Source organism: Arthrobacter sp. sptzw42, assembly GCF_059089685.1.
Genome location: NZ_JBNHEX010000017.1, coordinates 1 through 56,165 on the forward strand (window position 1 = coordinate 1; position 56,165 = coordinate 56,165).

Here is a 56,165-nt window from a genome sequence, read left to right on the forward strand (position 1 = left end):
TTTTTGTGAGCGAAAAGAGCAAGGGGGGTGTGGTGGGGTGCGCCGACCCCCCCCCCCCCCCCGCCGCTGTTACGATGGCAGCCAGATCCCGGCTGCCCCTTTGAAAGGCCTCAATGACTGTAGTACCCCTGCCGCTCGAGCAGAACCACCGCGGCAACACCCTGGTCCACGGTTCCGACGGCGGCTCCGAGGTCCGGCGTTCGGTATTGCCCGGGGGAGTGCGGGTGCTGACAGAGGCAATGCCTGGCCAGCGCTCGGCTACCATCGGTTTCTGGGTGGGCGTCGGATCCCGTGACGAGGCCCCGGGACAGCACGGCTCTACCCACTTCCTCGAGCACCTCCTGTTCAAGGGAACCAGGCGCCGTACTGCGTTGGAGATCGCCTCGGCCTTTGACGAGGTGGGCGGGGAGTCCAACGCGGCCACAGCCAAGGAAAGCACCTGCTACTTCGCCCGGGTCCTGGACTCGGACCTGCCCATGGCCATCGACGTCATCGCCGACATGATCACCGGAGCCGTCCTGGATCCGGCGGAAATGGAGCAGGAACGGGACGTCATCCTCGAGGAAATCGCCATGGACAGTGACGACCCCACCGACGTCGCGCACGAACACTTTGTCTCGGCAGTGCTCGGCAGCCACCCCCTGGGCCGCCCTATCGGTGGCACACCGGACGCCATCAAAGCCGTGGCCCGTGACTCCGTGTGGGAGCACTACCAGAGGTATTACCGGCCGGATGAGCTGGTGATCACCGCAGCCGGCGGCTTGGAGCACGACGTCGTCTGTGACCTTGTGGTCAGCGCCCTTGAGTCCGCCGGGTGGTCGCTGAAGAGTGACGCCGCGCCGGTGGAGCGGCGTTCCACTGACCGGGCCCTGATCACGGGGACCGCCGGACTCCACGTGGTCAAGCGGGCAGTGGAGCAGGCGAACATCATCATGGGCTGCCCCACCATCGTTGCCACCGACGAGCGGCGTTATGTCATGAGCGTCCTGAACGCCGTGCTCGGCGGTGGGATGTCTTCGCGCCTCTTCCAGGAGATCCGGGAGAAGCGCGGTTTGGTCTACTCCACCTACTCCTTCGCTTCCTCCTACGCGGACGCCGGCTACTTCGGCATGTACGCGGGCTGCACGCCGTCCAAGGTGCGGCAGGTACTGGAACTGCTCGGCGCGGAATTGGACAAGCTTGCGGAGCATGGAATCACAGAGGACGAGCTGCGCAAGGCTGTAGGCCAGCTCGGCGGCGGCATCGTCCTGGCCCTGGAAGACACCGGGTCGCGGATGTCCCGGCTGGGCCGGGCAGAGCTCGTCTCCGGGGAGTACCAGGACATCGACGAAACCTTGCGCCTGATCAAATCCGTCACGGCCGAGCAGGTACAGGATCTTGCTGCGGAACTTGCCGCGGCGCCGAGGACTGTAACCGTGGTGGGACCGTTCGAGGAGACGGAGACTTTCGGTCTGTGACCGCGGCAAAACAACAACGCATCCCGCAAACGGCAGGACTTAAGCTCCGGAAGTGAGGGCCAGTGGAACGGACGCAGTCCGGCGGATTGCCGGGCGCCCTGGCTGCGTTCCTCGGTCACTGGCGCGGGAGCACCCGCCTTGCGGCTGGTCCCTGGGGGCCCGAGCGTACTGTTGATGCCGAAGTAACCTATACGCGCGTGGCAGGCGGTTTCGCGGTGGTCCAGAGCTACCGCCATGTCGAGCCGGACGGCGCGCATTTTGAAGGGCACGGGATGTTCACCGTGGATCCGGATCATCAGGACGTCCTGTGGTACTACGTGGACGGCGCCGGCCCGGCGCCGGACGCACCGGTCCGCTGTTTATGGCATGAAGGGGCCCTGCGGGTGGAACGGCACGGCAGTGCAGGGTGGACCCGGCACACGCTGCGCGTTGACGGCGACGTGCTGACCCATGTGACGGAGTTGCGTCCGCGCGGAGATGACGCTGTACGGGAAAGTGGTCTTGCGGAGCGCGTAACCGCTGATGGTACTGGCACGGCATACAGCCCCTTCATGACGTCGTGGTTCAACAGAGACTGACATTCGGGCCCCGTTCAGGACAGGATCAAGTCCCAATTCCTTACCGGATCCGGCGGCAGGACGTATGGTTTCGCGTAAAAGTCCTCCCACACAGCATCGTCGGGCGGAATGTCGTCTGCGTCGACGAGGTTCTGGTCCGAAGGTTCTTCGTACGGAGGTTGAACGTACGGAGGTTGAACGCTTGGAGGCTCCTCGTACTGCGGTGGCGAGTCCCTCCCTTCAGCTAGAGGCGTCGGGGTGTCGGTTGAAGCGTCTGGCGAACTCCATGGCTCACGCCCAGCGAAAGCCGCGGGCCAGTGTGGTGGTTCCTGGTCGGGTTGTTCGCTTTTGTAGTGGCGGCCGGTGGGTGAGGTCCAGCCGGGTGGTTCGTTTCGGGTTGCTGGTGTGGGTGCCCATGGGGTGTTGTGTTTGAGGCGGTGGTGTTTGGGGCAGAGCTGGGCCAGGTTGTTGATTCCGGTGGTTCCGCCGTGGTGCCAGGCCTGAAGGTGGTCGGTTTCGTTGTCGGGGGTGCGGTTGTTGCAGCCGGGGAAGGTGCACTTACCGTCCCGCATCCGCAGCCAGCGCTTCATCGTTTCGGGGAGCCGGTAGCTTTTGCGGCCGATCTCCAGGGGCGTCCCATCCCTTGGGTCGACCAGGACCCGGTAGAAGGAGTTTGCCCCGTCCGCAACCAGTTTCCGGGCCATGGATGCCGGGATGGGGCCGTGCCCGTCGAGCATGGCGGGTTCGTCGGTGAGGCCTAGGAGCGCGAACACCGGGACGGTCACCAGCACCTCGGTCCGCGGGGTGGGCACTTCAGCGCTTGGCTGCCCTGACCCGCCGCCAACGGTTGGTGCCGCGTTCCCGGCGGGAACGGGTCCGGTTGGAAGGACCCGAGCGCCGGGTACCTGCGTGCCGGGTACCTGTGTGCCGGGTTCGCGGGTGCGGAGTATCCGGTTGCAGAGGATGTCGGGGCGGAGTTGGGCCAGGGTGCGGGGTTCGTTGGGTCCTTGCAGGCCGCGGGCGGTGGCTGTGATGTTGTTCCACAGTGCAGAGGCTTTGTCCGCGGGCAGGTAGGCGGAGATCCAGGCCATGCCGTCCCTGTCCGGGCTGTATTCCATCCGCCGGTCGGCGGCGCTTTTGTTGTGGCGTGTTTCGAGGGATTCGGGGTGGTGGCGTTCGCGCCAGGTCCGTACTTTGGCCCGGAACCGGGAGGGGATCAGGTCCCCGGCGGCCGCTCCGCGGGCGGGGTTGGGTGCGTCCGGGTCCAGGAAGTGCGCGGTCAGGGCGGTTCCGCCGGCGGGGCCCAGGGTCTCGGTTTCGTCGGCGATGATTCGGGCGTGTTGCCACGAGATGGTGCCGGAGGACAGGGCGTCCATGGCCAGCGGCAGGGTGCAGAGCTGACGGGACTGGGTGATGAGCGCTGCGGCTGCGGGGGAGCTGATGGTCAGGATGCCGGCGATTTCCTCGATCGCGGACATTTCGGCGTAGGTCCGTTCGTGCACGGGTGCTTCCGGCGGGGTCATCGCGTGTTGGAGGTCGAGGGCCTCGGCGGCGTCGCGGGCTTTCAGCCCGGCTATTTGTGCTTCGAGTTTCGACAGCAGCCCCAGCCGGTCCAGCCGGAGCTCGTAGGCGCGCTGCAACACATCGATTCCGCCGCCAACACCGCTGCCGGCAGAGGCACCAGCGGCGCCAGCGGTGAGGGCGGCATCCTCAAGAAACAGCGCGTCCAGGACGGCCACGGAGGCATGAACACCCTCCATCGCTGCCGCTGTCCACGCGCCGTTTTCCATACCGACATCATCCATCGAGGCACCGACAATTCCAGGCGGGATGCACAGTATGGCCGCCGGGAGGAGCCGGTAGGGTTCCTAGCCTCCAGCGAAAGGAGGCAGGACATCCACCACGTCGTCTGCACCCACAACTACAGACTGGTCCCTCACCGCCACCTCGTTAAGCAGGAAGCTGCTCCGGGACAAAATGCGGGGCAGCGGGGGAGTGCCCGCGGGAGGTTCCGGACGCTCCACGGACAGAACCGTTTGCAGCAGATCAGCGACAGTGGAGCCCGGCGCAAGGTCGAAGCTCTCTTCCTCAAGCCCTGCAGCGGCGCGTGCGGCAGCGAAGTAACGTACGTTCAAAAGTGTCAGCCCCCGATGGCGCTCATGCTGCGGTCCGGCTGGACGAAGTCCGGAGCATCAAGTCCCACGTGGTCCATTCCGTGGGCTCTGGGTTTGATCCACATCGCGTCCTGCCACCGCCGGGCCAGAGCGTCGTCGGTAGCACCGGAGCGAAGCAGGCCCAGCAGGTCGAACTCCTCACGGGAGAACAGGCAGCTCATGATTTTGCCCTCTGCCGTAATCCGGGTCCTGCGGCAGTCAGAGCAGAACGGTTCGGTCACGGAGGCAATAATCCCCACTGTTCCCAGCAGTGGACCAGCCGACCCAGCGGACGCGGAATCCCGCCGTCGTACTTCAAAACGCTCCGCCGGGGCGCCGTCACGGGCGCGGGGATCCGGGGTGAGGACAAACTCCGACGAGAGCAGTTCGCGGATTTCGGCCGCCGTAATCATGTTCCGCCGCGTCCAGCCATGGTCTGCGTCCAGCGGCATCTGCTCGATGAAGCGGAGTTCGTAGCCACGCCCCAGGGCCCATGCCAGCAGTGAGGAAGCCTCGGCATCGTTGATGCCCCGCATCAGGACCGCGTTGAGCTTCACCGGGCCCAAGCCCGCTGCCCATGCGGCATCCACCCCGGCCAGCACCTGGTTGAGGAAGGGCCTGCGGGTCAGCTGGGTGAAGGTTTCCTCGTGCAGCGAATCCAGCGAGACGTTAATGCGGGTCAGGCCTGCAGCCTTCAGAGCTGCCGCCTTTTTCGCAAGCCCTACGGCGTTGGTGGTCATGGAGATCGGCAGGTTGGGGTGGTTGCTGCGAAGGGCTGAGATGATGTCCACAAGGTCGTGCCTCACAAGAGGTTCGCCACCGGTGAGCCGCAGTTCGCGCACCCCCAGCTGCTCCACGCCGATCCGCACAATACGGACAATCTCCTCTGCTGACATGACCGCCTGTTTCGCCAGCCATTCCAGGCCCTCGGCAGGCATGCAGTAGGTGCAGCGAAGGTTGCATTTGTCCGTCAGGGACAGCCTCATGTCCGTGGCACGGCGCCCGTAGCGGTCTGTGAGCCCCGCCGGAGCATCGCCGGGGCGGGCAGCGGGAACCGGGGGCAGGGGTGCTGCTTCCTCCCGCGGCTGGGGCATGCCTAGCTGGACACTCATGAATTCAGGCTACGCCACGTTGGGTTGTGCATCACACCTCGTGACGGACGCAGGTAAAGCTGCAGCAGGAGAACCTGGGACGGGACCGGCGCCACGGGGACTCTGCGAACCTATGCTGGGAGGGTGGACACCACCCAGCCAAAGCGGGCAAAGGCAACGCACGACGGCGGGCCGGGGTTGCAAAAGCACGGGGCACCTTCGTTGCCACCCCGATCAGTGCCACCCCGGTCAGCGCAACGCCGGAACCATGGGTGGGCGGCGGCAGCCGGGAGTGCGGCGGTGGGCAGCGCGGTGGTGCTGGGCGAGCTGCTGGCTGGCTTGTTCAGTCCGTCGCTGTCGCCGCTGACCGCTGTTGGCGGCGCCGTCATCGATGCTGTCCCTCCCGCAGTGAAGGACTGGGCCGCGGGGCTGTTCGGGACGGCGGACAAGGTGGCTCTCCTGGCAGGAATGGGCCTGGTGATAACTGCGCTGGCTGTGCTGGCCGGAGTGATGGAGCAGCGCCGCCGCTCTGCCGGCGTCGCGGTGGTTGCCGCCTTTGGGCTGGTTGGCCTGGCAGCCGTCCTGACCCGCGCCCAAACCACCGCCATCGCGGCTGCCCTGACGGTCCTCACCGCTGTCCTCGCCTGCGTCCTGCTGCGATACCTGATGGGCCGGCTGCAGGAATGGGCAAGGGAAGAACCGCCGGGAGGAACCGACGCCGACCCGGCCCGCCGCCGCTTCTTGCAGGCCGTGGCAGGAGGAGCCGCGTTCACTGTCATCGGCGGAGCGCTGGCAGCGAAGTGGCGAGGTGCTTCAGCAGTGGCTAGCGAAGCCAGGAGCCGCGTAACCCTGCCCACTCCCGCTTCAGCGGCGCCGGCCATACCTCCAACTGCTGAGGCGAAAGTCGAGGGCATGCAACCGCTGGTCACGCCCAACGCCGACTTCTACCGTATCGACACAGCCCTCACGGTTCCCGCCGTAAACCCGGATACCTGGGTGCTGAAAGTAACCGGACTGGTGGACAGGGAGGTCGAGCTGCCGTTCGCGGAACTCCTGGCAAAGCCCCTGGCTGAACGCCACCTGACCCTTGCATGCGTGTCCAACAATGTGGGCGGCAACCTCATAGGCAACGCCCGCTGGCTGGGCTGGCCGGTCCGGGAACTGCTCGCGCTCGCCGGGCCGCTGCCCGGCGCGGACATGGTGCTCTCCCGAAGTGTGGACGGCTGGACCGCGGGGACGCCGCTGGAGGTCCTGACAGACGGCAGGGATGCGCTGCTCGCCGTCGGGATGAACGGGGAACCGCTGCCCCTTGAGCACGGATTCCCCGTACGGCTGGTGGTACCCGGACTATATGGTTACGTGTCGGCCACCAAATGGGTCACGGAGCTTAAGGTCACCAGGTTCACCGACGATGTTGCCTATTGGACACCGAGGGGTTGGTCGGAGCGGGGTCCCATCAAATGTTCGTCACGGATTGACGTGCCCCGCAGCGGCCGGGCGGTGAGACCGGGCACCTTGATGTTCGGCGGCGTCGCCTGGGCGCAGCACGCAGGCATCGGACGGGTGGAGCTCCGCGTGAACCGTGGGCCGTGGCAACAGGCTGACCTGGCGGAAGGCATCTCGCTGGACACTTGGTACCAATGGAAGCTCGGCATGGAACTGGTTGAAGGGCAGTACGAGGTCCAGGTCCGCGCCACAACTCTCGCAGGCCAGGCACAGGACGAGCAGAGCAGGCCCGTTGCGCCCGACGGAGCAACAGGGCTGCACACCATTAGAGTGGACGTGAAACCCTGATGGCCCACTGAAGGCGGAACCATGACCAGCCCTCAACCGCATGGAACATCCCTGCGCCCAACAGCAGAGCAGGCAGAGCACCCTAGCCACCAAACCGGGCATAACGGGCGCCAACCCCGGCATCAGGCAAGGCCCGCCGCTGAGCACGCCGCCGCCGTCGCCAAACTGCTGCGCCCGCTGCAGTCCCCGGACAGGACCGAAGCGCTGCCACTGCACGCGGCCCTCGGCCGGGGACTGGTCAGCGACGTCCGCGCTCCCATCAGCCTGCCGCCCTTCGCCAATTCACAGATGGACGGTTATGCCATTCGTTCCGCGGACGTCCCCGACGGCGGCGCGGAACTGCGGGTTATGCCTCCCGTTCCAGCGGGCGCCAGCCCTGCACCCCTTGAACCTGGGATGGCCGCTCCGATCATGACCGGGGCGATGCTCCCCGAAGGGGCCGACGCCGTCGTCCCTATCGAGCGGGCCGTTCCGGACCGTTTCCTGCCCCATGGTGAGCAGACAACGGTAAAGCTGCCACCGGCGGCGGCGGGCATCTTCGTGCGGGCTGCCGGAAGCGACGTGGGGGCAGGTGGAACAGCATTGGCGGCAGGCACCTGCCTGGGCCCCGCCCAGCTGGGACTGCTGGCGGCGCTGGGCATCCCGGAAGTGGCAGTCCGTCAAGCCCTGACCGTACTGCTGGTGACCACCGGGGACGAAGTGGTGGAACCGGGCAAGGAACTTCCCGCCGGCAAAATTTACGATTCCAACGGCACGCTCCTCGAAGCTGCCATGAAGCAGGCAGGACTGCAGGTGCGCCGTGCGGGAATCGCTACCGACAACCCCGAGGCGCTTCGCACGCTGCTGCGGACCGAGGGAGACGGTACGGATCTCATTGTCACCACCGGCGGCGTCAGCAAAGGCGCGTACGAGGTGGTGCGGCAGGCCATGGAGGACCAGCCGGTGGAGTTCCTGCATGTGGCCATGCAGCCGGGCGGCCCGCAGGGGATCGGCAGCTTCGAAGGGCGGCCCTTCCTGGGTTTCCCGGGCAACCCCGTCAGCTGCCTGGTGTCCTTTGAGATGTTCCTCCGCCCCGTCCTGGCAAGCCTGTTTGGTGCTCCCGCGCCGCGCCTGCCCCTCCGGGCCCGCCTTCGGCATCCCCTGACGTCGCCCGCGCACAAGCACCAGGTCCGCCGCGGCACCCTCCAGCCCGACGGAACGGTGGAGCTCCAGGGCGGGGATAGTTCGCACCTGATGCATGCGCTCGCCGGTTCCAATGTGCTGGTCCATGTCCCTGATGGAGTGGACGCGCTCGCGGCAGGGGCGGAGGTGGAAGTATGGATGCTGTGAATGCAGAACAGTCCCCGGCCGCGCTGACGCACCTGCGCCAGGACGGCAGCGCCCAGATGGTGGATGTCTCCGCCAAAGCCGAAACCACCCGGGAGGCCACCGCCACCGCCACGGTCCGCACCACCGCGGAGGTCATGGGCCTGCTCGGCTCCGGCGGCCTGCCCAAAGGCGACGCCCTGGCCGTGGCACGCGTAGCCGGAATCATGGCCGCCAAAAAGACCCCCGAACTGATCCCGCTGTGCCATCCACTGCCGCTGTCCAAGGTCACCGTAGACTTCCAGCTCGCCACCGATGCGGTCTCGATCCTGGCCACGGTTAAGACCCGCGGCGTCACCGGGGTGGAAATGGAAGCGCTCACGGCAGCCTCCGTCGCGGCCCTGAGCGTCTATGACATGATCAAGGCCGTGGACAAGCACGCCGTCTTGGACGACATCAAGGTACTGGCCAAAAGCGGCGGCAAGAGCGGGGACTGGACACTGTGACCAGCACTCCCAACGCCCCCGAACCCCACCGCCACGGAGACGTACAGGGCCGAAAGGCCGGCGTCGTCATCGCCTCCACCAGGGCCGCCGCCGGAATCTACGGCGACGAAACCGGCCCCGTGATCACCGACTGGCTCACCGAACACGGCTTTGACGTGTTTCCGGCCATGGTGGTTCCCGACGGCGAGCCGGTAGGCGCAGCCATCCGGGCCCTGCTGACCCAGCGCCCCGCCGTCGTGATCACCAGCGGAGGCACGGGCTTGAGCCCGGACGACCGCACCCCGGATGTCACGCTGCCGCTGCTGGACCGCGAGATCCCCGGCATTATGGAAGCGGTCCGCCGCGCCGGGGCAGCGAAGACACCGCTGGCGGCCCTTAGCCGCGGCTACGCCGGCGCCGCCGGCGAGACCTTCATCATCAACCTGCCCGGCTCACCTAAAGGGGTCATGGACGGACTGAGCGTCCTGGACCCGGTGATCGGGCACCTGTGCGACCAACTGGAAGGCGGACATGGGCACTGAAACAGTATTCGAGGTTGTCAACGCTGTCCTGAGCGCGGAACCCATTTCCGTTGACCAGGCCATCGCGGCAGTGGAAAGTGACACCGCGGGTGCGGTGGTCAGCTTCAGCGGCGTCGTGCGGAACCACGACGGCGGCAAGGCAGTTGAGCGCCTTAGCTACAGCGCTCACCCCACGGCTCACCAGGTGATGGCCGACGTCGTCGCGCGCCTGGTTGCCGAACAACATGCCCAACAGGGCGGGAGCGGCGCCGCCACTTCCTCCCAGCCCGTGCGGATCTGGGCGGCCCACCGGATCGGGATGCTGGAGATCGGGGACCCGGCTCTGGTGTGTGCCGTGTCTGCAGCCCACCGGGGCCAGGCGTTCGCGGTCTGCTCGGAGCTGGTGGACAGGATCAAGGAACAGGTTCCCATCTGGAAGGAACAGTTCTTCACCGACGGAACGGTGGAATGGGTGGGCGCAGGTAGCTGACGCTGCCGTGCTCCTTGACTGCCGGACCCACCCGGTGTCCCGGCATTGTCATTGTGGTTTACGGGTTCCTGCGAGGTAACGCACACTCCGCGGTTCCCGTGCCCCGCAGGCCCACCGGTAGGGTTAACGCCATGACCGAACAATTTTCCGCGCCCTTGCCCGTTGCCGTGCTGGGCGCGACCGGGCGCATGGGCGCCGAAGCAGTTAAAGCCGTTGAAGCCGCCCCGGACATGAAGCTCGTGGCCGCCCTGGGCAGGGGTGACTCGCTGGACCAGCTCGCCGCTGCAGGTGCCCGCTTCGTGGTGGACCTGACGGTCCCGGAAAGCACGGAAGCGAACGTTCGCTTCGCCGTCGAACACGGCATGCACGCTGTCGTGGGGACGACCGGTTGGGACAACGGCAAGCTGTCCGCGCTTGAGGACCTGCTGGCCCGCCACCCGGAGGCCGGTGTGCTCATCGCACCCAACTTTGCCCTCGGCTCGGTGCTGGCCTCTGCTTTCGCCGCGAAGGCATCCAGGTACTTCGAATCGGTGGAAATCATCGAACTGCACCACCCGGACAAGGTGGATGCGCCGTCGGGCACCGCAGTCCGCACCGCACAATTGATAGCCGCCGAACGCAGCGCCGCCCAGGTTCCACCAAGCCCTGACGCCACCACCAGTGAACTCGCCGGTGCACGCGGTTGCGTGGTGGACGGTGTGCGGGTGCACAGCGTCAGGCTTCGCGGCCTCGTCGCCCACCAGGAGGTTCTCCTCGGCAGCGCCGGCGAGCAGCTGACCCTGCGCCACGATTCCTTTGACCGCGCGTCCTTCATGCCCGGCGTGCTGCTTGGCCTGCGCAATGTCGCCGCGCACCCAGGGTTGACCGTGGGCCTGGACGGCTACCTGGACCTGGGGCTTTAGCCGTGGGCGGAGTGCTCGCCGGCTTCCGAAAGAACCGCACGAAGATTTGGGTAGGGGCGGTAACCCTGCTCCTGGTCTTTTACCTGGTGGTGTCTTTCCAGCGCTCGGTCCTGCTGCTGACAGACAGCAATCCTGCCGCTGTGGCCATCGGAGCGGCCTACCTCGTGCTGCCGGTGATCGGTGCCTGGGCGCTCGTCCGGGAACTGATGTTCGGGGCCCGCACCGAGCAGATGGCCAAAGTCCTCGAGGCTGAAGGCGGGCTTCCGGTGGACGAGCTGCCCAGGACACCTGCAGGCCGGATAGTCCGTTCCGCTGCCGATGCCGAGTTTGAAAAGTACCGGGCGGAAGCGGAAGCGGCACCGGAGGACTGGCGGTCCTGGTTCCGCCTCAGCTGCGCCTACGACGCCGCCGGCGACCGCAAGCGCGCCCGCGCCGCCATGCGCGACGCCGTCAAGCTCTTCAGGGGCGTTCCGGCCTAGCCCTATCGATCAAACGCCGTACTGGTGCCTGCGGGAGGGGCGTGCGCTAGCGGATGGCTTTGACGCCGCCCCGGCCAACTTGGTTCGCGGCGTGCCCGAGCCATTCCAGGGGCCCGCGCCAGTTCAGCAGCACAAACACGATCCCCACCATCACTGCACTGGCAGCCTGGGCGAAATACATTGCGTCCTCCGTCCAGCCGGCGGGGAGCGGCTTCAGGTAGAAAGCCGACGCCACCCATACGTGGACGGAATACAGGGTCAGGGTCATGGCGCCCGCACCACGCAGGGGCAGCAGCAGGTCCAGGGCCACCCACTCGGCCAGCCTGCCCAGCAGGAGGAAGGCCCCAATCACCGCCGCCGCCACCGCTGAGGTATGCAGCAGGTCAAGCGGGGTGCCCGAGTGGGGCGCAGCGGACGCCAGCCACCACCAGGACCCCTCCTGCGGGATGCCCGTCAGGTTGACCTGCAGAACGTTGTGCAGCGGGTAGCCGGGGGAGTCCAGCAGCTTTTCAAGGGCGGCCCGGCCGCCCCACTCCTCCATGGTCGCAGTGCCCAGGGCCTTGGCGAGCACAGCAATCACCGTGCCGCCCGCCAGCAGCACCCAGGGGACCAACGGCTTGTGGAGCATCAGGCGGCCGACGACGAGCCCCACCAGCAGATAGGACAGCCACTGGAGAACGGGGTAGTAACCCGTCAACAGGAGGTCGGCCAAGAGCCGGGCAGGCGTTGACAGGTCCTCCCAGGAGGGATTGTGTCCCAGCCTCAGCGGGGGGTTCGCCGCCAGCAGCCAGGGGCGCAGCAGGTATGCCAGTACCGGCGAGGCCAGGATCCAGCCCGCCGCCCAGACCAGGAGCGGCCTGAGTTGCATCCCCAGGAACGGCAGGACACACAGGAAGAGCACCGCATAGTGGACCAGGATGATTGCCAGGTTCACCTCGAGGCCACCCAAGGTCAGCCCGACGGCGGCAATCACCAGGGCCCGCAAGGCTATTCCGCGCCTCGCTGCCGAAAGGCTGGAACCATCCAGCGGCTTGTGCTTTCCCGTGGACAAGGCGAGGCCGACTCCTGCAAGGACTGCAAAGAGCGCAGCTGCCCTGCCCGAAAAGGTCAGGCCGACCCAGGTGGGGGTAAGGTCGGCGTTTGACTCGAACGTGGGGAGCAGGTGAGTGGCCATCATTCCCAGCAGGGCCAGCCCCCGTGCTGCGTCGATGCCGTGGAGCCTGCCCGGGACGGCACGGGCGGCGGCAGCCGCCCTTGAGGTGGCGGCATTACGGGAGGTCATGACCAGATCGTCTCACACCGCCTTGATCTGAGCTGTCGGAGTGCAGACCTTGTATTCGAATATACGTTCGAATAATATTGGCGGCATGCAAACCCCATCACCCGAAATCCCCGCCTCGGATTTTCCCCACGCCGGGCCACTGAAGGCCATGAGTCCCGGCGTGGTTGACTACCTCTTCCGCCAGCTGGTGGCTGGAAAGTCTTCGGAAGATGTCCAGTGGGAAAGGGAAGGCGTCAGCCTGTCCGCGCAGCCGGAGGGGGCAGAACTGGCCCGCCGGCTCGGCGAGACGGATATCGACGCCCTGACTCCGGTTGAACTGTTCCACTACGTCAGGGCAGCCCAACGGTTGACTGCGTGGGCGGAGGGGCTGCGGCAGGCCGCGGTCGGCAAGTATTGCAATCCGGGCGCGGGGGAGCCGCCGCGCGCTGGAAAAGGCCACAGCGGCTGAAGCGCGTTGCAGAGGACGGCTGCCTGGGATGGAAGCGTGGCAGGCACCTCCTCGGCGATGTCCGTGAGGTGTGCCGTCGAACCGGAATTACAGCCGTGTTGGGCTCCTACCGCGAAAGTGATGGCACAGCCCGGCTGGCATTGGTGGCCATTCATCCGGAGGGGAGTAACAATCGGCCTTCAAGGTTCACCTGCAACACCTGCCGGAAACCGGCTGTTTGACGTTCATCACGCCGCCCCTATTGTCCTAACCCGCCGGGGACAGGGTAACGTTTTTTCCATGGCTGACACTTCCGCGCGCATCCCTGCCCTTGGCACCCTCCTGACCGCCATGGTCACGCCGTTCGCAAAGGACGGGACAGTGGATTACCAGCAGGCAGCGGAACTGGCCTTAAAGCTCGTGGACGACGGCTGCGACGGCCTGGTGGTCACCGGAACCACAGGTGAAACCTCCACCCTTACGGACGAAGAAAACCTCGGCATGTTCCGTGCCGTGAAGGAAGCAGTCGGAGGCCGGGCGGCGATCATCGCCGGCACCGGAACCAACGACACCGCACACTCGGTGCACCTCTCCCGGCAGGCGGCGGCGCTCGGCGTCGACGGCATCCTGCTGGTGACCCCGTACTACAACAAGCCCAGCCAGTCAGGCCTGCGGGCACACTTCGAAACCATCGCCACCGCCGCCGATGTTCCCGTGATGCTTTACGACATCCCCGGCCGGTCCTCCATTGCGATCGAACCCGAAACCATGATCCGCCTGGCGCAGCACCCCAACATTGTGGCCGTCAAAGATGCCAAGGCCGATTTTGTTGCCGCCACCCGCGTTATGGCCGAGACCGACTTGCACTTCTACTCCGGCGACGACGGACTGACCCTGCCGTGGATGGCACTGGGTGCCGTGGGCCTTGTCGGCGTCACCACGCACGTGGCCACCCGCCAGTTCCGGGACCTCATTGATGCGGTCAACGCCAACGACCTTGAAACCGCACGGAAGCTCAACTTTGAGCTCCAGCCCGTGGTCCGCGCCACCATGACCAGGGTCCAGGGGGCCGTTGCGGCCAAACAGATTCTTAAATGGCAGGGAGTCCTGCCCAACTCGATTGTCCGTTTGCCCCTCGTGGAGCCGGACGAAGCCGAGATCGAAACCATCCGCGGGGATTTGGCGGAAGCGGGGCTGGTCTTTTCCTGAGGGCTGAGACCGGCACCCTTCCGCCTGGAAAGTAGTGCAATATGACCCAAATCGCCCTAACCGGCCTTGTCACCCCTCCGCGCCTGCCCCAGGGCACGCTGCGGATCGTACCGCTGGGCGGACTGGGGGAGATCGGCCGGAACATGGCCGTGTTCGAGATAGACGGCAAGCTGCTGATTGTGGACTGCGGCGTCCTCTTCCCGGAGGAAACCCAGCCCGGCGTCGACCTGATCCTGCCTGACTTCTCCTACATCGAGAACCGGCTGGACGACATCGTGGCCGTGGTCCTCACCCACGGGCACGAGGACCACATCGGCGCCGTGCCCTACCTGCTGCGCCTCCGCAGTGACATCCCGCTGGTGGGCTCGCAGCTGACGCTTGCCTTGATCGAGGCCAAGCTGCAGGAGCACCGCATCCGGCCCTACACCCTCACGGTCGAGGAAGGCCAGGTGGAGAAGTTTGGCCCCTTCGAATGCGAGTTCGTGGCTGTCAACCACTCGATTCCCGACGCCCTGGCCGTGTTCATCCGCACCGCGGGCGGCACCGTCCTGCACACCGGTGACTTCAAGATGGACCAGCTTCCCCTTGACGGCCGCATCACCGACCTCCGCCACTTCGCCAAACTCGGCGAAGAAGGCGTAGACCTTTTCATGTCTGACTCCACGAACGCAGACATCCCCGGTTTCACTACCGCGGAAAAGGAAATCGGCCCCACGCTGGAGCGGCTCTTCGGCCAGGCCACCAAGCGGATCATCGTGGCATCGTTTTCTTCCCACGTACACCGGGTGCAGCAGGTCCTGGACGCGGCCGCCAAGCACAACCGCAAGGTGGCTTTCGTGGGCCGTTCCATGGTCCGCAACATGGCCATCGCCGAAAAGCTCGGCTACCTTGATGTTCCGCCCGGGCTGATCGTTGACATCAAGAACATCGACAACTTGCCGGACAACCGCGTGGTGCTGATGTCCACCGGTTCCCAGGGTGAACCGATGGCTGCGCTGTCCCGGATGGCAAACGGCGACCACCGCGTGGTGGTGGGTGACGGCGATACCGTCATCCTCGCGTCCAGCCTCATCCCGGGCAATGAAAACGCCGTCTTCCGGATTATCAACGGACTGCTCAAGCTCGGCGCCGACGTCATCCACAAGGGCAATGCCAAGGTGCACGTCTCCGGGCACGCTGCTGCAGGCGAGCTCCTGTACTGCTACAACATCCTGGAGCCCCTCAACGCAATGCCGGTGCACGGTGAAACCCGCCACCTGATCGCGAACGGCAGGATCGCCATCGAATCCGGTGTTCCGGAAGCCAGCGTCATCCTTGCTGACAACGGCACTGTGATTGACCTCAAGGACCACCGGGCAGACGTCGTGGGCCAGGTCGAAGTGGGCTTCGTTTACGTCGATGGCTCCAGTGTTGGCGAAATTACCGACGCGGACCTCAAGGACCGCCGCATCCTCGGCGATGAGGGATTCATCTCCATCATCACCGTCGTCAACCGGACCACGGGCAAGGTGGTGTCCGGGCCCGAGATCCACGCCCGCGGGGTGGCAGAAGATGATTCCGTCTTCGACGACATTGTTCCAAAAATCAACGCCGCGCTGGAGGAAGCCGTCCTGAACCACGCGGACCACACCAGCCACCAGCTCCAGCAGGTGGTCCGCCGCGTGGTGGGCACCTGGGTCAACCGCAAGCTTCGCCGCAAGCCCATGATCATCCCCGTGGTGCTTGAGGCCTAAGAGCCCGGCACCGGCTCCGGCCCGTAGTCCCGCCTGAACGGGGGGTACGGGCCGGCGGCGTTTAAGCGTCCCGCCCACATACCGTCCATCCCCCAAATTCCCGGAAAACCGGCCCTGTTCCGGTACCGTGGCTGGTATGGCCACTCGTACTACTTCCGCGCCCAATGGTTCCAGCAGGGCCGGCTCCGGCAGCAAATCCGGCAGTTCCGGCGGCCGCAGTTCCGGCTCCACCGCAGCGAAAACCACCGCAGCCAAATCCGGGCGGACCGGGAGTTCCGGCACGGCCCGGACCCGCCAGCTTCCCGCCGTCGAACAGCACCAGCCCTGGCTGCTGCGGGTAGTGGGCGGAGCATGGCTGGGCTTGGGCCACCTTGTCGGCGGGGGAGTGCGCCGCATCGGCCATGATGTCAGCGACCTTCCGGCCGACGAGCGCCGCGACGGTGCTGCCCTCTTCAACCTGGCACTGGGTGTCTTCATCGCCACCTTCGCCTGGTGGGGCCTTACCGGCTGGTTCCCGGACGCCGTCTACAGCGTGGTGAACGGTACGTTCGGTTGGATCTCATTGCTGCTCCCGCTGATGCTTTTTGTCTGCGCCTTCCGGCTCTTCCGCCACCCCTCTGACGGGCGGGGCAACAACCGGGTGGGCATCGGCTTCCTCATCATGGCCTTCGCCGGCTGCGGCCTGGCCCACGTTTTGGGTGGCCAGCCTACTGTCGCCCAAGGTTTTGACGGGCTCCGCCAGGCCGGCGGCATGCTGGGATTCCTGGGCGCTTCGCCACTGGCCGCCATTCATCCGGCCGTCCCCCTAATTTTTTACGGGCTGCTGGCCTTCGTCTCCCTGCTTATCGTCACCGCCACTCCTTTCACCGCCATCCCGCGGCGCCTGCGCAGCGCGTACGAGCACCTCATGGGGATCGACCTCCTGGACCAGGAAAAGGACAGCGACCGCCACGACCGCAGTTACCTTGAGCGGACCCCGCCGGCCGCACCGAAGAAGAAGAAGCGCCGCCTGTTCGGCAAGGACGAGGACGCCGACGCCGGCCTGGAAGGCTATGTAGGCGACGAAGCGTTCGAGCACGCCGTCATCGACGACGACGAGCCCCAGCCGCCCCGCCCCGCCCCGGGCGTGCGCCGTCCCACCCAGGCGGAGATCGCCGTCGAGAAAATCAAGGCGGCCCAGAGACTGGGTGCCGGTGCTTCCGCGCCGGCCGAGGAGAACGCCACCGAAGCCATCCCGATGATCACTCCGGGCATGTCCGCCCCCGGCGGGCAGGCCGGCTCAGGGGCCCCCACCGTGCCTTCCAACCCTGTAGCCCCCGCCCCACCTCCCATCCCCATCCCGCAGCGGACCGAACAGCTGTCCCTCGCCGGCGACGTCACCTACACCCTCCCTGCCTCGGACTACCTGACGCCTGGCTCAATCCCCAAGGAGCGCACAGAAGCCAACGACGCCGTCGTCGCCGCCCTGACCGACACCCTTCAACAGTTCAACGTCGACGCCACCGTGACAGGCTTCAGCCGCGGACCCACCGTCACCCGCTATGAGATCGAACTGGCCCCCGGAACCAAGGTGGAACGGGTCACCGCGCTGTCCAAGAACATCTCCTACGCAGTGGCCTCCAGCGACGTGCGGATCCTCAGCCCCATCCCGGGCAAATCCGCCATCGGCATCGAGATCCCCAACACGGACCGTGAGACCGTCTCCCTGGGCGACGTGCTGCGCAGCCAGAACGCCCGCCGCACCGACCACCCTATGGTGATGGGTGTAGGCAAGGACGTTGAGGGCGGATACGTGGTGGCCAACCTCGCCAAGATGCCCCACCTGCTGGTGGCCGGCGCCACCGGTGCCGGTAAGTCCTCCTTCGTGAACTCGATGATCACCTCCATCCTCATGCGCGCCACCCCGGACGAGGTGCGCATGGTGATGGTGGACCCCAAGCGCGTGGAACTCACCGCCTACGAAGGCGTCCCGCACCTCATCACGCCCATCATCACCAATCCCAAGAAGGCCGCCGAGGCGCTCCAGTGGGTGGTCCGCGAGATGGACGCCCGGTACGACGACCTCGCCAATTACGGCTTCAAGCACATCGACGACTTCAACAAGGCCGTCCGCGCGGGCAAGGTCCACCCGCCGGTTGACTCCAAGCGCGTCATCCGCCCGTACCCGTACCTGCTGGTGATCGTGGACGAGCTCGCGGACCTCATGATGGTGGCGCCCCGCGACGTGGAAGACTCGATCGTCCGTATCACCCAGCTCGCCCGCGCCGCGGGCATCCACCTGGTCCTGGCCACCCAGCGTCCCTCCGTTGACGTCGTCACCGGCCTGATCAAGGCCAACGTTCCCTCCAGGATGGCTTTTGCCACCTCCTCCGTCACCGACTCCCGCGTGGTCCTTGACCAGCCGGGCGCGGAAAAGCTAATTGGCCAGGGTGACGCCCTCTTCCTGCCCATGGGCGCTTCCAAGGCCATGCGCGTCCAGGGCGCCTGGGTCACGGAGTCGGAAATCCACAAGGTTGTCGAACACGTCAAGGGACAGCTCCAGGCCACCTACCGCGATGACGTCGCCGCCGAAGCCCCCAAGAAGCAGATCGATGACGACATCGGGGACGACCTCGAAGTGCTGTTGCAGGCCACCGAACTGGTGGTCACCACACAGTTTGGCTCCACGTCCATGCTGCAGCGGAAGCTGCGGGTTGGTTTCGCCAAGGCAGGCCGCCTGATGGACCTGCTCGAATCCCGGGGCGTGGTGGGTCCCTCCGAAGGTTCCAAAGCCCGCGATGTCCTCGTGAAGCCGGACGACCTCGCCCCGGTCCTTGCCGCCATGAAGGGCCAGGAGGCGCCGAAAACGCCGGACGCCCAGACTGCAGCCCTCAGCGACAACGCCAACTCCAACATCGCCCAGGGCGGCTATGCGGAAGATCTCGTGGCCGCGGACCTGGACCAGCGGAAGCAGAATGTTGAATATTACGACGGCTCGGACTCCGCGCCGGGCGGCTATGACGACGAGGACGGCTCCGAAGACGCCTGGTCCCTGACCGGGCGCTAGCCCAAAGAATGTAGCCTAGAAAGGTGACTAGCACCGATGCAACCGCCGCCGGCCATGGCCGTGCCGGGGTCTGGAACCTTCCCAATGTCCTGACCATGCTCCGCATCGCGCTGGTGCCATTCTTCGTCTGGTTCCTGATCCTGGACGCGCCGGGCCTGGACAGCGAGGCAGGGCCCTGGCGCTGGGCAGCGGCGGCTGCGTTCGCCGTCGCGATTTACACGGACAAGCTCGACGGCGACATCGCCAGGAGCCGGAACCTCATAACCGACTTCGGCAAGATCGCTGATCCCATCGCGGACAAGCTGCTCATCGGTTCTGCACTGGTGATGCTGTCCGTACTTGGCGAACTGCCCTGGTGGGTCACATTGGTGATCCTGGTCCGCGAATGGGGCATCACGGCCCTGCGTTTCTTTGTCATCCGCTATGGCGTCATCCCGGCTTCCCGCGGCGGCAAGCTCAAAACCGTCGTCCAGACCGCCGCCATCTTCCTTTACCTCCTGCCGCTGGCAGCCATCGCGCCCTGGCTTGGCTGGGCAGCTTTCGCCGTGATGATGGTGGCTGTGCTGATTACGGTGTGGACCGGCGTCGAGTACGTTGTTGAGGCGCTGCGCCTGCGGTCCAAGGGCAAGGTGCAGCGCACGGCCAACGGGCAGGAACAGGCATGACCGACCTTCACCACGTGTCGCTTCACCATCTGTCCCAGCGTGCGGTCAGCAAGGCGCTGGAGATGCGCCGCACCGTCGCCACGGCCGAGTCGCTGACTGCAGGCATGGTGTCCGCTGTCCTCGCCGACACCCCGGGAGCTTCGGGAATGCTGCAGGGCGGCGTGGTGGCCTACCAGAACTCCGTCAAGGAAAACGTCCTGAAGGTATCCCGCGAACTCCTGGCCGACGTCGGATCCGTTGACGGCGGTGTTGCCGCTGCCATGGCGGCCGGTGCCCGGACGGCCCTGGGCGCCGACATCGGTATCTCCACCACCGGGGTGGCGGGACCCGAAGCGCACGACGGAAAGCCGGTAGGAACCGTGTATATCGGCATAGCTACGGGTACGGGAACAAACAGCTTCGGGTATTCCTTTACCGGGAGCCGCGCCGATATACGCGGCCAGGCGTGCGGGGCGGCCCTGGAAAGGCTCCTCGAAGTCCTGGCTTCCTGAAGTTACCGGCCTGTAAAGTTGGTGGGAACAAAAGCCGGTACCGATTAGTTATTACATTGTGTCGCTTCCGCAGAGCGGGGGCGCCTAGGATGAAAACACCAGTGGCCCGCTTCACCGCGGACCGGACTATGAGGAGCAAGGCGATACAGATGGTAAAGCAGCCCGTATCCGTAAACGGCGTTGTCCGCTGGAAGGATGTGGGCCTCGCCGATCAGGCTAAGAGCGAACAGAAGGAGCGCAAGATGGTTGTACTTCGTCACGAAATTGGTGATGTCCTGCGCGATGTTCGCCAGCGTCAGGGGCGCACGCTCCGTGAAGTTTCGCACAGCGCCCGTGTCTCCCTGGGTTACCTCAGCGAGGTAGAGCGCGGCCAGAAGGAAGCATCCTCAGAGTTGCTGTCTTCGATCTGCTCGGCCCTGGACGTCCCCTTGTCCAGCATGCTTCGTGAGGTCAGCGACCGGGTGGCAGTTGCCGAAGGCGTTGCCGTCCCGGACACCGTACCCCAGGAATTCTCCCAGCGTTATGGTCGTGACCTCGACGGCGACCTCAACACTGAACTGAACGACGAACTTTCAACGGGCCTGTTCTCAGGCGCCCGGTAAGGGCTGAACCACCACCAGCCAGCCCTGCAACATGTGAAGCCTCCGGCGGTGTGCCGGAGGCTTCAGTTGTGTTCGGCTGTGTCCCGCTTTCGGCTGCGCTGCGGGGCCTGGCCGTCCTGCCCTGCAGGTTCTGCCGCTGCCGTCCTACTTGTCCCCGGCGGTTGCGGGCCCGTCGTGCGGGAACCCGTCGCGCTCGTACGTCGCATTCAGTTTCGACATAAAACGGGCCAGCTCCTGCAGGTCCTCCACCGGCCACTCACCGAGGCGTTCCCGGAAAACCTGCCGCCGGGCATCCTGGACCTGGTGCATCTTTTCCTCGCCCTTGGGGGTGAGCCGGATGGCCTGCGCCCGCCCATCGAGCGGGTCAGCTTCCTTGGACACGAGTCCGATGCTTTCCAGGAAGGCAATCTGCCGGCTTACGGAAGGTTTGCCCACGCCGATGTTCATCGCCAGGTCAGTCAGCCTGATGGGACCCTCCCGCCGGATGACCGTCAGCAGGCCGTAAGCGGCAGGTTCCATGTCCGGGTGGACCTGGCGGGAAAGTTGATTGGAAATCGCCCGTGCGCGCCGCCAGAAAAGACTGATCTGATGTTCCACGTTCTGCAGCGCCGCGTCCACGGTTGCATCATCTTTGAGGCCGTGCGCCGGCGGGACGGCAGGGGAGTTGCTCATGGCAACAATTCTAAGGGGGCTGGATCGTGAGAGACTTTTCTGGTGCGAATCAGCGACTATTGGCGACTCATGGATGACGAATTCGGCGCCGGGTACTCGCGGGTCCTCAGCAATACCCTGGTCCTTGCCGGGGTGGGCGGACGCACCGCGGACCAGGCGCTGGCCGCGGGCGTGGAGCCGCGGAAGGTGTGGCTGGCGGTCTGTGACGTCCAGGACGTTCCGGCCGAGCGCCGGCTGGGCAGGGACATCAAACCGCGGCCGGAATAAGCGCTTTTCTCCTGACACGCCGCGCCGCTGTTCGAATATCTGTTCGGGTAAAGATATGCTTTTCCCAGCGGGTTTTCCACATAGCCGCCGTTATCCGGCCGGAATGTCAGTGGGTCCCATTAGCGTCAGAGATGACCAAGAAACGGCCACTGAGGCCACTCCAAAGCGAGAAAGCATTAGAGGTGTGAACCATGGCGGCAGCCCCGGATCGTGCAAAAGCGCTCGAAGCAGCGCTGGCCCAGATCGATAAGCAGTTCGGTAAAGGCTCAGTCATGCGGCTCGGGGACGAAGTCCGGGCCCCGATCGAGGTTATCCCTACCGGGTCCATTGCGTTGGATGTTGCCCTGGGAATTGGAGGCCTGCCCCGTGGCCGCGTCGTGGAAATTTACGGGCCGGAATCCTCGGGTAAGACCACCGTGGCCCTCCACGCCGTGGCAAACGCCCAGCGCCAGGGCGGCATAGCAGCCTTCATCGACGCCGAGCACGCCCTCGATCCTGAATACGCGGCAAAGCTCGGCGTGGACACGGATGCGCTCCTGGTTTCCCAGCCGGACACGGGTGAACAGGCCCTGGAGATCATGGACATGCTGGTCGGTTCGGGGTCCCTGGACGTCATCGTCATCGACTCCGTCGCCGCCCTGGTGCCCCGCGCGGAAATCGAAGGCGACATGGGTGACAGCCACGTAGGCCTCCAGGCCCGCCTCATGAGCCAGGCCCTGCGTAAAATCACTGGCCGGCTGAGCCAGACCAAAACCACGGCGATCTTCATCAACCAGCTCCGTGAAAAGATTGGTGTCTTCTTCGGTTCCCCTGAAACCACCACCGGTGGTAAGGCGCTGAAGTTCTACGCCTCCATCCGTATTGACGTGCGCCGCATCCAGACGCTCAAGGAAGGTGCCGACTCGGTCGGTAACCGAACCAAGGCCAAGATCGTCAAGAACAAGATGGCCCCGCCCTTCAAGATCGCAGAGTTCGACATCATCTACGGCCAGGGCATCTCCCGCGAGGGCGGCATCATCGACATGGGCGTGGAGCACGGGATCATCAAGAAGTCCGGCTCCTGGTTCACCTACGACGGAGACCAGCTGGGCCAAGGCATGGAAAACTCGCGCAGGTTCCTCCGTGACAACCCGGAGCTGGCTGCCGAGCTTGAGCGCCTGATCAAGGAAAAGCTCGGTGTTGGCGTGAAGCCGGCGGAGCCCGAGTCCAAGGACTCGCCAAAGCTGAAAGCCGTTGACGGTTCTAGCCTTTGACCAGTACTGAAAGTGCGCGTCCCCGCCGGGCCGGAACCGGCGGGCGGCGCGCTGCTTCGTCTTCGAACCAGTTCCAGGATGGACCGGACGCAGCCTCACCGGTTGCCGCGGACCCTGAACCGGATCCGGTTTCGGTCGCCCAGGCGATCGTATACCGGCAGCTCGCCGCCTCGGCGAAAAGCAGGCTGCAGCTTGCCCGCAAGCTTGCTGAGAAGAATGTTCCGGAGGACGTTGCCGAGGCCGTGCTGGACAAGTTCCAGGCAGCGCGGCTCATCAATGACGCCGGATTCGCGGACATGTGGGTCCGGAGCCGGTCCCAGTCCCGGAAACTGGCGAAAGGGGCGCTTCGGCGGGAGCTCGCGGATAAAGGCGTAGACCCGGAAACCGCGGCCGTGGCCCTTGAGCAGCTCTCGGACGCTGATGAAGAGGCTGCTGCCCGCAGCCTGGTGGAGCGGAAACTGCGTCCGGGGATGGACCTCGGGGACCGGGCGGAGCGGGACAAAGTCACGCGCCGGCTGGCGTCCATGTTGGCCCGCAAGGGATACCAGCCCTCACAGGCCTTCCGCATCGTCACCGAGGTCCTTGATGCCCATGCTGCCGCTGACACCGGCCAGCCACCGAACCGGTACCCTTAACAGGTGAGTTTGACCATTCCTTCCCCTCTTTCCGGCACCAACCCGTCAGAGGCCCGCGCCGCGGCCCAGCCTTCCCCCGCCGCGGTTCCCGGCCAAGAGAAGGCCCGCACGTATGAAGTGCGCACCTTCGGTTGCCAGATGAACGTGCACGATTCAGAGCGCATGGCCGGCATGCTGGAGGACGCAGGCTATGTTCCGGCAGCTGGTGCGCAGGCGGATGTGGTGGTGTTCAACACCTGCGCTGTCCGCGAGAACGCTGACAACAAGCTCTATGGCAACCTCGGGATCCTGGCCCCGGTGAAGGCAGCCAACCCCGGCATGCAGATCGCCGTCGGCGGTTGCCTGGCGCAGAAGGACAGGGAAACCATCCTGAAGAAGGCGCCCTGGGTGGACGCCGTCTTCGGTACCCACAACGTCGGTGCCTTGCCTGCACTGCTGGACAGGGCCCGGCACAACGATGAGGCGCAACTGGAGATCCTCGAATCGCTGGACGTCTTCCCTTCCACGCTGCCCATCAAGCGCGACTCCGTCTACTCGGGCTGGGTCTCCATATCCGTGGGCTGCAACAACACCTGTACGTTCTGCATCGTCCCCGCCCTGCGCGGCAAGGAAAAGGACCGCCGCCCCGCGGACATTCTCGCTGAGATCCAGGCCCTGGTGGATGACGGTGCCATCGAAGTCACGCTCCTCGGCCAGAACGTCAACTCCTACGGCGTGGAGTTCGGCGACCGGCAGGCGTTCTCGAAGCTCCTTCGCGCGTGTGGGGCAATCGAGGGACTCGAACGGGTCCGTTTCACCAGCCCTCACCCTGCCGCTTTTACCGACGACGTTATCGATGCCATGGCCGAAACGCCCAACGTGATGCCGCAGTTGCATATGCCGCTGCAATCCGGCTCGGACAAGGTCCTGCGGGACATGAGGCGCTCCTACCGGTCCACGAAGTTCCTCGGCATCCTCGACAAGGTCCGGGAAAAAATTCCCCATGCAGCCATCTCCACGGACATCATCGTCGGATTTCCCGGCGAGACGGAAGAGGATTTCCAGGCCACCCTGGATGTGGTGGAACAGTCCCGGTTCGCCACCGCCTTCACTTTCCAGTACTCCAAGCGCCCCGGAACACCTGCCGCGGACCTGCCGGACCAGTTGCCGAAGGCCATCGTGCAGGAGCGCTTCGAGCGGCTCACCGCGTTGCAGGACCGGATCGCCGCTGAGGAGAACCGGAAACAGCTTGGCCGCCGCGTAGAGGTTATGGTCACCGCCCAGTCGGGGCGCAAAGCCGGAGAAACCCACCGGCTGTCCGGACGGTCCCAGGATCAGCGGCTGGTGCATTTCTCTGTACCGGATGGCGCCCCTGCCCCCCGCCCGGGCGATCTTGTCACCGTCACCATCACCGAGGCCGCTTCCTTCCACCTCGTCGCCGACCCCACCCTCGAGGATTACAGCCTGCGCCGCTCCCGCGCCGGCGACGCGTGGGACAGGTCCCAGGCAGACTCTTGCGGCGCACCCGCACCGGGTGCCGCCAACGGCCGCGCCGGCGTATCCCTCGGGATGCCTTCGCTGCCTGTACGCACGGGCTGATCCGTGGGCTCCCCGCCGGTCATCGCCGTCGTCGGTCCTACGGGTTCGGGTAAGTCCGACCTCGCCGTAGGCCTCGCCCTCGAGCTGGACGGCGAAGTCATCAACGCCGACGCCATGCAGTTCTACCGCGGCATGGACATCGGCACAGCGAAAATCACGCCTGCTGAACGCAGGGGAGTGCCGCATCACCTCCTGGACATCCTGGACGTCACCGACGAAGCCAGCGTGTCCAGGTTCCAGCAGCAGGCGCGTGACGTTGTCGCGGACATCCACGCACGCGGCAAGCGCGCCATCCTCGCCGGCGGCTCCGGCCTGTACGTGCGGGCTGCCCTCGACATCCTTGAGTTCCCGGGGACAGACCCGCGGCTGCGGAAGCAGCTTGAGGATGAGCTGGCGGTCCGGGGCGCCGGGGCGATGCTGGCCCGGCTTGAAAAAGTCGACCCAGTGTCCGCAGGCAGGCTCGCAGACGACAGACGCATCATCCGCGCCCTGGAGGTCCATCAACTCACCGGCCGGCCGTTCAGTTCCTTCATGCCCCGGCGCGAGTACTTCCAGCCCGCGGTCCAGATAGGCCTCACCGTCGACCGCGACCAGCTCCGCGAGCGGCTCGCCCTCCGGGTTCACCGGATGGTGGAGAACGGCCTGCTCGCCGAAGTGGAACGGTTGGAGAAGCAAGGGCTCCGGGAGGGCAAAACAGCGCCCCGGGCCCTGGGATACTCCCAATTCCTGAGGGTCATCGACGGCCAATCAACGGTCCCGGAAGCCGCGGAGGAGACTATCGTGGCAACCCGCCAGTTCGCCCGCCGGCAGTTGACCTGGTTCCGTGCCGATCCCAGGGTTAAGTGGTTGGACTGGCAGGATCCGCACCTGCTCTCCGAAGCAGCAGCACTCAGCCGGTAGGCATCCACACACGCGTTCAGGCCTGCTCTTTCCGGCCGGTACCCTTGAAACCATGAACGCAACCCTTGCCGCCACCACTGCGCACGCTTACAGCACCCTGGGTGGGCTCCGCTTCTCGAAGGGGCACGGCACCGGCAACGATTTCGTCCTGGTGGCCGATCAGGAGGGCAGGCATACCATTGCCGCCGAGCAGGTGGCGGCCTTGTGCGACCGCCACCGCGGTATCGGCGGAGACGGGCTCATTCGCGCCGTCCCGTCACGCTTCCTGCCCGAGGGGCGCGAGTTGCTGGCCGTGACGCCCGAGGCAGAGTGGTTTATGGATTACCGCAACGGTGACGGATCACTGTCGGAAATGTGCGGCAACGGCGTTCGGGTCTTCGTCCACTTCCTGCGCACCGAGGGTCTGGTTGACCTGCCCGACGGCGGGGCGCTCACCATTGGCACCCGCGGCGGGGCAAAGACGGTGATTCGGACAGGTGAGGACTACGCCGTGGACATGGGCCCTTGGGAGTTCATCTTTCCGGGCGAGGCCACCGCCAAGGCGATGGATTCACTGGTCACAGCAGAAGGACTGGAAGTTCCCCGTCCCGCCTTGTCAGTCAGTATGGGCAACCCCCACACCGTGGTTGCCCTGGCAGAACTATCGGAACTCGCCGGCACCCGCCTCTTTACCGCACCCGTGGTTGATCCGGTACCGGTCAACGGCACCAATGTGGAGTTTGTGGTTCCCTCCGAACCATTGGTGCATGACGGCGTCGGGTCAGTCACAATGCGCGTGCACGAACGCGGTGTGGGGGAGACCCAGTCATGCGGAACGGGAGCCTGCGCCGCAGCCGTGGCTATCCGGCACTGGGCAGGAGCCGAGGCCCCTGACACCTGGGAGGTGCACGTTCCAGGAGGCGTGGTGGGCGTCAAATTCTTTGCCGGGCCGGGGGGACACGAACACGTCGAGCTGAGCGGGCCCGCCGTTATTGTGGCAACTGGGACGCTTTCCTGACCTTCAGGATCCGGAAGGACTTGGACGTCGATTCCCGGCTTACGCTGAAGGATTCATCCAGTTCTGCCGCCAGCCAACGCTGAAGCGAATCCGAGCCCAGGTTCTTCTGCACCACCAGCCACGCCGTTCCCCCCGGCGCCAGGCGCGGCAGCCACAGCTTCAGGAGCGAGTGCAGTTCGTCCTTGCCGATCCTGATCGGCGGGTTCGACCAGATGGTGTCGAAACGCAGCTCCGGATCCACAGCTTCGGGAGTGCTCGCCACCACATTGGTCAGTCCCAGCGCCGCGGCGTTCTCATTGGTGAGCGTGATGCACCGTTCATTGACATCCACGGCGTAAACCCTTGCCTGCGGTGCACGCAGCGCCATGGTGAGCGCAACCGGACCCCATCCGCAGCCGATGTCCAGCAGGTTCCCGGCAGCAGCGGGCGCCGGAACTTCGGCCAGGAGCACGGCGGTTCCCTTGTCGATTCCATCCGGGCTGAAAATGCCTGAGGAGGTCTGCAGCCGGCGCGTTTCCCCTGCAAGTTCAACCGTTAGGGGTTTCCGCGTGAACGGGCCGGCGGGGGATGCGCTGAAATAGTGTGCGGACTCCATAACTCGCCAGAGTAGTTCCCCTTGCAGCGTAAAGTGAAACCCTGCGCTTTGCTGCTCTGCTAGGGTTGAAACCATGTTCCTGATCTTCGAGTAGCCGGCACGGGCCTTGCCCGTCCCGCAGCCTTGTCCCACAGCGACGCAGGTAATTATCCTTCCGCACAGTGCACCGGACCACGCGCAGGCGTATGTTCCGGCCGCCGGACACGATTCGAAGGTCAGCTTCCCGCTGTCTCCCTCGCCGATTCTCCGGCTCCCTCATTTTCGCCACTTCCCTTGGAATGTGGCCGCCACTGCCGTCCGCTTTTTTCCGGCCGGCGAAAACGAACCAGGAGAACTGCATGACCGCAGGCCGTCAGCCCAGCGCGAATACTTCCCCAAGCACCAACAATCGGCACTATTCTGGAACTGCCGAATCTTCAAAGGAGACCATGACCAGCCAGCCCAACACCGGATCCGATCCAGCCGCCCAGGACATGAGCCCTGAGGAAATCCAGGCCGTGATCGACCGGATTCTTTCCAAGGACGTACCGGCGAAAGCCGTCAGCACGCCAGGTGATTCAGGCCGCGGCGACGGAAGGCCTGTACTGGGCAAGGCCCAGGCCATATCCCGCCTGGACGAAGAACACACGACGTACGACGGCGACCAGCAGGACCTCGAGGAACGCCGCGCCCTTCGGCGCACGGCAGGCCTTTCCACGGAACTGGAAGATGTCACCGAAGTCGAATACCGGCAGCTCCGCCTGGAACGCGTCGTCCTCGCCGGCATCTGGTCCGAGGGAACCCTTGCAGACGCGGAGAACTCGCTGCGCGAGCTGGCCGCCCTCGCCGAAACAGCCGGTTCCGAGGTCTTGGACGGCCTCGTGCAGCGCCGTGACAAGCCCGATCCGGGTACGTTTCTGGGCTCGGGCAAAGCACTTGAACTGAAGGACATCGTGATGTCCACCGGCGCCGACACCGTTGTGGTTGATGCCGAGTTGGCCCCGTCCCAGCGCCGTGGCCTTGAAGACATCGTCAAGGTCAAGGTGATTGACCGGACCGGGCTGATCCTGGACATTTTCGCCCAGCACGCCAAGAGCCGGGAAGGCAAGGCGCAGGTGGAGCTCGCGCAGCTCGAGTACCTCCTGCCCCGCCTTCGCGGCTGGGGCGAATCGATGTCCCGCCAGGCCGGTGGCCAGGTGGGCGGCGCAGCGGCGGGTATGGGTTCTCGTGGTCCCGGTGAGACGAAGATCGAGCTGGACCGCCGAAGGATCCGCACCCGCATGGCCAAGCTCCGGCGCGAGATCGCCGCGATGAAGCCCGCCCGGGAGACGAAACGGGCCAACCGCCGTCGTAATGAAGTGCCCTCGGTGGCCATTGCCGGGTACACCAACGCCGGCAAGTCCTCACTGCTGAACCGCCTCACGGACGCCGGGGTGCTCGTGGAGAACGCACTGTTCGCCACGCTGGACCCCACGGTGCGCAAAGCCGAAACTGCCGACGGGCTGGGCTACACGCTGGCGGACACCGTCGGATTTGTCCGCTCCCTGCCCACCCAGCTGGTGGAGGCGTTCCGCTCCACCCTCGAGGAGGTTGCGGACTCGGACCTGATCCTTCACGTCGTTGACGTCTCGCACCCGGACCCCGAGGGCCAGATTGCCGCCGTCCGCAAGGTCTTCAGCGAAGTGGACGCACGCAAGGTCCCGGAGATCATCGTCCTCAACAAGGCCGACGCCGCAGATCCCTTTGTGGTGGAACGGCTGAAGCAGCGCGAGCCGCGCCACGTTGTGGTTTCGGCCCGGACAGGAGAGGGCATCCCCGAACTCCTGAAGGCGATCAGCGAGTCGATTCCGCGCCCGTCCGTCAAGCTCGAGCTGCTCATTCCCTACGACCGCGGGGACCTGGTCAGCAAGCTGCACGAGTCAGACGCAGAGATCATCAGTGTTGACCACGATGAAGCCGGTACCCGGGCAGTAGTTAAAGTCCGGGAGGGCCTCGCGGCTGAACTGGAATCATTCGTCAGCAATGACTGACCTCGTGGCTGACGAAGCCACAGGCACGGCCGGCGAGCAGTTTGTCATTGACCTGCTTGACCGTGCCGTCGCCGGCATGGGCGGGCAAAGCCGCAGGGGGCAACATGAGATGGCCCGGCAGGTGGCACGCGCGATTGAAACGGGCGACCACCTGCTGGTCCAGGCCGGGACGGGTACGGGCAAGTCACTGGCGTACCTGATACCGCTCATTGCCCATGCCCTCGAGAGCGACAAGCCCGCCCTGGTCTCTACGGCGACGCTTGCCCTGCAGACCCAGATTGTGGGCAGGGACATTCCCCGGCTCCTGAAAACCATCACGCCGGCGCTGGACCGGCCGGTGAAGGTGGCGCTGGTCAAGGGACGGTCCAACTACGTCTGCCGGCACAAGCTCGAAGGCGGGTTTCCCTCCGAGGAACCTGCAGAGGGCCAGCTGTTTGCGCTCGGCGAGGACACCAGTGTCCCGCACTTTGCTGCAGCTGTGGGCGGTCCCGCTTCCCAGCTGGGCAAGGAAGTGGTCCGCTTGCGGGAATGGGCGGAGAAGACCACTACGGGAGACCGTGATGAGCTCCTGCCCGGTGTCACTGACCGGGCCTGGCGGCAGGTCTCGGTGACCTCGATGGAGTGCCTGGGCGCCCAGAAGTGCCCCATGGCAGCAGAATGCTTCAGCGAACTCGCACGCCAGGACGCCGCCGAAGCCGACGTCGTGGTCACCAACCACGCCATGCTCGCCGTCAGTGCCTTCGAAGGCCTCGCGGTGCTGCCCGAATACGACGTCGTTGTGGTTGACGAGGCACACGAACTCCAGGACAGGGTTACCGGCGCCGTTTCGGGGCAGCTCTCGGTGGCCATGGTCCATACCGCAGCTGCGGGAGCGCGCAAGCATACGGCCGTTACCGTGGATGCCCTTAGTGCGGCTGCCGCCAACCTTGAAGCCGCCCTTGCCGGAGTTCCCAATGGACTGCTTCCCAATGGCCTCAACGATGAGCAGCTGGACTGCGTGGACCAGTTGCGTGAAGCCTGCCGCGCCGCACTTTCCGACTCCAAGGGGGACAGCAGCACCACTGCCGACGGCGGGAGGCAACTGGCGCGCTCCCGGCTGATGCTCATCCTGGAACTGTGTGAACGTCTCCTCGCCGCCCGGGAGAACCGGGAAGTGGTCTGGTTTTCCCGCGCCAGTTCCTTTGACCCCCAGCAGGGGTACTCCCAGCCCGACGAAACAGCTCCCGCGCTGATCAATATTGCGCCGCTGTCCGTGGCAGGGCGGCTGCGCGAGGGCCTGTTCGCGAACCACACTGTGGTGCTGACTTCCGCCACCCTGGCAATCGGTTCAGCCTTTGAGCCCGCCGCCGGCGGGCTGGGGCTTGTGGGAGAGGGGGCGCCCAGCTGGACGGGCGTTGATGTGGGATCGCCCTTTGACTATTCCAGGCAGGGAATCCTGTACGTGGCAGGTCACCTGCCCAAGCCCGGCCGCGGAGCATCCCCGGAAGCGCTGGCCGAACTTGAGGCCCTGATCAGGGCATCAAACGGCGGGGCGCTGTGCCTGTTCTCCTCCCGGCGGGCGGCAGAAGAAGCGGCCGATGCGCTGCGGCCCAAGCTGGGAATGACCATCCTGTGCCAAGGCGACTCCACCATGACGGCCCTGGTGAAGCAGTTCGCGGACGAACCTGACACCTGCCTGTTCGGCACGATGTCCCTGTGGCAGGGCGTGGACGTTCCGGGGGGCTCCTGCCGACTGGTGGTCATCGACCGGATTCCCTTCCCCCGGCCCGATGATCCCCTGATGACAGCCCGGTCCCGGGCAGTTGCGCAGGCGGGAGGCAACGGCTTCATGTCAGTTTCGGCCACCCACGCCGCCATCCGGCTCGCACAGGGCGCGGGACGGCTGATCCGGTCAACCGGGGATAAAGGCGTGGTGGCGGTGCTTGATTCCAGGCTGGCCACGGAACGCTACGCCGGATTCCTCCGCGGTGCCCTGCCGCCGTTCTGGTCCACTACGGACAGGAAAACAGCCATGGCGGCGCTGGAGAGGCTGGCCAAGGAAAAGATTTGAGCGCCCCGGCTGACGGGCCGGGGCGCTCATAGCTGGAGGCACAGGTGTGTTCGAACTCCGGGGCCGTTTAAAGCGAGCGGAGCACCGACACTACCTTGCCCATGATGGTGGCGTGGTCGCCAAGGATGGGCTCGTACTGGGTGTTCTGGGGGAGCAGCCAGGTGTGGCCGTCGCGCTGACGGAAAGTCTTAACAGTGGCTTCGTCGTCAAGCAGGGCAGCAACAATATCTCCATTGGCCGCATCTGCCTGGCGGCGGACCACCACCCAGTCGCCGTCGCAGATGGCAGCGTCCACCATGGAATCACCGGCCACCTTGAGCATAAACAGTTCCCCCTGGCCCACGAGCTGGCGGGGGAGCGGCAGGACGTCCTCCACCTGCTGGTCAGCCAGGATGGGACCACCGGCAGCAATCCTGCCCACAAGGGGGACCATGGCTGTGTCCATGGCGGTGGGAAGAACGGTGACGGTGCCGGCCCCCTGAAGGGAAGGGGCAGGCTCCGCCGCCTGCTTGGATGAACCACCGTCGAGGGTAAGGGGCATCAACACTTCCATGGCGCGCGGCCGCTTGGGATCGCGCCGCAGGTAGCCAAGCTTTTCCAGCTGCGAAAGCTGGTGCGTGACGCTGGACAGGCTTGCCAGGCCCACGGTGTCACCGATCTCGCGCATGGACGGCGGATACCCGTTGTCATTGACCGAGCGCTGGATGGTCTCGAGGATCCTTTTCTGCCGCGGCGTCAGGCCCTTGGCGGTCTTCTTCGGTTGGGAGGTTGCCCTGCCCCCGGCGGCTGCTGCTGCCATATTCGCCAATGCCTTTCGGTTGCCCCGGACTCCTGTGGCCCGGACCTGAAGTTCACGCCGGAATTGTCAGACCCTGCTGATCAACTTTCAGAGTGGTTGTTCTTTCTCTCAAAACTAGGCCAGCCACATTGCTTTTTCAAACATCTGTTCTAGCGAGTCTCGACAATGTTCGTTGATAAGTGCTAAAACAGAGGGAGCAAAGTTCGAACATTTGTTCTACTCCGGTCGAAGCCATTCGAAAACAGGCGGCAAGGGCCGCCAAGGCGGCGGCTTCGGAGGGGAATATCGGGCAGCACAGTACGGTCCAGGAGGGCTAAGTCATGTCAGCTACATCTGCTTCGCGGGATTCATTTTCAGTGCACTACTTGTCCGGGCCTGAGGCCAGGCCGGAGGAGGGGCCTGTGCCCCTGCCGCCCCTGCGCCTGACGCGCCGCGGGAAGATCGTCCTGATCGGCATTCCCCTGGTCCTGCTCGCGGCCCTGCTGCTTTCCCTGGCCGGATTCTTCAACTCGCCGGCAAAGGCCTCCGATTCGGCGGCTGACCTGTCCGTTACCCCTGCCGTTACCGTTACCGTCCAGGCAGGGGAATCCTTGTGGGCTATCGCCGGGAGCGTTGCCCCGGAGCGGGATGCGCGTGACGTCGTGGCTGACATCGTCCAACTGAACAACCTGACCGGCGGCGCGGTCTTCCCGGGGCAGCAGTTGTACGTCCCCACCCGGTAGGTGCCGCTCACCCGCCGGCTGCTGGAGGCCAACGCGGACAGGACGTTGATGGCCCGTCGTGAAGGCCGGCTCAGCGCGAACGGGAAGCCGTCACATTTTCCGGCTCCCCGGGCTGGCACTAAACTGTTCAGGTGAATGACCAGCTAGAGCGCCTCAACCGGTTACCCCTCCGCAGCAACCTTCGTGGGCTTACCCCCTACGGCGCACCCCAGCTGGACGTCCCTATCCTCCTCAACGTCAACGAGAACACCCATGGTGTCCCTGAGAACGTACGGGCCGCCATCACCGCCGCCGTTACGGACGCGGCCGCAGGCCTCCACCGTTACCCGGACCGCGAGTTCACGGAGCTGCGCAAGGCTCTGGCGGAATACTTGGGGCATGGCCTGGACGAGTCGAATGTCTGGGCGGCCAACGGCTCCAACGAAGTACTCCAGCAGATTCTCCAGGCTTTCGGTGGTCCCGGCCGCACCGCGCTGGGCTTCCCGCCCACGTACTCCATGTACCCCTTGCTTGCCAGTGGCACGGACACGGAATACATCGTGGGCCAGCGCGCTGACGGCTACGGCCTCAGTGCAGAATCCGCAGCACTTCAAGTGAAGGAGCTGCAGCCCAGCATTGTTTTCCTCTGCTCGCCGAACAACCCTACGGGAACAGGTTTGGGGCTCGATGTGGTGGAGGCCGTCTACGAGGCCGGGCACGCCAGCCAGACCATCGTCATCGTGGACGAGGCGTACCACGAGTTCGCACACGACGGGACGCCGAGCGCCCTGACCCTGCTGCCGGGCCGGGAGCGGCTGATCGTTTCACGGACCATGAGCAAGGCCTTCGCCCTCGCCGGAGCGCGCCTGGGCTACATGGCCGCGGCTCCGGAAGTTGCCGACGCACTGAGGCTGGTGCGCCTGCCGTACCACCTGTCGGCTGTAACCCAGGCAACTGCCCTCGCGGCCCTCCAGCACCGCGAGGCGCTGCTGGCCGATGTTGAAGACATCAAAAAGCAGCGCGACCGTATTGTGGCCGGACTGACGCGGTTGGGCCTCAAGCCGGCGGCCTCCGATTCCAATTTTGTTTTCTTCGGCGGGCTGGAGAATCCCCACCAGGTCTGGCAGGAACTGCTCGATGCGGGCGTCCTGATCCGCGACGTCGGCATCCCCGGCCATCTGCGGGTGACAGCAGGTACTGAGACGGAAACCACAGCCTTCCTTACTTCCCTGGAAGGTATCCTTACCGGCCAGCCAAAGCTTCCGGCCTAGACTTGAAGCAGCGGCGCTGGACGCCCTGAACCACTCCTTCTTCCCAAAGGACACTTGACCATGAGTTCCACAGGATCCAATGCGGCCCGGACCGCACGCATGGAGCGTGCCACGAGTGAATCCTCCGTGCTCGTGGAGATCAACCTGGACGGCACGGGCATCTCGGACATTGATACGTCGGTGCCCTTTTACGACCACATGCTGACGGCGCTCTGCAAGCACTCGCTGATCGACCTGACCGTGAAAGCCACGGGAGACATCCACATCGATGTCCACCACACGGTGGAAGACGTCGCCATCACGTTCGGAGAGGTGCTGCGGACGGCCTTGGGAAACAAGGCAGGAATCCGCCGCTTCGGCGAAGCCACCGTTCCGCTGGACGAGGCATTGGCCCACGCGGTGGTTGACGTGTCCGGCCGCCCCTACCTTGTTCACGGAGGTGAGCCGGCAGGCCAGGAGTACCACCTGATCGGCGGCCACTTCACGGGCTCGCTCACCCGCCACGTCTTTGAGGCGATAACCCTGCATGCCGGGATCTGCCTCCACATGAACGTCATTGCCGGCCGGGACCCGCACCACATCGTTGAGGCTCAGTTCAAGGCGTTCGCGCGGGCCCTCCGCGCCGCCGTCGAATCCGATCCGCGTGTTGAGGGCATTCCTTCCACCAAGGGTGCGCTGTGAGCGGCCAGGTGCTGCGCGACGGCGCCATCATCGATCCGTCGGCTTCGCAGAAGCTGCCGTCGCCCGAGGGAAAACCCACCGTTACCGTGCTGGACTACGGCTCCGGAAACGTCCGCTCGGCAGTCCGCGCCCTTGAGCGGGCAGGCGCAGAGGTGATCCTCAGCTCAAAGCCCGAGGACGTCCTGAACGCCGACGGCCTGGTTGTCCCCGGCGTTGGTGCTTTCGAAACCGTGATGCGTGAACTTAAGGCCGTGGACGGCATCCGCCTGATCGGCCGGCGGGTAGCCGGCGGTCGCCCGGTCCTGGGCATCTGCGTTGGACTGCAGGTGCTCTTCGAAGCCGGCGTGGAACACGGCACAGAAGCTGAAGGCATCGGCGAATGGCCCGGGAAGGTCGAACTCCTTCCGGCGGAAGTTGTCCCGCACATGGGCTGGAACACCGTCAAGGTGCCCGACGGGTCCAAGCTCTTCGCCGGCGTCGAGAACGAACGGTTTTACTTCGTTCACTCCTACGGCGTGCAGGACTGGAATTTCGACGTCGTCCAGCCCCGGATGGCCGCACCCCTCGTTACCTGGTCCGAGCACGGCGCCCCGTTCATCGCCGCGGTTGAGAACGGGCCACTGTGCGCTACCCAGTTCCACCCCGAAAAGTCCGGGGACGCCGGCGCCCGTTTGCTGCACAACTGGGTGGAGGCCCTCCGCAAGCCTTCCGTGGCCGGCAAGCCGGAGGAAACCGGCGAAACCTCTCCCGGCGGCGCCTGAATGTGGTCCGTTATCCTGATGGGCCTCGCCGGCCTGCTGGTGGGCGGCGCCCTGTCCTTCCGGCAGCAGCATAAGCCGCTCTGGACCCAGGTCTCGTTCTACGTCCTGGCCGGCATGGCGCTGCTGGCCGCCTACCTGCTCACGCTGCCGGAAAACTAGCTGCCCTCCGGCCAGCTGCCGGTTACCCTCCGCCGCACACCCCTGCCCCCAACAATGAGGATCACGATGAACTCCGCTATCGATTTGCCGGTACTTGAACTGCTGCCCGCCGTCGACGTCGTCAATGGACAGGCCGTCCGGCTGGTGCAGGGGGAAGCAGGCAGCGAAACCAGTTACGGCACACCGCTGGAGGCGGCCCTGAACTGGCAGCAGCAGGGAGCGGAATGGGTCCACCTGGTTGACCTGGACGCCGCCTTCGGCCGTGGTTCCAACGCAGACCTGCTCCGCGAGGTTGTGGGCCGGCTGGACATCAACGTTGAGCTCTCCGGCGGGCTCCGCGATGACGAAACCCTTGAGGCAGCCCTGGACCTGGGCGTCGCCCGCGTGAACCTGGGTACCGCGGCGCTGGAGAACCCCGAATGGACCCGCAGGGCCATCGAACGCTTCGGCGACAAGATCGCCGTCGGACTCGATGTCCGCGGAACCACCCTGGCCGGCCGCGGCTGGACCAAGGAGGGCGGGGACCTCTGGGACGTCCTGGGCCGGCTCGAAGAGGCAGGCTGCGCGCGGTACGTCGTCACCGACGTGACCAAGGACGGCACCCTGCAGGGACCCAACGTGGAACTGCTCCGCCAGATGGTGGAAAAGACCGGAAAGCCCGTAGTGGCGTCAGGCGGCATTTCCAGCCTGGATGACCTCAAGGTCCTGCGTTCCCTGGTTCCCTTGGGTGTCGAAGGTGCCATCGTGGGTAAAGCACTGTACGCCGGCGCCTTCACGCTGCCCGAGGCACTCAACGTCGCAGGCCGCCGCTAGGCGCCTGGCAGCCGATCCAGTCACTCCATGGCCACCAACGAATCCGGCACCCCTCCCCGGCGCCACCTTCCCGGACACATCGCCGCCGCACTGGCAGGAGCCGGTGGTGCCGCTGATTCCGCCGGACAGCCCTGGACGGGACGGAGCCTGGCGGGGGACCAGGCCAAAATCCATAACTTCGAGGACGACGACGGAACGGCCGATGCCGGCTACCTCACCGCCGTCGCGGACCTGCAGGCAGGGCGCGGGGACGAAGCAGGAGTCATTGCCTCGCTGGCCACCGCACGCGTCTTCATCCCGATCGTTGCCCAGCTTGCCGAAGAAGGGGAGGGGCAGGACGGCCTGCAGGCCGACAAGCAGGCAGATATGGCCCTCGTCACGCTCAAAGCGGCAGATGGCAGGACCGCGATGCCCGCTTTCACCACCGCGGCAGCCTTGGCTGCCTGGCATCCCGGAGCCCGGCCGGTGGCCGTCTACGCTGCCCGGGCCGCGCTCTCGGCTGTCTCCGAAGGCGCTGAACTCCTGGTTCTGGACCCGGGGGCGGACGTAACGTTCGTGGTGCGCAGGCCGGCCATGTGGGCGCTGGCCCAGCAGCAGGACTGGACTCCGTCCTACGCCGACCCGGAACTGGCGGCAATGATGCGCCAGTCAGCAGGAGGCTTCGCGGCGGTACGGAGCCTGGAACTCCTGCCGGGCAGGGGAGTGGCTGCCCGCACGGCTAAAGGAGCTATCGTTGCCGGCGGAGGCGCCGGGCCTGAGCTGCAGGTGGTGTTGTACCTGGCAGAGGGTCTCGACGCGGACGCGGTTCAGCAACTGGTGGCCGGACTGCAGGCCCTGTGGTCCCGGAATGTATTGTTTGGTGAGCGGGTCGACTCCATTGAGATCAAACTGCGGCGCGCTGTCCACTAGCTGCTGCCAGGAGGGGGATCCCCGGCCGGCTGCGGCAGACCGAAGGATCCTCTCGTGAATTTCGCTCTCTACCGGGAGTTGCTGGCCGTCCAACCCATCAGGCGGCTGCTGCTGGTGGGCCTGATCGCCCGTATTCCGCACTCGGCGGCCGGGGTGCTGCTGACCTTGCATATTGTGCTTACCCTTGGCCAGGGCTACGCAGCCGCCGGTACAGCCGCTGCCGTGATGACCATCGGTATAGCCCTGGGTGCTCCGTGGCGCGGCCGGAGGGTGGACACCGTGGGCCTGCGCAGGGCACTGATCCCTTCCGTGGTATCAGAGACGGTGATCTGGTCCATCGTGCCGCACGTGTCCTATGAGTTGCTCCTTCCCCTGGTGTTCGTGGGCGGACTGCTCACCTTGCCCATCTTCAGCGTGGTGCGCCAGTCACTCGGCGTGCTGGCCGAAGGCGAACAGCGCCGCACCGCCTTCGCATTGGACGCCATCACCACCGAAGTGGTCTTTATGATCGGTCCTGCTGCGGGTGCCATTGCGGCCACCAGTGGCTTCAGCGTGGCGGGCCTGACCATTGTGGGAGTCTGCACCTCCCTGGCCGGCCTGTTCCTGATGTGGTTCAACCCGCCAACGCGCAGCAGTGCCACCGGGGAGGACGGCGAGGCGGACCAGCAGCGCGCCGCCGAGGCGGTCGTCATCGCCACAGCCCCGGCGCACCTGCAGGAGGCTGCCGCGGACCTGGCCCCTGCTGCCGCCCGCACTGCCCGCAGCACCGGCCTGAAGGACAGGGTGGCCGGCAGTTTCACCTGGTTCACCGCCACCGTCGCCGCACTTTTCGCTGTTGCCGCCGGGGCGGGAATGGTCCTCAGCGGCACCGACGTCGGTATTGTCGCCGCCCTCGAAACAGGCGGCCACCAGGCCGAAATCGGCATTGTTTTCCTGTTTTGGTGCGCAGCCTCCGTGGTAGGCGGCCTGGTGTACGGCGCCATGCACCGGCCCGTCCCGCCCATGATCCTCCTGCTCGGGATGGCGGCCCTGACCATTCCCATGGGATTCGCCCACGACACCTGGTCGCTTGCGCTGGTTGCCATCCTGCCGGGGCTCCTCTGCGCCCCGGTCCTCTCCTCTGCCTCCGAGAAAGTGGCGGACCTGGTGGATGAGGCGAGGCGCGGCGAGGCGATGGGCTGGTATGGCTCCGCACTCACGGCCGGCGTTGCTCTCGGGGCGCCGCTGGCGGGCGTTTTCATCGACCGGGCAGGGCCCTCCGGCGGCTTCGTAGCGGTGGGAGCCGCAGGCGTGGCGCTGTGCCTCGCAGGGATGGTCCTTCAGCGGCGCCGCAGGGCCACGCGCTGACCTTACTTCCGGATGAAGCCACGCCGCCGGTGCGGACTTTGAATTGGACGGGAGACGACGACGGCGGGCCGACCTTGAAAGGTCGGCCCGCCGTCGCGGTCTGCTCAGTTGTGCGCTGCGGCGTCAGTTGACCGCGCCGGTGTACTTCTCGCCCGGGCCCTTGCCCGGGGCGTCAGGAATCAGCGACTCTTCGCGGAAAGCAAGCTGCAGAGAACGCAGCCCATCGCGCAACGGGCCGGCGTGCTGGGAACCGATCTCCGGGGCGGCGGCGGTGACCAGGCCGGCCAGGGCGGTGATCAGTTTCCGGGCCTCGTCCAGGTCCTTCAGCTCTGCGGCATTCTCTTCCGCCGCGAGGCCAAGCTTGACCGCTGCGGCACTCATCAGGTGGACGGCGGCGGTGGTGATGACCTCGATGGCCGGCACTTCGGAGATGTCGCGGATCTGCTGGGAGACGTCGGAACCGGCGTCTGCAGGCTCGAAAACGTATGAATTACTGTCTGGGGTGCTCATACTGGTAAGCTTGACACAGACCGACTGGATGTCGTTATTTCAGGGATTGTTCCCAACAATCAAGGTTCCCCCGGCGCTTCACTGCGTTGGCGGGAATTTTTTCTGTAAGATGGCATGCAGTTTGCAAGCGGAGTTCTCTCCCACCCGCGTCAGCCGCTGTTCCAAAGAAGTATTGGAACGCAAGGTTGCCGGGTACTGGTTGGCATTGGAACCGGCACAGCCGGACCCCCTTTGTGCAGTCCTCTATTGGGGCAGGCACAGCCAATCTTCGAGGCCTTCGATTGCTCCGGCAATTGGGGGCCTTCTCTATTTGCCGGGATCCCACAACAACACAGGAGCTTTAACATTAGCGAGCCAAGAATCAATGAGCGTATCCGCGTCCCCGAGGTGCGGCTGGTCGGCCCTGCAGGTGAACAGGTAGGAATCGTCCGTATTGAGGATGCCCTGCGCCTGGCCGCCGAGTCTGACCTTGATCTCGTTGAAGTTGCACCTCAGGCGAAGCCTCCGGTGTGCAAGCTGATGGACTTCGGCAAGTACAAGTACGAGGCCGCAGTCAAGGCACGTGAAGCACGGAAGAACCAGACGAACACCGTTCTGAAGGAAATCCGCTTCCGCCTGAAGATCGACACCCACGACTACGAGACCAAGCGCGGGCATGCCCTGCGCTTCCTCGGCGCCGGGGACAAGGTCAAGGCCATGATCCAGTTCCGCGGCCGCGAACAGCAGCGTCCCGAGATGGGCATCCGGCTGCTGCAGCGCTTTGCTGAGGATGTCGCTGAAGTCGGCGTGGTCGAGTCCAGCCCCCGCATTGACGGCCGCAACATGGTCATGGTGGTTGGGCCCCTGAAGAACAAGGCGGAGGCCAAAGCCGAAGCACGCCGCGCAACGCAGCGGGCTGAAGCCAAGGCAGAAAACGAAGCCAAGGCAGCTGGCCGCATCGACGTTTCCGGTGACGACCAGGCACCGCTGACGCAGTCCCTCGCGGACCTGCTTCCCGAGGGATTCACCATCTCGACGGAGCCGGAAGCAGTGCCTGAGGCTCCTGAGCAGGAGGCTGCTCCCGCCGTCGAACCGGCCGCACCTGTGGCACCTGCCAAGGAAGCCGCTGCCAAGCAGGAAGCTCCGAAGCAGGAAGCTCCAAAGGCTCCTGCGCCCAAGGTTGCCGCTCCCGCACCCAAGGCTGCTGCCGCTCCGGCACCCAAGGCTGCAGCACCGGCCGCCAAGCCGGCTGCGGAAAAGCCCGAAGCTGCCAAGCCGGCAGCTGCGGCGCCGAAGCCTGCAGCAGTTCCTGCTCCGCCGAAGCCGGTGGCCAGGCCGGCTGCACCGAAGCCTGCCGCACGCCCTGCCCCCAAGGCAGTGCCGAAGCCGGCCGGCAAGAAGACAACTTAGTCCACAGCTGCCGGCGTTCGTCCTCCGGCAGTCAGCAACCAGCACGCCGTCCCTCGGGGCAGCTGCGCGATAGAACTGCAGGCCCAGCCTGCGGACACGTAAGGAGATCGGTTCCCATGCCGAAGATGAAAACCCACAGTGGTGCTAAGAAGCGCTTCAAGCTGACCGGCAGCGGCAAGCTGCGCCGCCAGCAGGCAAACCGCCGCCACTACCTCGAGCACAAGTCCTCCAGGCTGACCCGCCGCCTCGCCGGCGACAAGATCGTCTTCAAGGGCGATGCCAAGGTCATCCGGAAGATGCTCGGCATCTAGTTTCCAAGTTTTTTGACTGACCACCACCTGGTGTAAGTCACCTACCAAAAAGCCTTCTCAGGCCGCCGGGAAATTCCGGCAGTAGATGCTTGGGAGCAGAATTTTCGAAGGAGTACGCACGTGGCACGTGTGAAGAGGGCGGTCAACGCCCACAAGAAGCGCCGGGTTATCCTTGAACGCGCAAAGGGCTACCGTGGACAGCGTTCACGCCTTTACCGCAAGGCAAAAGAGCAGCTGCTGCACTCGTTTGTGTACAGCTACGGTGACCGCAAGAAGAAGAAGGGCGACTTCCGCCGCCTGTGGATCCAGCGCATCAACGCTGCTTCCCGCGCGAATGGCCTCACCTACAACCGTCTGATCCAGGGCCTGAAGGCCGCTGAGGTTGAGGTTGACCGCCGCATGCTCGCCGAACTGGCCGTTTCCGACGCCAACGCCTTTGCTGCGCTGGTCCAGGTTGCCAAGGACTCGCTGCCGGTCGACACCTCCGCCAAGAGGGTTGCCGCTGCACAGTAGTACCTGCCTTCCCTCGGACGAGGGGCAGTTCAGGAACCCGTGGCCCTAGCCACTAAGGTTTCCTATATGAACGAAACCGGGCGCCCGCAGGATTTTCCACTCTCCAACCCCCGAGCAGATCGGGTGAGGGATGTGGCAAAACTTGCCGGGCGCCCGGCCCGTTTAAAGCGCGGCCAGTTCCTGGTTGAGGGCCCGCAGGCGGTGCGCGAAGCACTGAAGCTGCACCAGCAGCGCGTGGCCGCAGGAGCCCCCGGACTGGTTATGGAGCTCTTCGCAAGCGAAGCCTGCCTGGACCGGTTTCCGGAGTTCGAGGAGCTGTCCGAAGGCACGAACGCCCGGCTTGCCACGGAGGACGTCCTGGCCGCTATGGCGGATACTGTCAACCCGCAGGGAATCATTGCCGTTTGCCGCTTCCTGGACGTCACGCTGGAGGAAGTGCTCGACGCCGGTCCCCGCCTGATCGCCGTCCTGTGCGAGGTCCGTGATCCCGGCAATGCCGGAACCGTTCTGCGTGCGGCAGATTCCGCCGGAGCAGACGCAGTGGTGCTCACGGGCTCCAGCGTGGACATCTACAACCCCAAGGCTGTCCGCTCCACCGCGGGATCGCTGTTCCACCTCCCCGTGGTGCTCGGGGCCGACGTGAACCGCCTCGCGGCGTCATGCCGCGCCCGGGGGATCGGGATCCTGGCAGCGGACGGTTACGGATCCCTCAATCTTGATGCCCTGCAGGACGAGAACGCCCGGCGCAGGCTTACCGGTGCAGGACCCGACTCCGCGTACGACCTGGCGGCCCCCACCGCCTGGCTCTTCGGCAATGAAGCGCAGGGGTTGTCCCAGGAGGAGCTGGGCCTGGCTGACCACAGGGTGGCAGTTCCGGTTTACGGAGCTGCGGAAAGCCTTAACCTCGGCACTGCTGCCACGGTCTGCCTCTATGCCAGTGCCCGTTCCCAGCAGGTGCCCGCAGGCGTCAGCCCCTAATAGGGTTCACGCGGCAAGTGGTTTTCGGCGTTCCAGCATCCCGCTTGCAAGGGCAACACCAAGCCCCAGTACAGCCAGGCATGCGCCCACCAGGGCGGGGGCCACATAGCCCCAACCCCAGGCGATGACCAGCCCGCCCAGGAAAGCGCCCAGGGCGTTGGCTACGTTGAGGGCAGCGTGGTTCAGGGACGACGCCAGGGACGGCGCGTCCGGGGAGGCGTCCAGGAGGCGGGTCTGCAGCGCAGGCACAAGCATGGACCCGGCTGCTCCCACCACGAAGACCATCACCAGTGCTGACCAGGGCCAGTGGGCGGCGATGGCGTACACCACCAGGGCTGCCGCGATGGCAGGCAGCACGCTGTACAGGGTTCCCATCACTGATTTGTCGGCGATCCTGCCGCCCACCACGTTGCCGGCCACCATGCCCAGGCCGTAAAGCGCAACCACCAGTGGAATCAGCGCGGACGGGAGGCCGGCTACATGCGTCATCGTGTGGGAGATGTAGGTGTACGTGGCAAAAAATCCGCCAAAGCCCACGATGCCAATCATGATGGCGAGCCACACCTGCAGCCGTTTCAGCGCCCCAAGTTCCCGGCGGATGCTTGCGTCAGGGTGGGCCTCGTGGAAGGGAACGAAGCGCCAGATCAGCACCAGGGTCAGCGCCCCGAGGAGGCCTACAAGGATAAAGAGCAGCCGCCAGCCGTAGGTTTGTCCCACCCACGTTGCCGCCGGCACGCCGATGACGTTTGAAATGCTGAGACCTGCCATAACCATGGAGATGGCCCAACCCCGGCGGGTGGCGGGCACGAGCGAGGCGGCGATGACAGCGGCAACGCCGAAAAACGCGCCGTGCGGCAGGCCGGCCGCGAACCGTGATACGAGCATGGTCCCGTAATCAGGGGCCAGGAAAGAGGTGAGGTTGGCGACAGTAAAGAACAGCATGAGGCCCAGCGCGAGGTTTTTGCGCGGAAGCTTTGCACCGACCGCGGCAAGCAGTGGGGCGCCCACCACCACGCCCAGCGCGTAGGCGGAGATAAGGTGCCCGGCTTCGGGCGTACTGATGTTGAGGCCCTGTTCCACTTCCTTGAGCAGGCCCATCATGGTGAACTCGGTGACCCCGATGCCCACCCCGCCCATGGCTAGGGCGATGATGGCCATGGCGATATTGGGGGAGGAGGTGCTCTTTGCCGTGGGTGATTCTAGGACGCTGCTCATGTGCCTGCTTTTCAAAGTGCTGGAGGTAGGTGTGCAGCCACGGCAATGGGGCTGATGTAGTCCTGGACCCCCGTGAAAACTTCTTCGGGCATGCAGGTATTCCCGGGACGGGGAAAGAGCGCCCGGGTACCTCCATTGTCCCCCATAGAATGAAGCGGTGACTGGACTGATACAGGTGGTGGGCGGCGCTGTGGTGGACCGCCTCCGGGAGCCCACCAAGCTGCTTGTGGCCCGCCGCAGCGCGCCGGAAAAGCTCGCCGGCCTCTGGGAGTTCCCGGGCGGCAAGGTGGAGCCGGGCGAGGAACCGGAGCCGGCGCTGTGCCGGGAGTTGGCCGAGGAACTGGGAATCAGCGTCCGGCTGGGCGCAGAGCTTCCGGCCGACGCTCCTCATGGCTGGCCCTTGAATGACCAGGCCAGCATGCGGGTATGGTTCGCGGAAATCGCCGGCGGTGAGCCCCAGCCCCTCGAGGACCATGATGAACTCCGGTGGGTGTCACTGGATAACCCGAAGGAAGTCCTGGGGCTTCCGTGGATTCCCGCTGATTTGCCGATTGTCCGGGCCCTGCTCGCCGCAGCGGCGATTCCGGCAGGATCAACGCGCTCTTAGAAAAGCGTCGCCTGGTCCGCTGCCCCTGGCGGGCTCACCGAAGCGCTGGATCCTGGCTGTCCGGACCCTGGCTGCGGCGTTCCCGCCGCCATGGATGGGATGACGCCTGCGGGGTACTCCGCTTCCTCACCACGGGGATCGTCCAGCTCCCGGTGGCTGAAGCCGGACGAGTGGGAAAAACCGTGCCGCGCCTTGAAGTAGCGGACTTTTCCTGCGAGCCAGGTGCGGTACTCCTTGGAGGCATAGGAACCGGTTCCGTAAAGGCGCCGGTAGCGGCCGGCGAGTACGGGATGGTTTGTTGCGATCCACTTCATAAACCATTCCCTGGTCCCGGGCTTCAGGTACAGCGCACCGGCAGTGACCCCGGTAGCTCCGGCGGCTGCGAGGGAGGCGAAAAGAGAATCCAGGGCTTCGTCGCTGTCCGAGAGCCACGGCAGGATGGGCATGGCCATGACCCCGCAGGGCAGCCCGGCTTCGCGAAGCCTCGATACCAGCTTCAGCCGTGCCCGCGGCCCAGGCGTTCCCGGCTCCACGGACTCGGACAGGGCTTCGTCGGTCATGGCCAGGGAGATGCCAAGCCCCACAGGCACTTGGGTGGCCGCGCTCTTCAGCAGGGGGATGTCCCGAGCCAGCAGCGTTCCTTTAGTCAGGATGGAAAGGGGAGTGCCGGATTCAGCGAGGGCGTTGATGATCCCAGGCATCAACCGGTAACGTCCCTCGGCGCGCTGGTACGGGTCCGTGTTGGTGCCCAGGGCCACCTGCTGGCGTGTCCAGGACGGTTTGGCCAGCTCTTTGCGAAGGACCTCGGCAGCGTTGACTTTCACCACCACTTGGCTGTCAAAGTCCAGCCCGGCGTCGAAATCGAGGTAGGTGTGCGTCTTCCTGGCAAAGCAGTAGACGCAGGCGTGGCTGCAGCCGCGGTAGGGGTTGATGGTCCACTCGAAAGGCATCCGCGAACCGGCCGGGACTCTGTTGAGCACGGACTTGGAAGTGACCTCGTGGAAGGTGATGCCGGCGAAATCGGGAGTGGTCACGGACCTGACCAGGCCCGCGAGTGGAAGCAGCGCAGGGGCGGCCGCACCCGCTTCCACCGGCGCCGGCATCAGTGCTTGGGCATCCCATCTCATGACCTCCATTCGAATATACGTTCGAACTTAAGTCAAGCACCGCCGCCGGCTTCCGCGCCCGAGCCTCACGTCTCCATCTTGGAAGGGCGGCGGGAGCGGCGGTTCGAGGGCGCAGGATAACCGCCGACGGCCAACCCGGCGCGGCGTTCAAAGACATTGCCCGTGCCCGGATTGCCGGTCCGGACCACCGACCAGGCGGCGGCGAGGAGATACAGCGGAAGGAAAGGAACCCCAAGGCACCACGCGTACTGGGAGCAGTGTTTCTCCTCGTGTCCCAGCAGCGCCGGCCGGGAGAGCAGGTCAGAAGCAGTGCCGCGGCACAGAACCACGTTCCCGAGGGTGAAAGCGCCGGCGAACGGCAGACGCCACCGGTATCCTGCCGCGATGAACAGCCCGCGCGGGCCCCTGCTGACTTCCGTCCGCGCCGCCGCAGCCACGGCAAGGCCCAGGGCAGTGCTGCCATTGACCACGTTGGCGGCCAGCCGCAGCCGTTGGCTGACTGTCAGGGGCGCCCGGGATTGAGAGGCCGGCCGTGGTGTCATGAGGACATGGTAGCCGGGGGTTCAATTAGACTGGAGGGCAGTGGCCGCCGGATCTTCCGGTGCGCCCTGACCCGGTCATTGAATGAACTGATACTTGCACGAGTATTCAGGTCATTCATCCATGACCTGCCAGTGACGGACGCGCCGCGGGGAAACCGCGCCGGCCGCGCCGCCGCCGGCAGCCACGACTCGTAGCTAAGAACAGTAGATGACTGAAACTTTGCCGGACGCCGCCATCCCGAACCCCACGGATGAAGCCGCCATCACTGCCGCTGTAGACCAGGCCATCGCCGCCATTGCCGGCGCGGCCACCCTTGACGGGCTCAAGGCGGTGAGGCTCGCGCACACCGGTGAGAAGTCGCCGCTCAGCCTCGCCAACCGCGAAATCGGAAAGCTGCCCAAGGACCAGAAGGCCGTCGCCGGCAAGCTCATGGGCGCGTCCCGCGGACGCGTCAACAAGGCGCTCGCCGACCGCACGGCAGAACTCGAAGCGGAAAACGACGCCCGTATCCTGCTCGAGGAAACCGTTGACGTCACTGCCGCCCCCCGCCGTCGCCGTGCCGGCGCCCGCCACCCCCTGTCCACCCTCCAGGACCGCGTTGCGGACATCTTTGTGGGCATGGGCTGGGAGATCGCCGAGGGGCCGGAAGTCGAATCTGAATGGTTCAACTTCGATGCACTGAACTTCAAACCGGACCACCCGGCGCGCGAGATGCAGGACACCTTCTTTGTGGAACCGCCCGAGGCCCACCTCCTGATGCGCACCCACACTTCTCCGGTGCAGGTCCGCTCCATGCTGGAACGCGAGCTGCCCATCTACGTCCTGTGCCCAGGCAAGGTATTCCGCACGGACGAGCTGGACGCCACGCACACGCCGGTGTTCCACCAGTTCGAGGGCCTGGCCATCGACAAGAAGCTCAGCATGGCTGACCTGCGCGGCACCCTTGAGCACTTTGCCCGGCAAATGTTTGGCGACGAAGCCCAGATCCGGCTGCGCCCCAACTACTTCCCGTTCACGGAGCCATCCGCGGAACTGGACATCTGGCATCCCGGTGCCAAGGGCGGCCCGCGCTGGATCGAGTGGGGCGGCTGCGGCATGGTCAACCCCAACGTGCTCCGTGCCGCAGGCATCGACCCGGAGATCTACTCAGGTTTTGCCTTCGGCATGGGTATTGAACGCACCCTGATGTTCCGCAACGAGGTGGGGGACATGCGCGACATGATCGAAGGCGATGTACGTTTCAGCGAGCACTTCGGGATGGAGATCTAACAGTGCGTATCCCAATGTCATGGCTGCGTGAATTCGCAGAGGTACCGGCCGGAGCAACGGCCGAAGACGTTATGGCCGAGCTCGTCAAGGTCGGCTTTGAGGAGGAGGACGTCCACCGCCCCACGGACACCCTCCAGGGCCCCATCGTGGTGGGCCAGGTGCTGAGCCTGGTCAAGGAACCGCAGACGAACGGCAAAACCATCAACTGGTGCCAGGTCCGTGTTGTCCCCGAGGGTCAGGAGCAGACCCTGACAGGCAAGGGCATCGACCCGTCCGGCGTGCAGGGCATCATCTGCGGCGCCCACAACTTCGTTGAGGGCGACAAGGTAGTGGTCACGCTTCCGGGCGCGGTTCTCCCCGGCGATTTCCACATCTCTGCCCGCAAGACCTATGGCCACCTTTCCGCCGGCATGATCGCCTCGGTCCGCGAACTCGGCATCGGCGAGGACCATGACGGCATCCTGGTGCTGTCCCGCATTGGGCTGGATCCCGAAATCGGCACCGACGCCATGGAGCTCCTGGGCCTCTACGACCAGGCGGCGGAAATCAACGTCACCCCGGACCGCGGCTACGCCTTCTCCATCCGCGGCGTGGCACGCGAGTACGCGCACGCCACCGGGACCGCCTTCACCGATCCCGCCTCGCGGGTCAGCGCTCCCGCGGCGCTCGCGGGCGGCTATGGCGTCAAAATCAACGACGACGCCCCGATCTACGGCAAGCCGGGCTGCGACCGGTTCGTGGCCCGCACCATCCGTGGTGTGGACGCCACCAGGCCCACACCACCGTGGATGACCTCCCGGCTCCGGCTGGCCGGCATCCGCTCCATCTCACTGCCGGTGGACATTTCCAACTACGTGATGCTGGAACTCGGCCAGCCCACGCACTGCTATGACCTGGACAAACTGTCCGGGGACATCGTGGTGCGCCGGGCCCTGGCGGGCGAGAAGATCACCACCTTGGATGACAAGGAACGGACGCTCGACGCCGAGGACCTCCTGATCACCGACGCTTCCGGGCCGATTGGCATCGCCGGCGTGATGGGCGGGGCGGCCACCGAGGTGGGCGATTCGACGTCGAACATCCTTGTCGAGGCCGCGCACTTCGATGAGGTTTCCATTGCCCGCTCGCGCCGCCGGCACAAGCTGCCGTCCGAGGCCTCCAAGCGTTTCGAGCGCGGCGTGGACTGGCAGGTGGCCGGCATCGCCGCGCAGCGGGTAGTGGACCTCCTGGTGGATCTGGCGGGTGGCACGGCTGACGAGGCGGGAACCGACGTCGGCACCGCCCCGGACCCCGTCACGATCGCACTGCCCGCGGACTTCGCTGCCGCCCGGATCGGCGTCGATTTCACCGAAGAGCAGATTGTTACTTCCCTTGAGGACCTTGGCGCCACCGTGGTGAAGAACGACGGCGGGTGGAGCGTTACTGCCCCGAGCTGGCGGCATGACCTGGAGACCAAGGAGGATCTTTCCGAGGAAATCGCCCGGCTTGTGGGTTACGACCGGATTCCCGCCACCTTGCCGGTGGCGCCTCCCGGGCGCGGCCTGACCCGCGTGCAGCAGCAGCGCCGGCGCCTCATCCAGGCGCTGGCTGACGCCGGGCTCACCGAAGTGCTGTCTTATCCCTTTGTGTCCAAGGCCGCCAACGACACCTTTGGCGTGCCGGAACAGGGAGCAGGGCGGACAGCGGTCAAGCTGGCAAACCCCATCAGCGAGGAGCAGGGCTTCCTGCGCACCTCCATCCTGCCGGGTCTCATTGAGGTGGCCAAGCGCAACCACTCACGCGGTTTCCGCGACCTCGCCATCTTCGAGTCGGGCCTGGTGTTCCTGCCGGCGGAGCGGATGGGGACAGACTCCATCCCGCCCCTGGGTGTCAAGCCGGCCGATGAGGTGCTGGATGGACTGTACGACGGCGTCCCGGCCCAACCGTTCCACCTTGCCGTGGTCCTCACCGGGCACGATTCCCCGGCCGCCGCGGCGCACGCGCCGCGGGTATGGGACTGGGCGGACGCCCTGGACATTGCCCGCCTTGCCGGTGACGTCCTCGGCGTGGAAGTAGTGGTCAGCCAGGGCAGCCACCAGGCATTCCACCCGGGCCGTGCGGCGCAGCTGTCCCTGCGGTCGGGGGAGGTTGTGGGTTACGCCGGAGAGCTGCACCCCAAGCTCCTTGCAGCCTCTGACATGCCTGCCCGCTCCGTTGCCCTGGAACTCAACGCCGACGCCCTGTTCAGCGCCGCGGCGGACGTCATCGTGGCGCGCCACATTTCCTCGTTCCCGGTTGCCACCCAGGACGTGGCGCTTGTGGTGCCTGCCGGCGTTCCGGCCGAGGACGTACTGGCAGCACTCCGGGAAGGCGCCGGTGAGCTGTTGGAGGACGTTGCGCTTTTCGATGTCTACACCGGCAAAGGGATCGAAGAAGGCAAGAAGTCCCTCGCTTTCGGGCTCCGCTTCCGCGCGGCCGACCGCACGTTGACAGCGGATGAGGCATCAGCTGCACGGGAAGCCGCAGTGGCAGCGGCGGCCGGGCGCTTCGGCGCGGTCCAGCGCTAGGCGGCACACCGGGCCCTATGGACTCCAGGCTCGTGCTGCGGGCAGCGAATGTGTCTGCTGATCTTCGCTGTCCGCAGGCAGGCACCGGTCCCGGGGATGGAGTGATTCCCGGGCGGGCAGAGGCGTTGCGGGCAGCAGCCATGGAACCCGGTGCCGCCGCCCGCTTCCTGGCCGGCAGGGCGGCCCTGCGCCGCTTTGCGGGCAATATACTCGAGATCCCCGCCGCTCAACTGACGGCAGCGTACTCCTGTCCGCGATGCGGGTCCGGACCTGACCTGTCCCATGGCCGCCCGGGTTTTACGCATCACGGCCGGTCGCTGCCCCTGCTGCTGAGCATGGCCCGTGCCGGGGACTGGGTTCTGTTGGCGGCCCTCCACTCACCGGCGGCGGGGGAAAGGCTGGGTGCCGACGCCGAGGATCCGGAACGGCTTGACTTCGTGGGCTTCGACGCCGTGGCCCTGGCGGACGGAGAAAAGCCCGCCCTTGCCGGTCTCCACGGATCAGCCCTCCTCCGCGAAAGGGCGCGGCTGTGGACCCGGAAAGAGGCCTGGCTCAAAATGACCGGCGATGGACTCCGGAGGGATCCCCGTGAGGTGGCTGTCCTGGACAAGCCGGGGCTGACCGACCTGCCGCCTGCCGCAACAGGCCTGCCGGCCTCGCTCGTTGCTGCCGTAGCGCTCGGCCGGCTCAGTTAGCGTGGCCGGATTCTGCTGGGCCGGGTTTTGCCAAGCCGGATTCTGCTAGGCCGGCAGCGGCGGAAGCGCCAATTCGAAGAGCCAGGGATGAAGCACCGCCTCGGCGTCGATGCCCGTCACGCGGTTCGCCGCGAGCACGAAGTCGGCTGTTGCAACCGATCCGTGGGAGTGGGTCCTGGTCCACTCCTGCAGCAGTGTGAAGAAGGCCAGGTCCCCGCAATGGCGCCGGAGCGCGTGCAGTGCCAGCGCACCCCGCTTGTAGACGCGGTCGTCAAACATCAGGGCGGGGCCGGGATCTCCGATCAGCAGGTCCTGTTCCGCTTGGGCCAGCACATGCCAGGCTGACGCTGCCCTCTCCTGGGCGCCCAGGACGCCGGCCTCCTCAGACCAGATCCACTCCGCGTAGCAGGCAAAACCCTCGTGAAGCCAAATGTCATGCCAGCCTGCCACAGTCAGCGAGTTGCCGAACCACTGGTGCGAAAGCTCATGGGCGATAAGCCGCTGGGATTCCCAATCGAAGCCCATGTGGTTCCGTCCGAAGATCGACAGCGATTGGGCTTCGAGCGGGATCTCCAGTACGTCATCAGCGATCACCACGGTGTATCCCGGGAAGGGGTACGGGCCGAACCGCCGGACGAATGTCGCCATCATGTCACGCTGCCGTCCCAGCGCGGCCCCTGCTGCGTCGGCGAGGGACGGGGGCACCGCGGCGGTCTGGACCACGCCGCCGGCAGATCCGTCGTCAAGGACCACGGATTCGTACCTGCCGATTTGCACCGTGGCCAGATAGGTGGCCATTGGCTCTTTCTGCTCGTACGTCCAGGTCTCCCTGCTGGACCCGCGTGTGTTGTTGACCAGCACGCCGTTACAGACGGCCCGGTAGCCAGTGTCCGTCGTGACGGAGATGCGGTAGCTGGCCTTGTCCCGGGGTTGGTCATTGCAGGGGAACCAGGAAGGGGCGCCGTTGGGTTGTCCTGCGACCAGTACACCGTCAGTCAATTCTTCCCAGCCCACCTCGCCCCAAAGGCCGCGGCGGGGAGCAGGATTGCCCTCATAGCGGACGTCCACGGTGAAGCCTTCGCCGGAAACGAGGGCGGCCTCCAGATGCACCACCAGTTGTTCGGCGCGCTGGGAAAAGCGGCGCACCCGGCGGCCGTTGAACTGCACTTTGACTGCCCGAAGCCCGGCCAGGTCAAGCACAACGGCCGAAGCAGCGCGGTTGGCTACGGCGTGTAGCAGGGCCCTGCCGTTCAGCCGGTTGCTCGCAAGCCTGTAATCCAGTTCCAGCTCGTACCGGTGCACACTATAGGCGCCGGTGCCATGGTGGGCAGCATAGGGGCCTGAGTCCAGGGCGGGTCCGTACCCGCGGGTGGAGGTTCCGCGCACTGTTTCTGGCGAGCTCATCGGGGAGGGGCCTTCGCTACTACTGTTGTTGGACGGAGAAGTGTTGCTGCAGGTGATGCCGGAGCGCCTTATTTCGCCGGCGGCAGGGCCGGCCCGGCCCACGGGCTGACAGGGTTGCCCATCCAGTAGGTTCCCGCCGGTACTGTCTCCCCACGCATCACCAGCGATGCGGGACCAACTGTTCCACCGGAGCCTATCCGCGCCTGCGGAAGGATGACACCATGTGGTCCCATCGTTGCGCCGTCTTCGAGCGTAACAGGGCCAATGCTCATGATCCGGTCGTGGAAAAGGTGGGTTTGAACCACGCAGCCCCGGTTGACGGTGGAGTTCGCACCCAAGGTAACGAGATCAGCCTCCGGCAGCCAATAGCTCTCGCACCATGTTCCGGAACCGATTTTGGCCCCAAGGGCGCGCAGCCACCAGACAAGGGCCGGTGTGCCGGTGGCGGCACGGGCGAACCAGGGCGCGCTGACCATCTCGATGAACGTGTCCACCACTTCGTTGCGCCAGATGAAAGAAGTCCACAGGGGATGTTCACCGGCCCTGATCCGGCCGATGAGCAGCCACTTGGCCGCAACGGCGCTGCCGGCTGCCACTGCTCCTGCCAGGAGCATCACCAAACCCCCAAGCAAGGCAGCCAGCGCATAACCACCGGCCGAGGCCAACCAGTCAAAGGCCAGCAGGACCGCGGCGGCGAGTCCCACTGTCAGCACCACGGGAACGAAACGGCAGCTTTCCCATAGCGCCCGGGCGATTTTCAGCCTCCGCGGCGGCTGGTAGGTGCGCGAGTTGTCTGACGCGACAGCGGTGCGCCGCAAACGGACGGGAGGGCTTCCCAGCCAGGATGTTCCGGACTTGGCTTTGGACGGCGTCGCCGAGAGTACGGCCACCAGCGAGTTCTTTGGAACATTGCGGCCCGCTCCGGTCATTCCCGAGTTGCCGAGGAATGACCGCTTGCCGATCTTGGCCGGTGCGATCCTCAACCAGCCGCCGCCAAGCTCATAAGAGGCCACCATGGTGTCGTCGGCCAGGAACGCGCCCTCGCCCACCGTGGTCATTTTGGGAAGCAGCAGCACGGTGGAAGCTTCCACGTTCTTTCCGACCTTTGCGCCCAGCAGCCGGAGCCAGACAGGTGTAAACAGGCTGGCATAGATGGGAAACAGCAGGTCGCGGGCCAGATCCAGGACGCGTTCCGTAGCCCAGACCTGCCAGCCGATCCGGCTCCGGACACGGTAGTAGCCCTCGCGCAGGCCCAACCCCAGCAGGCGGGTGGTTCCCAGGATCAGGAGCAGGTTGGCAGCGAACCAGGCAAGGGCGGCAAGAGGCAAGGAAACCAGCAGGGGAAGCCACGCCTCCGACAGCGAACTGTTGCCCCTGATGAACGAGAACACCACCAGGCAGGCAACTCCCGCGGAAAGGTAGGGAATCATGGCCAGCAAGGTGCTGGCGGCGGCGAACGCGGTAAGCCAGAGCCGGTCAAGTCCTGGACTGGTGGGCGGCTGGGCCGGCCAGTTCTGCTTGGCTTTGCCCCTGCGTTCTGCCGGGGAACCCGCCACAACCTGGCCCGCCTTGACCTTGCCCAGAACTGCCGAACCCGGCTCCACCTGCCCGCCTGCCCCGATGCTGGCGCCGGGCATCAGGGTGCTGCGGGCACCTACCGTGGCACCTGCCCCGATGCGGATGGCTCCGATGTGCACGTCGTCGCCGTCGATCCACCATCCCGAAAGGTCCACCTCGGGCTCCACATTCGCCCCGTTGCCAAGCGAGAGGAAGCCGGTGACCGGCGGCAGCGAGTGCAGGTGCACGTTACTGCCGATCTTCGCACCCAGAGCGCGCGCGTAATAGGGAACCCAGGGTGCGCTTGCCAGACTTATCGCCCCCGCAAGATCCTGGATCTGCTCAGCCAGCCACAACCGCAGATGGACTTTGCCGGACCTGGGGTAGGTCCCGGGCTCAACCTTCCGGAGCAGGAGACGGGCCGCGGCCACGGACAAGCCGATGCGTCCGGCAGGACTGACGAACACCAGCCAGGACGCACCAACCCACCACCAGGACACTGTTACCGCGCCGCTGAAACCGGCCAGCCCGGCGAGGACGTTGTTGCCTGCCATCAGGTAGGTCAGCCACCGCATGCTCACGAGGATATGCAACGGCACTCCCATCAGAGTCTGGAAAACCTGGGACTTGCGGGCGGTAGGCCGGACGATGCGCGCCTCGGCGGGGCCGGCCGCAGCTCCCTTCGGCATGGACTGGCGGGCAGCATCGATGAGGGCCCCGACCCGGGGCGTGGCGTAGATGTCTGCCACAGTGATGGTGGGGTAGCGGACCCGGAGCGCGGAAACGAGTTGGGCTGCGGCCAGGGACCCGCCGCCGGCGGCAAAAAAGTCTGCGTCGAGGCTGGTCGCCTTGATGCCGAGGACGGCGCCCCACTGCTCGACAATCCAGCGGGCGTCATCGGGGAGGTTAAGCGGGGCAGCGGCTGCGTCATCGGCGCCGGAACCTGCAAGCGGCCAGGGCAGGGCGTTCCGGTCCACCTTGCCGCTGGTCTTGGTTGGCAGGGAGCCGACGACGGTCAACAGCGGAACCAAGGCGGCGGGAAGGGTGGCAGCAAGGGCTTGGCGGGCGGCGGTAAGGTCCGGTTTCGCAGCCCCGGCGGGCGCAAGGTACCCCACCAGGATCTGGTTCCCGGCCGCCGTCGTACGGACGGCGGCCGCAGCACCGGCGATCCCGGGCAGGGCCTGCAATGCGGCATCCACTTCGCCAAGTTCAATGCGGCGTCCGCCCAGTTTGACCTGCTCGTCGGCGCGGCCCATGAAGACGAGTCCCTCGGCTTCGTAGCGGACAAGGTCACCCGAGCGGTAGGCGCGCTGCCAGCCGAGTGCCGGGAAGGGCGCATACTTTTCGGCGTCCTTGGCCGCGTCCAGGTAACGGGCAAGCCCTACTCCGCCGATGATGAGTTCACCTACGGCTCCTTCCGGGACCGGAACGCCTTGGCCGTCCACTACCGCCAGATCCCAGCCGTCCAGGGGAAGCCCGATCCGCACTGGTCCCCGTCCGCCCAAGGGGGCAGCGCAGGCCACAACGGTGGCCTCAGTGGGGCCGTAGGTATTCCAGACTTCCCGGCCGTCAACGGCCAGCCGTTCAGCCAGTTCCGGGGGGCAGGCTTCGCCGCCAAAGATCAGCAACCGGACGTTTTCCAATGCTTCCGCGGGCCACAGGGCAGCCAGGGTGGGGACGGTGGACACAACGGTGATGCCGTGGCTGATGAGCCAGGGGCCCAAGTCCATGCCGGTGCGGACCAATGCCCGCGGAGCCGGGACCAGGCAGGCGCCGTGCCGCCACGCCAGCCACATCTCCTCGCACGAGGCATCAAAAGCCACTGACAAGCCTGCAAGCACCCGGTCTGACGTTCCAACGGGCTCTGTGGCGAGGAATATCCGGGCCTCGGCGTCCACGAAGGCGGCTGCTGAACGGTGCCGGACGGCGACGCCCTTGGGGGTTCCCGTGGAGCCGGACGTGAAGATTACCCAGGCGTCATCATCAACCTCTGCTGTCCGGGGGGAGGGAAAGGGCGAGGGCCGGGTGCCGTTGAGCGTCACTCCGCTTTCAGTCACGACGGCGGCGACACGCGCTTCAGCGAATACCAGCCTGGCCCGTTCCTCGGGATCATCCGCGTCCACGGGAACATAGGCAGCGCCAATGAGCAGGATGGCCAGGATGGAAATGTACAGCCTGTTGGTGCCGGACGGGACGCGAACGCCGATCCTGTCGCCGGCCCCGAGCCCGGCAAGGTGCATCTCCCGTCCGGCCGAGCGGACCGCCGCGAGCAATTGGGCGTAGCTCAGGGATTCCCGGCCGTCGTCAAGGGCGGAGGCATCCGGGTAGCGGTCCGCGGTGTCCTGGAGGATGTCAACAAGCGTCCTCGCGGGGGGAGTCGCGGCGGACCCGGCAAGCTGCGCCTCGTAGCGGGGG

At 65.7% G+C, this 56,165-nt stretch carries 53 protein-coding genes (1 of these 53 running past the window's edge); 40 read left to right on the plus strand and 13 right to left on the minus strand.

The window, feature by feature from the left end; all coding sequences use genetic code 11:
- Positions 1–113: 113 nt before the first annotated feature.
- Positions 114–1,457 (plus strand): M16 family metallopeptidase, encoded by a 1,344-nt coding sequence (locus AC5RT4_RS16460; RefSeq protein ID WP_494040859.1) that lies wholly within the window; start codon positions 114–116, stop codon positions 1,455–1,457.
- A 62-nt stretch (positions 1,458–1,519) separates the two neighbouring features.
- Entirely contained in the window at positions 1,520–2,035 is a 516-nt protein-coding gene (locus AC5RT4_RS16465; RefSeq protein ID WP_494040858.1) for a DUF1579 domain-containing protein, read from the plus strand.
- Between the two features lie 14 nt (positions 2,036–2,049).
- Here the strand turns inward: AC5RT4_RS16465 and AC5RT4_RS16470 are convergent, their stop codons facing one another.
- The 3 genes from AC5RT4_RS16470 to moaA all read right to left on the minus strand — a co-directional run bounded on the left by AC5RT4_RS16470 (position 2,050) and on the right by moaA (position 5,279).
- Positions 2,050–3,819 (minus strand): HNH endonuclease signature motif containing protein, encoded by a 1,770-nt coding sequence (locus AC5RT4_RS16470; RefSeq protein ID WP_494106468.1) that lies wholly within the window; start codon positions 3,817–3,819, stop codon positions 2,050–2,052.
- A gap of 63 nt (positions 3,820–3,882) precedes the next feature.
- Positions 3,883–4,149 carry a MoaD/ThiS family protein gene (locus AC5RT4_RS16475; protein ID WP_494040856.1) on the minus strand — a complete coding sequence of 89 codons (267 nt, stop codon included), beginning with the start codon at positions 4,147–4,149 and terminating at the stop codon, positions 3,883–3,885.
- 5 nt (positions 4,150–4,154) lie between these two features.
- Positions 4,155–5,279 (minus strand): GTP 3',8-cyclase MoaA, encoded by a 1,125-nt coding sequence (gene moaA / locus AC5RT4_RS16480; RefSeq protein WP_494040855.1) that lies wholly within the window; start codon positions 5,277–5,279, stop codon positions 4,155–4,157.
- A 279-nt stretch (positions 5,280–5,558) separates the two neighbouring features.
- Here moaA and AC5RT4_RS16485 point away from each other — a divergent pair, with 279 nt between their 5' ends.
- The 7 genes from AC5RT4_RS16485 to AC5RT4_RS16515 all read left to right on the plus strand — a co-directional run bounded on the left by AC5RT4_RS16485 (position 5,559) and on the right by AC5RT4_RS16515 (position 11,234).
- Entirely contained in the window at positions 5,559–7,052 is a 1,494-nt protein-coding gene (locus AC5RT4_RS16485; protein WP_494106469.1) for a molybdopterin-dependent oxidoreductase, read from the plus strand.
- A 21-nt stretch (positions 7,053–7,073) separates the two neighbouring features.
- Positions 7,074–8,381 carry a molybdopterin molybdotransferase MoeA gene (locus AC5RT4_RS16490; RefSeq protein WP_494106470.1) on the plus strand — a complete coding sequence of 436 codons (1,308 nt, stop codon included), beginning with the start codon at positions 7,074–7,076 and terminating at the stop codon, positions 8,379–8,381.
- Entirely contained in the window at positions 8,369–8,863 is a 495-nt protein-coding gene (gene moaC / locus AC5RT4_RS16495; protein ID WP_494040853.1) for a cyclic pyranopterin monophosphate synthase MoaC, read from the plus strand. The genes AC5RT4_RS16490 and moaC overlap by 13 nt, the downstream gene beginning before the upstream one ends.
- Entirely contained in the window at positions 8,860–9,384 is a 525-nt protein-coding gene (locus AC5RT4_RS16500; protein ID WP_494040852.1) for a MogA/MoaB family molybdenum cofactor biosynthesis protein, read from the plus strand. The genes moaC and AC5RT4_RS16500 overlap by 4 nt, the downstream gene beginning before the upstream one ends.
- Positions 9,374–9,853, plus strand: a complete 480-nt coding sequence (locus AC5RT4_RS16505; RefSeq protein ID WP_494106471.1) for a molybdenum cofactor biosynthesis protein MoaE — start codon at positions 9,374–9,376, stop codon at positions 9,851–9,853. The genes AC5RT4_RS16500 and AC5RT4_RS16505 overlap by 11 nt, the downstream gene beginning before the upstream one ends.
- 131 nt (positions 9,854–9,984) lie before the next feature.
- The gene (gene dapB, locus AC5RT4_RS16510) at positions 9,985–10,755 is read left to right on the plus strand and encodes a 4-hydroxy-tetrahydrodipicolinate reductase (protein ID WP_494106472.1); all 771 of its coding nucleotides are present in this window, start codon (positions 9,985–9,987) and stop codon (positions 10,753–10,755) included.
- 2 nt (positions 10,756–10,757) lie between these two features.
- A complete protein-coding gene (locus AC5RT4_RS16515) occupies positions 10,758–11,234 on the plus strand; it encodes a hypothetical protein (RefSeq protein ID WP_494040849.1) in 477 nt (158 codons plus the stop codon).
- A 46-nt stretch (positions 11,235–11,280) separates the two neighbouring features.
- Here the strand turns inward: AC5RT4_RS16515 and AC5RT4_RS16520 are convergent, their stop codons facing one another.
- Positions 11,281–12,516 (minus strand): heparan-alpha-glucosaminide N-acetyltransferase domain-containing protein, encoded by a 1,236-nt coding sequence (locus AC5RT4_RS16520; protein ID WP_494106473.1) that lies wholly within the window; start codon positions 12,514–12,516, stop codon positions 11,281–11,283.
- Between the two features lie 85 nt (positions 12,517–12,601).
- Between AC5RT4_RS16520 and AC5RT4_RS16525 the strand changes: the two genes are divergently transcribed.
- From AC5RT4_RS16525 to AC5RT4_RS16555, 7 genes are all read left to right on the plus strand, one after another.
- The gene (locus AC5RT4_RS16525) at positions 12,602–12,964 is read left to right on the plus strand and encodes a hypothetical protein (protein ID WP_494040847.1); all 363 of its coding nucleotides are present in this window, start codon (positions 12,602–12,604) and stop codon (positions 12,962–12,964) included.
- 279 nt (positions 12,965–13,243) lie between these two features.
- Complete coding sequence (gene dapA / locus AC5RT4_RS16530; RefSeq protein WP_494106474.1) at positions 13,244–14,152, plus strand: 4-hydroxy-tetrahydrodipicolinate synthase; 909 nt, start codon at positions 13,244–13,246, stop codon at positions 14,150–14,152.
- 41 nt (positions 14,153–14,193) lie between these two features.
- Entirely contained in the window at positions 14,194–15,885 is a 1,692-nt protein-coding gene (locus AC5RT4_RS16535) for a ribonuclease J (protein ID WP_494040845.1), read from the plus strand.
- Between the two features lie 136 nt (positions 15,886–16,021).
- Positions 16,022–18,931, plus strand: a complete 2,910-nt coding sequence (locus AC5RT4_RS16540; protein WP_494106475.1) for an FtsK/SpoIIIE family DNA translocase — start codon at positions 16,022–16,024, stop codon at positions 18,929–18,931.
- A gap of 23 nt (positions 18,932–18,954) precedes the next feature.
- Positions 18,955–19,596, plus strand: a complete 642-nt coding sequence (gene pgsA / locus AC5RT4_RS16545; protein WP_494040843.1) for a CDP-diacylglycerol--glycerol-3-phosphate 3-phosphatidyltransferase — start codon at positions 18,955–18,957, stop codon at positions 19,594–19,596.
- The gene (locus AC5RT4_RS16550; protein ID WP_494040842.1) at positions 19,593–20,087 is read left to right on the plus strand and encodes a CinA family protein; all 495 of its coding nucleotides are present in this window, start codon (positions 19,593–19,595) and stop codon (positions 20,085–20,087) included. The genes pgsA and AC5RT4_RS16550 overlap by 4 nt, the downstream gene beginning before the upstream one ends.
- 149 nt (positions 20,088–20,236) lie before the next feature.
- Positions 20,237–20,689: a helix-turn-helix domain-containing protein gene (locus AC5RT4_RS16555; protein ID WP_494040841.1), complete on the plus strand. Its 453-nt coding sequence runs from the start codon at positions 20,237–20,239 to the stop codon at positions 20,687–20,689.
- 144 nt (positions 20,690–20,833) lie between these two features.
- On the opposite strand, the gene AC5RT4_RS16560 is transcribed toward AC5RT4_RS16555, so the two are convergent.
- On the minus strand, positions 20,834–21,361 hold the full coding sequence (locus AC5RT4_RS16560) for a MarR family winged helix-turn-helix transcriptional regulator (protein WP_494040840.1): 528 nt from the start codon (positions 21,359–21,361) through the stop codon (positions 20,834–20,836).
- A 42-nt stretch (positions 21,362–21,403) separates the two neighbouring features.
- Between AC5RT4_RS16560 and AC5RT4_RS16565 the strand changes: the two genes are divergently transcribed.
- From AC5RT4_RS16565 to dapF, 6 genes are all read left to right on the plus strand, one after another.
- Complete coding sequence (locus AC5RT4_RS16565; RefSeq protein ID WP_494040839.1) at positions 21,404–21,628, plus strand: DUF3046 domain-containing protein; 225 nt, start codon at positions 21,404–21,406, stop codon at positions 21,626–21,628.
- A gap of 191 nt (positions 21,629–21,819) precedes the next feature.
- Positions 21,820–22,881 carry a recombinase RecA gene (recA, locus tag AC5RT4_RS16570; protein ID WP_494106476.1) on the plus strand — a complete coding sequence of 354 codons (1,062 nt, stop codon included), beginning with the start codon at positions 21,820–21,822 and terminating at the stop codon, positions 22,879–22,881.
- A complete protein-coding gene (locus AC5RT4_RS16575; protein ID WP_494106477.1) occupies positions 22,878–23,516 on the plus strand; it encodes a regulatory protein RecX in 639 nt (212 codons plus the stop codon). Before recA ends, AC5RT4_RS16575 begins: the two co-directional genes overlap by 4 nt.
- Before the next feature lie 3 nt (positions 23,517–23,519).
- A complete protein-coding gene (gene miaB, locus AC5RT4_RS16580) occupies positions 23,520–25,094 on the plus strand; it encodes a tRNA (N6-isopentenyl adenosine(37)-C2)-methylthiotransferase MiaB (protein WP_494106478.1) in 1,575 nt (524 codons plus the stop codon).
- A 3-nt stretch (positions 25,095–25,097) separates the two neighbouring features.
- Positions 25,098–25,994: a tRNA (adenosine(37)-N6)-dimethylallyltransferase MiaA gene (miaA, locus tag AC5RT4_RS16585; protein WP_494040836.1), complete on the plus strand. Its 897-nt coding sequence runs from the start codon at positions 25,098–25,100 to the stop codon at positions 25,992–25,994.
- Between the two features lie 52 nt (positions 25,995–26,046).
- Positions 26,047–26,991, plus strand: a complete 945-nt coding sequence (gene dapF, locus AC5RT4_RS16590) for a diaminopimelate epimerase (RefSeq protein WP_494106479.1) — start codon at positions 26,047–26,049, stop codon at positions 26,989–26,991.
- Here the strand turns inward: dapF and AC5RT4_RS16595 are convergent.
- Positions 26,963–27,586, minus strand: coding sequence for a class I SAM-dependent methyltransferase (locus tag AC5RT4_RS16595; protein ID WP_494040834.1), 624 nt, complete (start codon positions 27,584–27,586; stop codon positions 26,963–26,965). The two genes, dapF and AC5RT4_RS16595, sit on opposite strands and share 29 nt — an antisense overlap.
- 428 nt (positions 27,587–28,014) lie before the next feature.
- Here AC5RT4_RS16595 and hflX point away from each other — a divergent pair, with 428 nt between their 5' ends.
- Together hflX and AC5RT4_RS16605 are read left to right on the plus strand one after the other, a co-directional pair.
- Positions 28,015–29,595, plus strand: coding sequence for a GTPase HflX (gene hflX, locus AC5RT4_RS16600; RefSeq protein WP_494040833.1), 1,581 nt, complete (start codon positions 28,015–28,017; stop codon positions 29,593–29,595).
- Positions 29,588–31,645 (plus strand): ATP-dependent DNA helicase, encoded by a 2,058-nt coding sequence (locus AC5RT4_RS16605; protein WP_494106480.1) that lies wholly within the window; start codon positions 29,588–29,590, stop codon positions 31,643–31,645. Before hflX ends, AC5RT4_RS16605 begins: the two co-directional genes overlap by 8 nt.
- 67 nt (positions 31,646–31,712) lie before the next feature.
- Here AC5RT4_RS16605 and lexA read toward each other — a convergent pair whose 3' ends face one another.
- Positions 31,713–32,444, minus strand: coding sequence for a transcriptional repressor LexA (gene lexA / locus AC5RT4_RS16610; protein WP_494106481.1), 732 nt, complete (start codon positions 32,442–32,444; stop codon positions 31,713–31,715).
- A gap of 365 nt (positions 32,445–32,809) precedes the next feature.
- On the opposite strand from lexA, the gene AC5RT4_RS16615 reads away from it, so the two are divergent.
- From AC5RT4_RS16615 to AC5RT4_RS16650, 8 genes are all read left to right on the plus strand, one after another.
- Positions 32,810–33,166, plus strand: a complete 357-nt coding sequence (locus AC5RT4_RS16615) for a LysM peptidoglycan-binding domain-containing protein (RefSeq protein ID WP_494106504.1) — start codon at positions 32,810–32,812, stop codon at positions 33,164–33,166.
- Positions 33,167–33,297: 131 nt separating this feature from the next.
- Positions 33,298–34,416, plus strand: a complete 1,119-nt coding sequence (locus AC5RT4_RS16620; RefSeq protein WP_494106482.1) for a histidinol-phosphate transaminase — start codon at positions 33,298–33,300, stop codon at positions 34,414–34,416.
- Positions 34,417–34,476: 60 nt separating this feature from the next.
- On the plus strand, positions 34,477–35,097 hold the full coding sequence (gene hisB / locus AC5RT4_RS16625; RefSeq protein ID WP_494040828.1) for an imidazoleglycerol-phosphate dehydratase HisB: 621 nt from the start codon (positions 34,477–34,479) through the stop codon (positions 35,095–35,097).
- Positions 35,094–35,858 carry an imidazole glycerol phosphate synthase subunit HisH gene (gene hisH / locus AC5RT4_RS16630; protein WP_494106483.1) on the plus strand — a complete coding sequence of 255 codons (765 nt, stop codon included), beginning with the start codon at positions 35,094–35,096 and terminating at the stop codon, positions 35,856–35,858. Before hisB ends, hisH begins: the two co-directional genes overlap by 4 nt.
- A complete protein-coding gene (locus AC5RT4_RS16635) occupies positions 35,859–36,017 on the plus strand; it encodes a hypothetical protein (protein ID WP_494040826.1) in 159 nt (52 codons plus the stop codon).
- Positions 36,018–36,083: 66 nt separating this feature from the next.
- Entirely contained in the window at positions 36,084–36,830 is a 747-nt protein-coding gene (gene priA, locus AC5RT4_RS16640) for a bifunctional 1-(5-phosphoribosyl)-5-((5-phosphoribosylamino)methylideneamino)imidazole-4-carboxamide isomerase/phosphoribosylanthranilate isomerase PriA (protein ID WP_494040825.1), read from the plus strand.
- Between the two features lie 27 nt (positions 36,831–36,857).
- The gene (locus AC5RT4_RS16645) at positions 36,858–37,739 is read left to right on the plus strand and encodes an SseB family protein (protein ID WP_494106484.1); all 882 of its coding nucleotides are present in this window, start codon (positions 36,858–36,860) and stop codon (positions 37,737–37,739) included.
- A 54-nt stretch (positions 37,740–37,793) separates the two neighbouring features.
- Complete coding sequence (locus AC5RT4_RS16650; protein WP_494106485.1) at positions 37,794–39,086, plus strand: MFS transporter; 1,293 nt, start codon at positions 37,794–37,796, stop codon at positions 39,084–39,086.
- Between the two features lie 123 nt (positions 39,087–39,209).
- Here AC5RT4_RS16650 and AC5RT4_RS16655 read toward each other — a convergent pair whose 3' ends face one another.
- Positions 39,210–39,596, minus strand: a complete 387-nt coding sequence (locus AC5RT4_RS16655) for a DUF1844 domain-containing protein (protein WP_494040822.1) — start codon at positions 39,594–39,596, stop codon at positions 39,210–39,212.
- A 387-nt stretch (positions 39,597–39,983) separates the two neighbouring features.
- Between AC5RT4_RS16655 and infC the strand changes: the two genes are divergently transcribed.
- The 4 genes from infC to AC5RT4_RS16675 all read left to right on the plus strand — a co-directional run bounded on the left by infC (position 39,984) and on the right by AC5RT4_RS16675 (position 42,787).
- Positions 39,984–40,985, plus strand: a complete 1,002-nt coding sequence (infC, locus tag AC5RT4_RS16660; protein ID WP_494106486.1) for a translation initiation factor IF-3 — start codon at positions 39,984–39,986, stop codon at positions 40,983–40,985.
- 116 nt (positions 40,986–41,101) lie between these two features.
- Positions 41,102–41,296, plus strand: a complete 195-nt coding sequence (gene rpmI, locus AC5RT4_RS16665; RefSeq protein ID WP_009358635.1) for a 50S ribosomal protein L35 — start codon at positions 41,102–41,104, stop codon at positions 41,294–41,296.
- A gap of 120 nt (positions 41,297–41,416) precedes the next feature.
- Complete coding sequence (rplT, locus tag AC5RT4_RS16670) at positions 41,417–41,809, plus strand: 50S ribosomal protein L20 (RefSeq protein ID WP_494106487.1); 393 nt, start codon at positions 41,417–41,419, stop codon at positions 41,807–41,809.
- A 66-nt stretch (positions 41,810–41,875) separates the two neighbouring features.
- Positions 41,876–42,787: a TrmH family RNA methyltransferase gene (locus AC5RT4_RS16675; protein ID WP_494106488.1), complete on the plus strand. Its 912-nt coding sequence runs from the start codon at positions 41,876–41,878 to the stop codon at positions 42,785–42,787.
- Between the two features lie 6 nt (positions 42,788–42,793).
- Here the strand turns inward: AC5RT4_RS16675 and AC5RT4_RS16680 are convergent, their stop codons facing one another.
- Positions 42,794–44,002: an MFS transporter gene (locus tag AC5RT4_RS16680; RefSeq protein ID WP_494106489.1), complete on the minus strand. Its 1,209-nt coding sequence runs from the start codon at positions 44,000–44,002 to the stop codon at positions 42,794–42,796.
- A gap of 157 nt (positions 44,003–44,159) precedes the next feature.
- On the opposite strand from AC5RT4_RS16680, the gene AC5RT4_RS16685 reads away from it, so the two are divergent.
- Positions 44,160–44,609 (plus strand): (deoxy)nucleoside triphosphate pyrophosphohydrolase, encoded by a 450-nt coding sequence (locus tag AC5RT4_RS16685; protein WP_494106490.1) that lies wholly within the window; start codon positions 44,160–44,162, stop codon positions 44,607–44,609.
- Here the strand turns inward: AC5RT4_RS16685 and AC5RT4_RS16690 are convergent.
- Positions 44,606–45,736: an Rv2578c family radical SAM protein gene (locus AC5RT4_RS16690; RefSeq protein ID WP_494106491.1), complete on the minus strand. Its 1,131-nt coding sequence runs from the start codon at positions 45,734–45,736 to the stop codon at positions 44,606–44,608. The genes AC5RT4_RS16685 and AC5RT4_RS16690 overlap by 4 nt on opposite strands.
- Before the next feature lie 65 nt (positions 45,737–45,801).
- Positions 45,802–46,278: a hypothetical protein gene (locus tag AC5RT4_RS16695; protein ID WP_494106492.1), complete on the minus strand. Its 477-nt coding sequence runs from the start codon at positions 46,276–46,278 to the stop codon at positions 45,802–45,804.
- A gap of 208 nt (positions 46,279–46,486) precedes the next feature.
- On the opposite strand from AC5RT4_RS16695, the gene pheS reads away from it, so the two are divergent.
- From pheS to AC5RT4_RS16710, 3 genes are read left to right on the plus strand one after another with little or no spacing between them, the layout of a single operon-like run.
- Positions 46,487–47,548, plus strand: a complete 1,062-nt coding sequence (pheS, locus tag AC5RT4_RS16700; protein ID WP_494040814.1) for a phenylalanine--tRNA ligase subunit alpha — start codon at positions 46,487–46,489, stop codon at positions 47,546–47,548.
- 2 nt (positions 47,549–47,550) lie between these two features.
- Positions 47,551–50,094 carry a phenylalanine--tRNA ligase subunit beta gene (pheT, locus tag AC5RT4_RS16705; RefSeq protein ID WP_494106493.1) on the plus strand — a complete coding sequence of 848 codons (2,544 nt, stop codon included), beginning with the start codon at positions 47,551–47,553 and terminating at the stop codon, positions 50,092–50,094.
- 17 nt (positions 50,095–50,111) lie between these two features.
- Positions 50,112–50,789: a 4'-phosphopantetheinyl transferase family protein gene (locus tag AC5RT4_RS16710; protein WP_494040812.1), complete on the plus strand. Its 678-nt coding sequence runs from the start codon at positions 50,112–50,114 to the stop codon at positions 50,787–50,789.
- A gap of 45 nt (positions 50,790–50,834) precedes the next feature.
- On the opposite strand, the gene AC5RT4_RS16715 is transcribed toward AC5RT4_RS16710, so the two are convergent.
- Together AC5RT4_RS16715 and AC5RT4_RS16720 are read right to left on the minus strand one after the other, a co-directional pair.
- Positions 50,835–52,193 (minus strand): M1 family metallopeptidase, encoded by a 1,359-nt coding sequence (locus AC5RT4_RS16715; protein WP_494040811.1) that lies wholly within the window; start codon positions 52,191–52,193, stop codon positions 50,835–50,837.
- A 68-nt stretch (positions 52,194–52,261) separates the two neighbouring features.
- Positions 52,262–56,165, minus strand: partial view of a Pls/PosA family non-ribosomal peptide synthetase gene (locus AC5RT4_RS16720; RefSeq protein WP_494106505.1) — the 3' portion only. It continues 14 nt past the right edge of the window; only the last 3,904 of its 3,918 coding nucleotides appear in the window; its start codon lies off the right edge, out of view — the gene reads right to left on this strand; it ends in the stop codon at positions 52,262–52,264.

Coding starts and splice junctions, on each gene's coding strand:
- AC5RT4_RS16645 (WP_494106484.1), top strand. CDS start 36,858: ATGGCCACCAACGAATCCGGCACCCCTCCCCGGCGCCACCTTCCCGGA.
- pheS (WP_494040814.1), top strand. CDS start 46,487: ATGACTGAAACTTTGCCGGACGCCGCCATCCCGAACCCCACGGATGAA.
- moaA (WP_494040855.1), bottom strand. CDS start 5,279: ATGAGTGTCCAGCTAGGCATGCCCCAGCCGCGGGAGGAAGCAGCACCC.
- recA (WP_494106476.1), top strand. CDS start 21,820: ATGGCGGCAGCCCCGGATCGTGCAAAAGCGCTCGAAGCAGCGCTGGCC.
- AC5RT4_RS16675 (WP_494106488.1), top strand. CDS start 41,876: ATGAACGAAACCGGGCGCCCGCAGGATTTTCCACTCTCCAACCCCCGA.
- AC5RT4_RS16695 (WP_494106492.1), bottom strand. CDS start 46,278: ATGACACCACGGCCGGCCTCTCAATCCCGGGCGCCCCTGACAGTCAGC.
- dapA (WP_494106474.1), top strand. CDS start 13,244: ATGGCTGACACTTCCGCGCGCATCCCTGCCCTTGGCACCCTCCTGACC.
- AC5RT4_RS16460 (WP_494040859.1), top strand. CDS start 114: ATGACTGTAGTACCCCTGCCGCTCGAGCAGAACCACCGCGGCAACACC.
- AC5RT4_RS16680 (WP_494106489.1), bottom strand. CDS start 44,002: ATGAGCAGCGTCCTAGAATCACCCACGGCAAAGAGCACCTCCTCCCCC.
- AC5RT4_RS16490 (WP_494106470.1), top strand. CDS start 7,074: ATGACCAGCCCTCAACCGCATGGAACATCCCTGCGCCCAACAGCAGAG.
- AC5RT4_RS16635 (WP_494040826.1), top strand. CDS start 35,859: ATGTGGTCCGTTATCCTGATGGGCCTCGCCGGCCTGCTGGTGGGCGGC.
- AC5RT4_RS16595 (WP_494040834.1), bottom strand. CDS start 27,586: ATGGAGTCCGCACACTATTTCAGCGCATCCCCCGCCGGCCCGTTCACG.
- AC5RT4_RS16605 (WP_494106480.1), top strand. CDS start 29,588: ATGACTGACCTCGTGGCTGACGAAGCCACAGGCACGGCCGGCGAGCAG.
- AC5RT4_RS16470 (WP_494106468.1), bottom strand. CDS start 3,819: ATGGATGATGTCGGTATGGAAAACGGCGCGTGGACAGCGGCAGCGATG.
- rpmI (WP_009358635.1), top strand. CDS start 41,102: ATGCCGAAGATGAAAACCCACAGTGGTGCTAAGAAGCGCTTCAAGCTG.
- lexA (WP_494106481.1), bottom strand. CDS start 32,444: ATGGCAGCAGCAGCCGCCGGGGGCAGGGCAACCTCCCAACCGAAGAAG.
- hisB (WP_494040828.1), top strand. CDS start 34,477: ATGAGTTCCACAGGATCCAATGCGGCCCGGACCGCACGCATGGAGCGT.
- AC5RT4_RS16655 (WP_494040822.1), bottom strand. CDS start 39,596: ATGAGCACCCCAGACAGTAATTCATACGTTTTCGAGCCTGCAGACGCC.
- AC5RT4_RS16505 (WP_494106471.1), top strand. CDS start 9,374: ATGGGCACTGAAACAGTATTCGAGGTTGTCAACGCTGTCCTGAGCGCG.
- priA (WP_494040825.1), top strand. CDS start 36,084: ATGAACTCCGCTATCGATTTGCCGGTACTTGAACTGCTGCCCGCCGTC.
- AC5RT4_RS16560 (WP_494040840.1), bottom strand. CDS start 21,361: ATGAGCAACTCCCCTGCCGTCCCGCCGGCGCACGGCCTCAAAGATGAT.
- dapF (WP_494106479.1), top strand. CDS start 26,047: ATGAACGCAACCCTTGCCGCCACCACTGCGCACGCTTACAGCACCCTG.
- hflX (WP_494040833.1), top strand. CDS start 28,015: ATGACCAGCCAGCCCAACACCGGATCCGATCCAGCCGCCCAGGACATG.
- AC5RT4_RS16550 (WP_494040842.1), top strand. CDS start 19,593: ATGACCGACCTTCACCACGTGTCGCTTCACCATCTGTCCCAGCGTGCG.
- AC5RT4_RS16525 (WP_494040847.1), top strand. CDS start 12,602: ATGCAAACCCCATCACCCGAAATCCCCGCCTCGGATTTTCCCCACGCC.
- AC5RT4_RS16535 (WP_494040845.1), top strand. CDS start 14,194: ATGACCCAAATCGCCCTAACCGGCCTTGTCACCCCTCCGCGCCTGCCC.
- AC5RT4_RS16690 (WP_494106491.1), bottom strand. CDS start 45,736: ATGAGATGGGATGCCCAAGCACTGATGCCGGCGCCGGTGGAAGCGGGT.
- dapB (WP_494106472.1), top strand. CDS start 9,985: ATGACCGAACAATTTTCCGCGCCCTTGCCCGTTGCCGTGCTGGGCGCG.
- AC5RT4_RS16540 (WP_494106475.1), top strand. CDS start 16,022: ATGGCCACTCGTACTACTTCCGCGCCCAATGGTTCCAGCAGGGCCGGC.
- AC5RT4_RS16710 (WP_494040812.1), top strand. CDS start 50,112: ATGGACTCCAGGCTCGTGCTGCGGGCAGCGAATGTGTCTGCTGATCTT.
- AC5RT4_RS16555 (WP_494040841.1), top strand. CDS start 20,237: ATGGTAAAGCAGCCCGTATCCGTAAACGGCGTTGTCCGCTGGAAGGAT.
- moaC (WP_494040853.1), top strand. CDS start 8,369: ATGGATGCTGTGAATGCAGAACAGTCCCCGGCCGCGCTGACGCACCTG.
- AC5RT4_RS16520 (WP_494106473.1), bottom strand. CDS start 12,516: ATGACCTCCCGTAATGCCGCCACCTCAAGGGCGGCTGCCGCCGCCCGT.
- AC5RT4_RS16715 (WP_494040811.1), bottom strand. CDS start 52,193: ATGAGCTCGCCAGAAACAGTGCGCGGAACCTCCACCCGCGGGTACGGA.